This window comes from Nesterenkonia sedimenti (assembly GCF_012641515.1).
Taxonomy (GTDB): domain Bacteria; phylum Actinomycetota; class Actinomycetes; order Actinomycetales; family Micrococcaceae; genus Nesterenkonia; species Nesterenkonia sedimenti.
Window position 1 is genome coordinate 1 of the sequence record NZ_JABAHY010000010.1, and the last position, 57,671, is coordinate 57,671.

Genomic DNA, 57,671 nt, shown 5'->3' on the forward strand with positions numbered 1-57,671 from the left:
GCCCCTTGACTCGACACACCTCCACGCTCAACCGCGAATGGCCCGATTACTGCAACCCGCGCTGAAACGAAACCTACCGCTCTCGCGACACCCTCAGTAGACCCTGCAGCCCTTTGCCCAACGCCGAGGCGAACCCCTCCTGAGCGTGGGTGTTGAACTCGGGGGCGAGGATGCGTGCTGCGGCTTCTGCTACCTCAGGGTCCTCATCCGGGGCATCGGCACGGAGCCAAATGATGATGGTTGCCTGGAGTTGCTCACACCATTGGCGGGTTGCTGCGCTAAGACTGGGTAGCACAGCGACCGCGGGGTCAGCCAGCAGTCGGATCAGTGCTTGACCTTCGGCCCTCGTGAAGAGCCGCTCCAAGGCGGAGGTGACCACTCTGGCAGGGTCGGACTGGGTTTCATCGTCGTCACCTGTGGCTGTTCGGAGTGCGTATTGGCCTTCGAGGAAGGCGGTACTGAACCCCCGAGGTGCCACCTATGCCTACTTCGTCTGCTCAGGACGCGCAACCAAACGCACCCCCTGCACCCGGAGAGCCGTACCCGTTCATCTGGCAGAACGGCTGGTGGAGGACGCCTACGCCTCGATCACCATCAGCGAGGAGACCTATCAGAGCGTCGCGGCGAAGATTAGTGCGGCCTTCGACAAGCGCACCGCCGACCGAGACCAGGAAATCGCGGACCTGCAAGCTAACCGTGCACGCCTGGAAGCAGAGTCCGACAAGCTGCTGGCCGCGCACTTCGCTGACGCCATCGACCTAGCCACCTTGAAGCGCCACCAAGACCGCATCCGGGCTGGACACGATAAGCACAGCAGCAGCGCCCGGGCCTTCCTCCACAACTCTCTGCAACTGCTCACAGACGCCCAACGAATGTATGCCAGTTCAGATGACGGCAACCGCAGACTGGCGAACCAGGCCTTCTACACGCGCCTAGAAATCACCGAGGACGAAGAACTCCGGCCCCAGCTTGCTGAGCCCTTCGCCACCATCACCAACGAAGGCAGGAAACCGAAACGGGAACAAGCCACATCCGCTGATGTCGCCTGTTCCCGTAACGAACATTGGGTGGAGGCTAGGGGACTCGAACCCCTGACATCCAGCTTGCAAAGCTGGCGCTCTACCAACTGAGCTAAGCCCCCGTGAAGGGTATTTATTTATCGACCCGATCGGTGGCCTGATCCCAGACCTGTCGGGTTTCTTCCGACTTCCGCCACTCGCGGTAGACCAAGTATCCGGTCACACCGGCTGCTACTACAAGTAGACGTTTCATCGTGGGCGTACGAGGACTTGAACCTCGGACCTCATCGTTATCAGCGATGCGCTCTAACCGCCTGAGCTATACGCCCTAAACCTCTTCAAGGGGCCGCCCCGGAGAGCGACCACTCTACGTTACACCAGCTTCCCGCCGAGCAACAAATCGGGACAAGCTCAGTCGTCGGTAAGGGTTACGCCAATACCGCCGACCAGCGAGGCCGAAAGGTTGTACAGCACTGCCCCCAGCATCGAGATCACTGTCAGCAGCACGACATTGACCACCGCAATGATCGTCGCAAAGGAGGCAATCTGACCCACCGTCACCATCTCTTCGACAGCGAAGGTAGTTCCACCGCCTTCAGGGCCCAGCAGCTGTGCACCGAGATCGTTGACCCGGTCGAAGATGCCGGTCAGCTCCATCATCGACCACAGGGTCACCGCTGCGACAACCAGCATGATGCCCAGTGCCACTGAGAGCAGGAAGCTCATCTTCAGCACTGACCAGGGGTCCACCTTGGAGACAAGCAGACGAGCCTTACGGACCTTCGCCTTCGGAGTGGGCCGAACCAGCGGCTGCTGGGGGCGTCCACCATTGGGGCGGGGACCAGCCGGACGCGGACGTCCCTGCGGCCGGGTCTGCTGTTTCCCGGTGGTGGGCTTAGGCCGCGGTGCCTGTGGGCGCGGACGTGGCGCGCCCTGGGCGGGAGCGCCTACAGCCTGGGTAGCGTTGGGGTCCTGCTCAGGCTTGATGGCAGGAATATTCGTCAGCGTCGCACCACGGGGCCTCGGGGCGGGGAAGCGGCTCTTGGCGTCGGAAGAGCCCTGCTGGCTTCCCGTCTCGCCGTTGCTTTCGCTCACTGCAGACCTCCATGGGCGGGATACGTCGTGTACATCGAGAGATAACGGTACTGCATCTGGCTAGTCTGAGCTTCCAGAATTCTGAACCCCAGCTTCAGGTGTTGCCGCATCGTTACCGTCTTCTTCTTCACCTTCGGCGGCTTCAAGGGTTTCACCAGATGCTTTGGCGACCTTGAGAATACGGTCATTCTTTCGCGGTTTGGCGAAAATCACACCCATAGTGTCACGTCCGCGGGGCGGAACACCGGATACGGGGGAGCGGACAACGTTGCCGGAGTTCATCACAACCAGGACTTCGTCATCCTCTTCGACGACCATCGCGCCAACGAGGTCACCGCGGTCCTCGACGAATTTGCCGACCTTGATGCCCAGGCCGCCACGGCCCTGGACCCGGTAGTCATCCACATGGGTGCGTTTGGCATAACCGCCCTCGGTGACGATGAAGACATAGGAGTCAGCACTGACCACATCAGCGGTCAGCAGCTCATCGTCCTCACGGAACTTCATACCGGTCACACCGGAGGTGGCCCGGCCCATGGGGCGCAGGGCCTCATCGGTTGCAGTGAAGCGCAGGGACTGACCGCGCCGGGAGACCAGCATGAGGTCGTCCTCGGCGGAGATCAGTTTCGCCGAGACCAGTTCGTCCTCTTCGCGTAGGTTGATGGCGATCACACCGGCCTGGCGGGGAGAGTCGTAGTCGGTGAGCTTGGTCTTTTTCACCAGACCGGATTTGGTAGCCAGCACGAGGTAGTCGGCGTCGTCGTAGTTCTTCAGGGTCAGCACCCCGGCGATGTGTTCATCGGGCTGGAAGGCCACGAGGTTGGCCACATGCTGTCCCTTGGAGTCACGTCCGGCCTCCATGAGGTCGTAGCACTTAGTGCGGTAGACCCGGCCGAGGTTGGTGAAGAACAGGATCCAGTGGTGGGTGGTGGTGACGAAGAAATGCTCGACGACGTCGTCGGCTCGCAGCTGGGCGCCACGGACACCCTTACCGCCACGGTGCTGGGCCCGGTAGTTGTCGATCTTGGTGCGCTTGACGTAGCCGTCGCGGGTGATGGAGACGACCACATCCTCTTCGGGGATGAGGTCTTCCATGGACATATCGCCGTCGTAACCACGGACGATGTGGGTGCGGCGGTCATCGCCGAACTTCTCGACGATGGCGCCGAGCTCCTCGCCGATGATCTGGCGCTGGCGGTCCTCGCTGGCCAGGATCTCCTTGAAGTCGGCGATCATGCGCATCAGCTCGTCGTATTCGTCCTGGAGGCGCTTCCGCTCCAGGCCGACCAGGCGGCGCAGCTGCATATCGACGATGGCGGTGGCCTGTTCGTCGTCGATGTCCAGCAGTTTCTTCAGGCCTTCGCGGGCCTCATCCACGCTGGCTGAGCCGCGGATGGTCTCGATGACCCGGTCGATATCGTCGAGGGCCTTGAGCAGACCGACTTTGATATGCGCCTCGGCCTCGGCCTTGGCCAGCCGGAACCGGGTGCGCCGGACAATGACATCGATCTGGTGCATCACCCAGTGGTGGACGAAGGCGTCCAGGGAGAGGGTTCGCGGCACCCCGTCGACCAGGGCGAGCATATTGGCGGAAAAGTTCTCCTGCAGGGAGGTGTGCTTATAGAGGTTGTTCAGGACCACCTTGGCCACAGCGTCGCGCTTGAGCACGATCACCAGGCGCTGACCGGTACGGCCGGAGGACTCATCACGGATCTCGGCGATGCCGCCGATCTTGCCGTCCTTGACCAGGGCGGCGATCTTCCGGGCCAGAGCATCGGGGTTGGCGTGGTAGGGCAGCTCGGTGACCACCAGACAGGTGCGGCCAGCGATCTCCTCGACGTTGACCACTGCGCGCATGGTGATGGAGCCGCGGCCGGTGCGGTAGGCATCCTCAATCCCGCGGGTGCCCAGGATCTGGGCGCCGGTGGGGAAGTCAGGTCCTTTGACGCGTTCCAGCAGGGCCTCGAGCAGTTCCTCACGGGTGGCCTGGGGGTTCTCCAGGTACCACTGGACACCGGAGGCGACCTCGCGCAGGTTATGCGGCGGGATGTTGGTGGCCATACCCACTGCGATACCGGAGGAGCCGTTGACCAGCAGGTTCGGGAACCGGGAGGGCAGAACGACGGGTTCCTGCTGCTTGCCGTCGTAGTTGTCCTGATAGTCGACGGTGTCCTCGTTGATATCCCGGACCATCTCCATGGCCAGCGGGGCCATCTTGGTCTCGGTGTAACGGGGGGCAGCTGCGCCGTCGTCGCCGGGGTTGCCGAAGTTACCCTGACCGGCAGCCAGGGGGTAGCGCATCACCCAGTCCTGGATAAGGCGGACCAGGGCATCGTAGATCGCGGAGTCGCCGTGGGGGTGGTACGAACCCATGACATCGCCGACGACGCGGGCGCATTTGTTGAAGCTGCGGTCCGGGCGGTAGCCGCCGTCGTACATCGCGTAGAGCACGCGGCGGTGCACGGGCTTGAGGCCGTCGCGCACATCCGGCAGGGCACGGCCGACGATCACGGCCATGGCGTAGTCCAGGTAGGACCGCTTCATCTCGGTCTGGAGGTCGACCTGGCGGATCCGGTCGCCGGCGGCCAGTGCGGTGGGGATATCAGCGGGAGCGTCCGGGGTTCCGGAGTTCTCAGTATTCTCAGTCACGAATTAAGAGCTCTTTCTCAGATGTCGAGGAAACGGACGTCCTTGGCGTTCTGCTGGATGAAGCCACGGCGGGATTCGACGTCTTCACCCATGAGGATGGAGAAGATCTCATCAGCGGCGGCGGCATCCTCCATGGATACCTGCAGCAGAGTCCGGTTATCGGGGTCCATTGTGGTCTCCCACAGTTCGGAGTAGTCCATCTCACCGAGACCCTTGTACCGCTGGATGCCCAGTTCCTTGGGAAGTTTCCGCCCGGCGGCCCGTCCCTTGGTCAGAGCCTCGTCCCGTTCGGCGTCGGTGAAGACGTAGTCGGGGTCGCCGCCGGTCCACTTGATCTTGTACAGCGGCGGCTGGGCGAGGTAAACGTAGCCGTGCTCGATCAGCGGCCGCATATAGCGGAACAGCAGGGTGAGCATCAGGGTGGTGATGTGCTGGCCGTCCACATCGGCATCGGCCATCAGCACGATCTTGTGGTACCGGAGTTTGGCGATGTCGAACTCCTCGCCGATACCGGTGCCGAAGGCGGTGATCATGGACTGGACTTCCTGGTTGCCCAGGGCCTTATCCAGCCGTGCCCGTTCCACGTTGAGGATCTTGCCGCGCAGCGGGAGGATCGCCTGGGTGCGGGGGTTGCGGCCTCGTTTGGCCGAACCGCCTGCGGAGTCACCCTCTACGAGGTAGATCTCGGATTCGCTGGGGTCCTTGGAGGAGCAGTCGGCGAGTTTGCCGGGCATACCGAAGGTCTCCAGCGGGGACTTCCGACGGGCCTGCTCACGGGCCTTGCGTGCGGCAAGCCGGGCCTGGGCGGCCGACTGGGCCTTGCGGATGATGTCTTTGGCGGTGGAGGGGTTCCGTTCCAGCCAGTCGCCGAGGTATTCGTGGACAACACCCTGGACGAAGCCGCGGGCCTCGGAGTTGCCGAGTTTGGTCTTGGTCTGACCCTCGAACTGTGGTTCGGAGAGTTTCACGGAAATCACCGCGGTGAGACCCTCACGGATGTCCTCACCGGTGAGGTTCTCTTCCTTCTCCTTGATATAGGCCTTATCCCGGCCGTAGCGGTTGACCAGTGCGGTCAGCGCGGAGCGGAAGCCTTCCTCGTGGGTGCCGCCCTCGTGGGTGTTGATGGTGTTGGCGTAGGTGTGGACCGACTCCGAGTAGGTCAGGGTCCACTGCATGGCGACCTCCGCGGCGATGCCGCGCTCTTCGTCCTCTGCCTCGAAGGCGATGACGTCATCGTGGACGTTCTCGGCCTTTTTGGTGGAGTTCAGGTGCTTGACGTAGTCGAGCAGGCCGTCGTCGTACTGGTAGACCACCACCCGGCCGGCGCCCTTCTCCTCGGCGATGGCGTCTGTGCCCTCACCGGGTTCTGCCGGCTCTGCCTGTTCTGCAGAGTCCACCTCGGCTTCGTCATCGTGCTTTTCGACGATCTCATCGGCGACGACGACGTTCTCTTCGATCTGCCGCTCATCCCGCAGGGTGATTCGCAGACCCTTATTGAGGAAGGCCATCTGCTGGAACCGGGCGCGCAGAGTTTCGAAGCTGAACTCGACGGTGTCGAAGATCTCGGGGTCTGGGTAGAAGACCTGGGTGGTGCCGGTGGTGCTGACCTCTTTGCCCTGGGTCAGCTGCTGGACGGTCTTACCGCCCTCGGCGAAGGCGATGTTCCATTCGTGGCCCTGCCGGTGGACGGTGGTCTCGACCTTGCGGGAGAGCGCGTTGACCACGGAGATGCCCACACCGTGGAGACCGCCGGAGACTGCGTAGCCGCCGCCGCCGAACTTACCGCCGGCGTGCAGCACTGTCATCACGACCTCGACAGTGGGCATGCCTTCGGTGGGGTGCATATCCACCGGGATGCCGCGCCCGTCGTCCTCAACCCGGACGCCGCCGTCGGCCTGCAAGGTGACCTGGATGTGTGAGCAGTACCCGGCCAGGGCCTCATCCACCGAGTTGTCGACCACCTCGTAGACCAGGTGGTGCAGGCCCCGTTCGCCGGTGGAACCGATGTACATACCCGGACGTTTCCGGACCGCCTCGAGCCCCTCGAGGACGGTGATATCGGATGCGCCGTAGTTACCGTCTGCTATGTCCTGTTCGCTCACTCTGCCATTCTACCGGCTGAAGCCCCGATTCCTGCATTTCTGAGCCGGTTTCGCGGCCCTTACATAGCTCTAGGAGACTCCAGAAGGCCTCTGGGACCGATCCGCACACCGCTTAATGGGGCTGTGATCGGGTATCGGGCTCTCAGTGCGGCAAATCGCAAGACAGCTAGTTCTTGTAAAGACGGTGGGTTCCCCTCCGGTGCGAACCCTCCTCCTTCACTCGCCGATCCGCCTTCGGCGGAGTCGGCTCCTCACAAGAGATCCTCCGGGTTCGCACCTCCGACCCACCGCCTTACGTTGTTATGCCAGGGCGGAGGGGCACCCACAGTCCTCATGGCCTAGCCGTAAGTATCGCGGGGGCCGCGGCCGCCGCGGACGGAGTAGCGGCCGCGTTTCCAGTTGGGCACCTGGGGTCCACGGATGTCGATATCGGTGACGATCCCCTTGCCGAGCTCACCTTCGAGCACATTCATCAGTTTGGACTTCATGAGTTTGAGGTTCGTGGCCCAGGCGGTGGAATCACAGATCACGACGACGACGCCGTCCTCAAACTTCTCGGGTTTGCAGTGCTCAGCAATGGCCTCCCCGACCAGCTGCTCCCACCGGCTGATCACCGAGCCGACAGCTACTGGAGCGCTCCACCCTCGGGTGCGCACCAGGGTTTTCAGGGACTCTCCGATGGGTTTGGGGTCCCGCAGATCACCGGTTTGGGCCTTGGATCGCGAGCGTGGGGCAGCAGTCTGGCGTGGATTTCCCTGCAATGAGGTGTTCTTCGGAGGTTTGCGCAGTCGGGTCTCGCCGCGCTCCTCAGCGGCTTTCCGAAACCGGTTGAACAGCTCTGAGGCAGCATCCTGAGGTGGTGCATGCTCCTCCGGTGCAGCTGTGCCATTAGAATTCACACCGGGGGTTGGTCCCTCTGTGTGGTTATCACTCATGACTCATCTTCACCTCCCTGGATGGGAGCGGCTGTACTGATCTGGTCTGTGGATTCCACACGGTAAGCATTGGCCAGCAGCTTCTCAGGGACATCATCATCCACTGCGGCAGTGACGATCAACTGTTCGGCGCCGGTGGCGAGATCGGCGAGTCGACGACGACGACGTGCATCCAGCTCGGCGAAGACATCGTCGAGAATCAGGATCGGCTGGGAACCCTCTGAAGGGTCGTCATCGAGCATCACTCGATAGGTGGCCAGGCGCAGGGCCAGGGCGAAGGACCAAGTTTCACCATGGGAGGCGTATCCCTTCACCGGGGTGGTGTCCAGGGTAAAGGCGATATCGTCGCGATGCGGTCCGACCAGGGTCAGTCCGCGTTCGTGTTCCTTCTTCCGTCCCTCCTGCAAGGCGGTGAGCATCAACTCGGCTAGCTCTTCGGCACTTGCGTTCTCCAGCTGATCATCGGTCTCGGCACCGGTGTCCCCGGCGTCGTCGTCCTCATCGTGCCCGGTCAGCGAGCAGAGGTAGCGCAGCCGGGCTGTGCGGACAGAATCCGAGAGATCCTGATACGCCTGGGCGGTATGGGGACGCAGATTCCGCAGCATCTCCAGCCGCGCCTTCAGCAGGCGGGCGCCGGTTTCTGCCAGCTGCTGATCCCAGACCGCCAGTGTTGATTCATGGGTGGGAGTGAATCCCTCATAGCGGATGGATTTCAGCAGGGCATTGCGTTGGCGCAGAACCTTCTCATAGTCCTGACGCAGCCGGCCCAGGGTCGGACGCAGCTGCACCGCGAGAGTGTCCAAGAGACGACGACGGACCGAGGGGGAGCCCTTGATCAGCTCCAGGTCCTCAGGCGCGAAGAGGACAGTTCGCAGGGTCCCTAAGATTTCGGTGGCACGGACAGCTGAGCCACGGTTGATCCGTGCCCGGTTGGCCTTGCCGGGGTTGATCTCGACTTCCAGGAATGCGGACTGGTTACCGCGGTGAGCCTCTGCGCGGATGAAGGCCTGCTGGGTGCCGTGGCGGACCAGGGGTCCATCCTGGGTGACCCTATGTGAGGAGAGACTTGAGAGGTAGCCGACAGCTTCGGCGATATTGGTCTTGCCAACGCCGTTGTAGCCCAGCAGAACATTGGGGCCGGGCTGGAAGATCAGCTCGGCATCGTCATAGCTGCGAAAGTTCTGGAGCCTCAGATGGGAAAGCCGCATAGGCGGTGGACCTGGGGTTTGTGGATTACTGGTCCATCATGCGGACTGGCATCAGGAGGTACCGGAAGTCCGTGGTGTTCTCGCCGTCGGGGGTCTCCTGGCCGGTGATCATGGCCGGTTTCGGGGCGGAGACGAAGGAGAACCGCAGGTACTCAGTGTCGATCACGTTGAGACCTTCGTTGAGGTAGGCGGGGTTGAACCCGACAGTGATGGCCTCGCCGTTGAGCTGGGCGTTGATGACTTCAGAGGCGGAGGCGTTGTCATCCACACCGGCATCCAGAGTGACCTGGTTGTCGTCAGTGAACTGCAGACGTACCGCACCATTGCGTTCTGCCACCAGGGAGGCACGGCGGGCGGCTTCGATGAGCTCTGCGGTGTTCACCACGGCGTTGATCGGTGTCTCTTCGGGGAAGAGCTGCCGGATCTTGGGGTAGTCGCCGTCGACCAGCACGCTGGTGCTGCGACGGCCGCCGGAGGAGAAGCCGACGAGGTCATCATCCTCCGAGACAGAGATGGTCAGATCTCCGCTGGCGGCCAGGGACTTCGCCACATCGTTGAGCGTCTTGGCCTTGATCAGCAGGGAGGTCGAGATATTGGGATCTGCCGGGCGCCAGGTGATCTCACGCATCGCCAGCCGGTATCGGTCGGTAGCGAAGAAGGTGATGGTCTCACCTTCGATCTCCATCTTCACGGTGGTCAGGATGGGGAGAGTGTCATCCTTCGATGCAGCGGTGATGACCTGACCGACTGCATGGGCGAAGTCGGTGCCGTCCACAGAACCGGCGGGGCTGGGCTGGCTGGGCAGATCTGGGTACTCATCCACCGGCATGGTGGTCAGCGTGAAAGTCGAGGACTTACAGGTGACCACAACTTTGGTCTCCTCCAGGGAGAGGGTCACCTGTGCTGCCGGCAGAGACTTCACAATGTCGTTGAGCAGTCGACCGGAGACCAGGACTGTGCCCTCATCAGCGATATCAGCCTCAATGCTCAGCTGAGCAGAGACTTCATAGTCGAAGCTGGAGATTGTGACCTGAGCACCCTCGGCAGAGATCAACAGTCCGGAGAGAACGGGGGCCGGGGGCCGAGGAGACAGTGAGCGCGCAGCCCAGGAGACCGCCTCGGACAAAACGTCACGGTCAACGGTGAACTGCACGGTGGATCTCCTTGCTAGTTGATGTCAAGCACATTTACGGCTGTGTCCGTCGAACGAGCTTACCGCGAACCCTAGATATGCCGAAAGTCGTTGGTTGAAGCACAACATCTTGCGTACGGGCGCCGAGATGTTGCTTGTTGATGACAAATTTTTATGTGAGGGGCAGAAGTGGGAGTAACTGGTGTGGATTCTGTGGATAACTGCCCCCTTGGCGCTGATCAGCGGGTTTTCCCTGTGCACTTGGAGGTGGACCGTTCACGCTGGCTCTGTAAATTACACGGGGAGGATTTTGCCCGCCATTTTGCGGCTCTCCCCACAGCTTCCGAAGTTCTCCACAGCAATATGGGGATTAGTTCCCACATTTTCCACCGGTTTATCCACAGGTGTGAGAAGTCTGACTCCCAAACTTCACCCCACCCTGTGGATATGTGGGAAAAATTGTGGAGTATGTGGATGTCAACTCGGAGCTAGGGCGCTGATTCTGCGGAACTACATCGGTGAAAGTTGTGTAGAGGGGAGAACTCCACACCTGTCAGCGACTCTGTTTGATCTTGTTCGTCAGCTCCGTGACCTGGTTGAACACCGCCCGACGCTCAGCCATCAGTTCCCGAATCTTCCGTTCGGCATAGATCACGGTGGTGTGGTCACGGCCGCCCAGGGTCTGACCAATCTTCGGCAGCGACATCTCGGTCAGCTCCCGCAGCAGATACATGGCGATCTGCCTGGCCGTGACCAGATTCCGGCTGCGTGACTTCGACATGAGGTCATCCACGGTGAAGTCGTAGTAATCGGCAGTGGCATTGATGATCTGATCCGCTGTGATCTCCTTGGCGTGGTCATCTGAGATGAGATCTCGCATCACCTGCTCGGCCAAGGGGAGGTCCACCGCCTCCTTATTCAGTGCCGCATAGGCGGTCACTCGGATCAGCGCCCCCTCGAGCTCACGGATATTGGTGGAGATCTTGGAACCGATGTACTCAAGCACGTCATCGGGGCAGGAGAAGTTCTCCGCGATTGCCTTCTTGCGCAGAATCGCAATCCGGGTCTCCAGATCCGGGGGTTGGATATCGGTGATCAGACCCCATTCGAAGCGCGAACGCATCCGCTCTTCGAAACCGGAGAGCTGCTTAGGCGGCTCATCGGAGGTGATGACCACCTGCTTATTGTTGTTGTAGAGGGAGTTGAAGGTGTGGAAGAACTCCTCGACTGTCCGTTCCTTATCGGCCAGGAACTGGATGTCATCCAACAGCAGCACATCCACATTGCGGTATAGGGACTTGAAACTGGTGCCCTCGTCGTCGCGGATGGAGTTGATGAAGTCATTGGTGAACTCCTCAGAGTTCACATAGCGCACCCGGATACCGGAGTAGAGCCGCTGGGCGTAATGACCGATGGCGTGTAGGAGGTGGGTCTTGCCCAGACCGGAGTCCCCATAGATGAACAGGGGGTTATAGGCCTTCGCCGGTGCCTCGGCCACAGCATTGGCGGCTGCATGGGCGAAGCGGTTGGAGGAACCGATGACGAAGGTGTCAAAGGTATAGCGCGGATTCAGTCGAGAGGTCTCAAAGCTGGCGGTGTCAGTGGGCAAGGCTGCCTCAGCCGGTGCCGGGGAGATCGGCGAGCCCATCGGAGAAGGGTTCCGCGGTGGCAGCGGAGTCTCAGCACTGGCTGCAGTCCCCTGTGGAGGAGTCGGGGCAGGATTCATCGAAGGCGGTGTCGGCGCTGGCGAAGGTGCCGGAGCCTCATCCTTATCCTTCTGCGCCTTGGCCAGCTCGGGGTCGATCACATAGGCACAGAGGATGTCCTTGCCGAAGACTGTGCGCAGGGCCTCAGAGAGTTCAGCCTGCAATGTGGAATGCAGAAGCTGGCGAACCCGCTCATGGGGGACGGCAAGCAGCAGCGTGTCGCCGATCAGCTGATCGGATTGGGGGACCGCCCGGGCTACATCAGCCAGCTTGAGGCCCGTGATTCCGTGGTTTTCGCGCAGCTCGGTGAGGACCTGCTGCCACTGGGCAGAGACTGAGGTATTGGCTTCGGCTGACACGCCGACCAGTATTCCACAGGTGTGTAGATCGCGGCACGCTTGTGGATAACTGTCCAGAATTTGACCTATTCATGATATAGGGACTATTGTTTTGCAGTTACTGACTTCAATCACCATTACTTTGGGAGTACACAGTGAGCAAGCGGACTTTCCAGCCGAGCAACCGCCGTCGCAGCCGTAAGCACGGTTTCCGGTCCCGGATGCGCACCCGCGCGGGACGCTCGATCATCTCCGCCCGCCGCAGCAGTGGGCGCAAGAAGCTTTCCGCCTGATATAGCGGCAGATCCAGCCCGTCCCGGCCATGCCGGCGGCGGGCTCTTTCTGTTTCTGGGACACTTCTGATCATGCTGCCCAAACCCCATCGCCTAACCCGATCACAGGACTTCACCACCGTGATGCGCCAGGGTGCCCGGGCTGGCAGCCGCACCCAGGTGGTCGTCATTCAGCTGAGGCAATCCGAAGACCCTGGGGCCTGGCGCTGTGGCTTCGTCGTCTCCAAGGCTGTGGGAAACGCTGTGATCCGGCACCGGGTAGCCCGCAGACTCCGCCACCTCGCCGCCGACCTCATCGCCGAAACTGTCGGTGAACTGCCCCAGGGCAGTGGGATGGATGTGGTCGTCCGCGCCCTTCCGGCCAGTGCGGAAGCAGAATATGAACAGTTGAGGGCAGATATGGCCTCCGGTCTGCGCCGGGCCCTGCGAAAGGCCCAACAGTGACCCACCCCGCGGCGAACCCCAACCATGAGACCGAATGGGTCCGTCATCGGGATTTCTACACTGAGGATTTCGACGCCGACCCTTCCACACCTGCAGAAACGCCCGACGACGAAACCCAGCAACCACAACCTGCAGCCGAAGCGGTCACCGCGGAAGAGATCCGACGCGGTCATTGGGGAGCGTTGCGAGAGGCGCCGTCGATCCTTCTTGTGCTGTTCATCAAGGCCTGGCGGAAACTGCTATCCCCGCTCTACGGGGATGTGTGTAGCTTCTATCCGAGCTGTTCGGCCTATGGGTTAGAGGCGGTGACCGTCCACGGACTGATGAAGGGTGCACCGCTGACCGCCTGGCGGATCCTACGATGCAATCCCTGGTCAGGCGGGGGCATCGATCACGTTCCACCTGGCCGGAGAGTCTGGCCGCGCGGTAAAGTGCCCAAGATTGTAGTGCTGAATCACCCCTCGATTCCGCGTGACCCAGACTGACCAGGTACCCTGAAGGTTGATTTTCTCGCCCTTCTACTTGAGAGAGTAATGGCTTTCCTAGACGCGATTATGTGGCCCTTCAGCTGGGCCGTGTCCTTCATCCTGAGCATGTGGCACAGCCTGCTCACGCTCCTTGGCATGCCCGAGGGATCCGGTTGGAACTGGACGATCTCCATCGTCCTGCTCGTGCTGGTGATCCGTGTGATCCTGATTCCGCTGTTCGTCAAGCAGATCAAATCTCAGCGCGGTATGCAGATCATGCAGCCGGAGATGCAGAAGCTGCAGGCGAAGTACAAAGGCAAGAAGGACCCGGCCTCCCGCCAAGCCCAGGTAGCTGAACAGCAGGCCCTGTTCAAGAAGCACGGGGTCAACCCGTTCATGACCTGTCTGCCCATTCTGGCGCAGATGCCAATCTTCCTGTCCCTGTTCTGGATGCTGAACCGCATGCGGCAGCCGGAGTACCACGAAGAGGGTTACTTCGCGCTCAGTGCCGATGAGGTCACCAGCTTCGACGCCTCCTCCATCTTCGGCGTCGGAATGGACGGGACCTTCCTGGGATCGATGAACGCCGACCCCATCGGTTGGAACACCATCGCCCTGACCACGGTCATGATCGTCACTATGGTCAGCACTCAGTTCTTCACTCAGAAGCAGCTGATGAGCAAGAACATGTCCGAGGCGGCCCTGAAGGGACAGTTCGCCCAGACCCAGAAGCTCATGCTCTACGTGCTGCCTCTGGTGTTCGTCTTCGGTGGTGTCTACTTCCCGGTGGGTGTTCTCATCTACTGGGTTGCCACCAACCTCTGGACTATGGGTCAGCAGTGGTGGGTTATCCGCAATAACCCCACCCCCGGCTCCCTGGCCGAGAAGGAACTGAACATCCGCCGCGAGATGAAGGGTCTGCCCCCGGTGGGCGAGGAAGCCCGCAAGGCTCGCGAAGAGGCTGCCAAGCCCAGCGGCAAGCATAAGGGCCACACCGCGCAGCCTAAGAAGAAGAAAAAGAAGAAGAAAAAGGGACAGCGATGACTGAAGAGACCACTACCGCACCGGAAGAAGATGCCGTACAGGACGATTCCGGCCCGGATGAAGGCGATGTCGCTGCCGACTACCTCGAAGAGCTCCTCGATATTGTGGACCTCGATGGCGACCTCGAGATCGAGATCCGCGGGGAGCGCACCTTCATCTCCATCGACGCAGAGGAAGACGCCCAGGACCTCCAGGACCTCGTGGGTCGCAATGGCGAAGTCCTCGATGCCCTGCAGGAACTGACCCGCCTGGCGGTACTCACCTCCACCGGCAGCCGGACCCGTCTGGTGTTGGATATCAACGGTCACCGTGCAGCCCGCAATGAAGAACTCAAGAAGCTCGCCGAGGATGCTGTGGAGAAGGTCAAGAGCTCGGGTGAAGCGGTGCATCTTGATCCCATGAGTGCCTTTGAGCGCAAGATCGTCCACGACATCGTGGCAGAGGCTGAGCTCGTCTCCGAATCCGAGGGCGAGGGCAAACGCCGCCACGTCGTCATCTCCGCGGAGTAACGGCAGGACAACCGATGGAAGAACAGGACGTTCCCCTCCCGACCGAGGCAGAGACTAAGGCAGCGACTACACTCTTCGGTGAGCAGCTGCCATTGGCTCAGCGCTACGTTGAACACCTGTGCACCACAGGAATCACCCATGGCCTCCTCGGTCCACGGGAAGTGCCCCGGATGTGGGGACGTCATGTGCTCAACTGTGCAGTCCTGGGTCCTGAGCTGCCGGCTGAGGGATCGGTGGCTGATGTCGGCTCTGGCGCGGGTCTGCCCGGTATCGCTCTCGCTCTGGCACGGCCCGACGTCGACTTCACACTCATTGAGCCTATGGAGCGGCGCGTGGACTGGCTGGCTGAGGTGGTCAGGGATCTCGGCCTGGAGAACGTCCAGGTAATCCGTGCCCGCGCCGAAGACGTCCAGGACGAGGTTATGGCCGATGTTGTCACAGCCCGTGCCGTGTCATCTCTGAAGAAACTGATACCCCTGACAACTCCACTTATGGACGAGGATGGGGAGCTGATGTTCTTCAAGGGACGCAGTGCTGCTGAGGAGATTGAGGCCGCAGCCAAGCAGATCAAACGTGCAAAGCTGCAGGCACCGAAGATCCAGCTTCTGGGTGAGGAGCTGTTGGAGGAACCGACGACTATCGTGCGTCTCCGGCGCCGGGGTTAGTCTGGTCCTATGAGTGAAGCGCTTTCGGACTCCCCATTGGCTGCACAGCTGAAGGACGAGCAGGCTCGCCGCAAGAAGCTCTCTGAACTTTCCTTGGAGCGACCCTCGCAGACACGTGTCTTCACCGTGTCCAACCAGAAGGGTGGAGTCGGCAAGACGACCTCCACTGTGAACCTCGCTGCCGCCCTGGCAGACCACGGGTTCAATGTGCTGGTGATCGACATCGATCCCCAGGGCAATGCCTCCACGGGACTGGGTGTTCCCCATTCGGCTGATACGGACTCCATCTACGATGTGCTCATCGACGACCTCACGATGGCTGAGGTCGTAGCCGACTGTCCTGATATTGAACGACTCTCTGTGGTTCCGGCGACGATTCACCTTGCCGGCGCTGAGATTGAGTTGGTCTCCTTGGTGGCTCGGGAGCAGCGCTTGCAGCGTGCATTGGACGAGTACGTGCGGTACCGGGAAGAGCAGGGTCTGGAGCGGTTGGACTACGTCTTCATCGACTGCCCGCCATCGCTGGGCTTGCTGACGGTCAACGCCTTCGTTGCCGCCAAGGAAGTGCTGATCCCGATTCAGTGTGAGTACTACGCACTAGAGGGACTCTCCCAGCTTCTGAGCAATATCAACATGATCCAGAAGCATCTCAATCCAGTGCTAGAAGTCTCCACGATTCTGCTGACCATGTATGACGCCCGGACGAACCTCGCCGCGCAGGTAGTGGATGAGGTCAAGGAGCACTTCCCGAACGAAGTCCTGGATTCCAAGATTCCCCGCAGCGTTCGTATTGCTGAAGCTCCGAGCTATCAGCAGTCGGTCATCTCTTATGACCGCGCCTCGACTGGAGCGCTTGCTTATCTGGAGGCCGCTGCCGAGATCGTTCAACGCGGCAGCTGAATCAACTAGCTCTTTATGGCGGGCCCCGTTTCATGAAACGGGGCCCGCTTTTTTATCGACGTGTTGGGGTTTGGAAGTTCTTCCGGGCGAGACGCTGCTGGGTGGCCACCCCTGGATACTGCATGTCAATGAAAAGGAAGATGTTTCACGTGAAACCATGCCAAACCGGGTATAGGTCGGTAGTGGCTGTACGTATCTGGGAAAGGTCGGTGGTCGAGGGGAAGGCGCTGCTCGTTGCGCATAGGCTACATAGTGCAGAGCTCCCCGGGATGAGGACCCCTTTCTGTATTCACTGAGTCGGTAGTTTCACGTGAAATCTTGCAACACCGCTTGGCCGCAGATCGGAGCAAGTGCGGCGAGATGACTGGTGCGACGGCGCGCTATATCTATCGTGGGAGAGGCGCAGGAGATGTGGGTGCCCCCGATGACTACTTGATAGCCACCCCAGGGAGCGTTTCACGTGAAACAACGTCTCCGGTACCACGCGACGACTGGACCTTATTCAGTCGGTTGTCATGGGGAACTGGGAGACCCATTCAGATCACTTGAGCCATCTTTGGACTTTGCTCATTGTTGGGAGTACGACACTTGATGCCGGTCTAATGAGTCGTTTGGATATAGGTCGGGCCAGAAGTGGGTGCGCTTGCCGGGCTGATGTAGTCCGTGGGGTTATGCCGTCCCATATTGGGCACCGTGCATCGAGAGGCCAAGCCCAGGTGAGGATTGATCTTGCCGTTCCACGTGAAACGACAGATCACTTTGCCCTGCGGAACGGGAGGGGACAGTTCTGGGTTTCCTGGTCTGACGTACATCCGTCGAGTTTGGATCTTGTGGTGGTGTCTCGGGAAAGTGGTGGGGGAACAGGTCAGTATGGCGTGGCCTCACAGTCTCCCCTGCGGGCCTATGAGTCGGTGGTGAGAAGATTGAGTGTTCCCTGCTTGTGCTCCAGGAGTTCAAATCATCAAGTGGCGTTTCACGTGAAACGGTCGAGCTGCCTGGCGAAAACCTCAGGCCGGGGCCATGTGGCGTGGTTGCCGGGAAGGCTCCCTGGGTTATGCCCGAACAGGTAGCCTTTCGCGGTTAGGAGCAAAAGGCTCATAGTTTGCCGTATCGCCTGAACATCTTCCGCGGACTGCTATACGACGTCCCTTTGGCGGGATGCTTTGAGATTGCGACAAGAACCAGAAGAAACCCTCAAGTGACGTTTCACGTGAAACGGTGAGTTACACAGCTAGCCGCCGTACAATTGAGTGACCATTCATCACGCGATCTTGGAGGAAATGTGGCGGAGCGAAAACGCCGGGGCCTAGGCCGTGGATTGGGCGCCCTGATCAACAGTGACACTGAGAACCCAGCTCCATCTGGCGCAACTGCTCATGCCGTGCCTCCTGTAGAACCGGAGATCGATCCCGAACCCATCGATGTTTCACATGAAACGGAACGAATTCAGGGTGATCGGCCCATTGATGTGTTCTTCTCCGCGAAGTCTCACCTAGAAACCCAGCGCGTTTCACGTGAAACGGGGACGCAGAGCAAGGCGACCACAGCACGCGCCCGTACCGCACCTCGCAGAACAAACGGCAATAAGCGCGCGGAGATGCCCGACGTACTGGGACAACGATCCGTTTCGCGTGAAACACCGCAAGTGGAGGGCGCTGAGTTCCGCTCCCTGCCGGTAGGCAGTATTCGCCCCAACCCTCGCCAGCCGCGAGAAGTCTTCGACGAAGAAGATATGGCTGAGCTTGTTCACTCAGTTCGGGAAATCGGCGTCCTTCAGCCGATTGTGGTGCGTCCCGTGGAGGAGGGCCATTACGAACTCATTATGGGTGAACGGCGTTGGCGAGCCTCGCAGGCAGCCAGCCGAGAAACCATTCCTGCGGTAGTTCGCAATACTGCTGATGAGGATCTGCTTCGCGATGCCCTCCTAGAGAACATCCACCGATCGGAGTTGAATCCCCTCGAGGAGGCTGCCGCTTATCAGCAGCTGCTGGATGACTTCTCGATCAGCCAGGAAGAGCTGTCCAAGCGGATCGGTCGTTCCCGCCCACAGATATCCAACACCCTGCGACTGATGCGACTGCCGGCTGCGGCCCAACGTCGTGTCGCGGCGGGTGTCCTCTCCTCCGGTCACGCACGGGCCCTTCTGGCCTTGGAGACCGAGGAGCAGATGGAGGAGCTCGCCCAGCGCATCGTGGCCGAAGGGCTGTCGGTGCGCAGCGCGGAGGAGGAGGCCTCCATCATCAAGAAGGGCGGCCAGAAAGAATCCGTTTCACGTGGAACGAATCGCCTTCCCGCCAGTACCCAGGTCCAGGAGCTGGAGGAGTACGCCGAAGCCCTCATCGATCGGTTGGATACCCAGGTGAAGATCAGCATGGGGGCGAAGAAGGGCCGTATCGCCATTGACTTCGCCTCAGTGGAAGACCTCGAGCGGATCCTCCAGGAGATGGGCCTGCATATTCAGTCATAAAAAGTACGGGGATCCTTCGGGTCCCGAAGACAGAGAAAAGCCCCTGGGAAGTTCAGCGAGGAATATCCCAGGGGCTTTTCATATGAAAAGACTGGAGGTATCAGCCGAGGAGGTCTGCGAACTCCTCTTCCAGTGCTGGCTTGGGCTTGGCGCCGATGCTGGACTTCACATGCTCGCCGCCCTTGAAACCGAAGACAGCGGGGATGGAAGTGATTCCGTACTTTGCGGCAGTAGCCGGGTTCTCATCAACATTTAGCTTGACCACTTCGATCTGCTCATGCTCGGCAGCCAGCTTCTCCAGCTCCGGACCCAGGGCGCGGCAGGGACCGCACCACTCGGCCCAGAAATCGACCAGAACGGGCTTCTCAGCCTTGAGGACATCATCCTCGAAGCTGGAGTCAGTTACAGCTTTCAGTTCAGACATTGGATGTCTCCTTCTTACGCAGGGATTGTTTCTGCCTGCTGAGTCTCAGCGGCGTCAGTTTCAGAGGCTTCAGCGAGGTAGGCCTCAACATCAAGGGCTGCCACACAGCCGGAGCCAGCGGCGGTGATGGCCTGCCGGTAGTGCGGATCAAGCACATCTCCGGCAGCAAAGACACCGGGAAGGGAGGTCTTGGAGGTCCGGCCCTGAACCTCCACAGTGCCCTCATCGGTCAGGGTCAGCTGATCCTTGAAGAGATCAACTCGTGGGTCATGACCAATAGCCACAAAGAGACCTGTCACGTCCAGTGTGGACTCCGAACCGTCGACAGTGTTGCGAAGGGCCAGCTGGGAAACTTTGCCCTCACCGCGGACTTCGGTGACCTCGGAGTTCCAGATGAACTCAATCTTCTCGTTGGCCTTGGCGCGGTCAGCCATGATCTGCGATGCCCGCAGCTCCTCACGGCGGTGGATCACATAGACCTTGGACGCGAACTTGGTCAGGAACAATGCCTCCTCCATTGCGGAGTCGCCACCGCCGACCACAGCGATGGCCTGCTCACGGAAGAAGAAGCCATCGCAGGTGGCGCACCAGCTCACCCCATGACCGGAGAGCTGCTTCTCACCGGGGACACCCAGCTCCCGGTAGGCCGAGCCTGTGGCAAGGATGACCGAGCGGGCGTGCAGAACGCCTCCGGAGCCCAGGCTGATCTCCTTGACGCGCTGATCGAGCTTGAGCTCGGTAGCGTCCTCATGGCGGATGTCAGCACCGAAGCGACGAGCCTGGGCCTCCATATTCATCATCAGCTCAGGACCCTGAATACCGTCCTGGAAGCCGGGGAAGTTCTCCACATCGGTGGTGTTCATCAGCTCACCACCAGCAGTGACCGAACCGGCCAACACAATGGGATTGAGATTCGCCCGGGCTGTGTATACCGCGGCGGTGTACCCGGCAGGACCGGAGCCGATAATCACCACATCGTGGACCTGGTCAACAGTTGCTTGTTCAGTCACGAGAACTTCCTTGGATTGGTCGATTTACCGTCGATAGTGCCGAACAGTCCAACTGTATCCGGTATTCCTGAACGGCATCAGCCCAGGCCAGAGTGGAGGCCTAGTTGGACAGGGTCAGAAAGACGATCACCGCGGCGATGATCACCAAGACCGAGAGCACGGTCGCAGCCAGCCACAGCCGGGGATTGACCTTACTCTCTGTGGGTACTGAGGCAGGACGGGCCTGATTGGGCTGCTCCCCGCCCTGGGCGGAGGGGAATACTGCCGGTTCCCGGGAGGGAACCGTATTGATCAGCCCCGTGAAACTGGAAGGTCCCTGGCCGGTGGCTGAACCACCATGGGGGTCCATCACCTGGGCCGGCTGATCGCCCTGCTGCTCAGCCACCGGTGCCAGAAGGCTTGGATCGGGGATCTCCCGGCGGTCATAGGACTCATCGGGAACCTCGGGAGGGTTGTCGATGACTTCTTCACCCTCAGCAATGATCGTCTCCGGGGCCGGGCCGGCAGGATTAGTCGGTGCTTCGACAGCAGGGGCAGGGGCCAGGGTCGAGATCGCCGAAGAGGGGGCATGTTCCACATGGGGGCCGGAGGCATCCTGGTAATCAGCTGCAGCAGCCGCGGCGGTGATCTCTTCGGGATCATCAGCGGCAGGGTTCACCTGCGCGGGATCTACCTCCTGCAGTACACCTCCCGACGGCTCCGCCGGGGCCGGCTCATCCTCGGGGCTGGGGGCCGCCGCGCGGACCTCACCCGGTGCAGCGGTGGCCTCAATGCTCTCGCCCTCAGCATCCGCCTCCGGATTCGCCGGGACCTCATCGAGGTCGCTGCGCAGGGAGATGCCCACTTTGGCGATCTCCTGGGAAATGCTGATCCCATGTGCATCCCCGGCGGACTCCAACTCGGACTGCAGTTCAGCGCGGGTAGCCGCTTTGACCCGTCGCGGACCAGTCTCTGCCGGCTTCCGATGCGCCGGGGTGACCTTATCGAGGAAGGCCGGGCGCCGGCCCCGATCGGCGTGGATCCTGGCGTAGTACTCGGCGTCGTCGTCGTAGGTCTGCGGTTCCATTTCCCGGGGAGCACCGAAGAGCTCAGAACCCAGGGAATCGGTGTAATAGGGCTCCACATAGGGAGCGGAATCCGGAACCACCAGATCCAGCAGCTGATTGGGGTCTACCAGTGTGGAGATCAGATAGGTGCGGTTCTCCGCCAGACCCAGATCCAGAACATCCACTTCAGAGCTGCGTTCACCGGTGGCCAGTTCCTTGGCCGAGGTGGCCACCTGTTTGGCATTGGCCGCAGAGGCCAGCAGAACTGAGACCTCCCGGCCCAGGACCTCATCCACGGCTTGGAAGACAATGTCCTGATCCGCGGAGGTCACCACATGATGAGTGACGCGATAGCGGCCACTGACCACATCGCCTACGCCGATCGGCTGGGGCACGTGCGCTCCTGAAGTCTTTTGTGGGTGGAGGATGTTCGCAGCTAAGACTACCGGGCCAACTTGCCCAGTGCTGGGATCCGGCGGCTCAGCGGCTCAAGAAATTCGTTGAACTCGCGCACATTCAGCAGCCGCAGCCCCACAACATAGACCGCGCCCATCACCAGGCCCACCAGAGTGCAGCTGACTGCGGCGGTGAACAGGGAGTTCCAGGCGAAGCCAGAGGTGAATCCACCCAGCAGCAGCAGAACCCCGCCACCGGCCAGCCCGGAGGCCACAGCGGCGAATCCGGAGCTGACATAGGCGCCCAGGACACTGCCGAGCCCGTAGTGACCCCAGCGCCGGACAATGATCCGGTGGAAGATCCAGGTCCGCGCCAGATTCAGGGAGCTGAAGAGCCCGACGACGATATAGGGCATGTAGTGATGCGGCAGCAGCCAGGCGCAGATATGGGTGATCGCCAAGCCGATCGGCACCAGGGCCACTGTGACCAGCATCGGAGTCTTCGCATCCTCCGCCGCATAGAACACACGCATCAGATAGAACTGAGTGGACCGGAAGGGCAGTCCCACCGCATAGATCAGCAACAGCTGACCAATGGCCGCACCGGCCAAGGCGGATTCCGCATGAGAGCCTGCGAAGAGCCGGCCGATGGGACCCGCCATCACCACGAACAGCACAGTGAAGAACATGATCGGGATCGCGAAGATGCGCATACCCCGGTTGATCAGCTCTCGGGCTGTGTTCAACCGATGGGCCTGCATGGAATCGGCCAGCTGGTTGAACAGCACGGTCGCAATGGAGAGCACAAAGACCGAATGCGGCAGGATCACAATCAGTTCTGCGGTATTGGCCGCCAGCTCTCCGGGGACATGGGCGCCATCGGGCATTGTTTCCCGGGCTGCGGTGGCACCGGAGACCAGGCGCATATGCAGCAGGATGGAGAAGTTCCCGGCCAGCATGGTGATCAGTGTGTAGAGGGCGACCTTGCCGGTGGTGCCCAGGCCCAGACCGCGGACACCGAATTTCGGCCGCAGTTTCAGGCCCAGTTTGGACAGCGGCCACAGCAGCAGCAGCGCCTGGGCAATCACGCCCAGGGTATGGCCGCCGGCCAGCAGCACGGTTTGGGTGGTGGTCCACTCAGCGGCCTGGTCGGCTTCAGCGGAGTAGCTGCCGAAGAGAACGATGAAGGTGATGATGAACCCGATGGCGATGATGTTGTTCAGCACCGGAGCCCACATGTACCAACCGAATTTCGCATTCGCGTTGAGCACCTGGCCCACCACCGCATAGAGCCCGTAGAAGAAGATCTGCGGCAGCGTCCAAATCGCAAAGGCCGTCCCCAGGGCCAGCATGGGCTCGGTCCAGTCGTAGGTCAGGGCCTTGATGATCGGATAGGCCGCCAGGGTGATCACCAGGGCGGTGGCGGCCAGAATCGTTACCGTCAGTGTCAGCAGCCTGGAGGTGTAGTCCGAGCCGCGGTCAGGGGCCTTGGCCGCCTTGATCAGCTGTGGCACCAGGACCACATTGAACATGCCCCCGGCCAGCAGCACATAGATCACATTCGGGATGCTGTTGGCCTTTTCGAAGACATCGCCCATCAGGGTGGTGGAACCGATGGCGATGATCAAGAGGAAGGAGCGGACGAACCCCAGCAGACGGGAGACCATGGTGCCCGCTGCCATCAGAGCAGAGGCGGCCGCCATGCCTTCTTTGGGGACATGCGAAGGAGTGTTTTGGCTCACACAGAATCCTGGATGACCTGCTTGGCTTTGGCTACGATGCGCCGTTCATTCGGGAAGGAGAGAATCCGGTCCAAGTCCTCGAGATTGACCCAGGCGACATCCACGGCCTCGTGGTCGGGGTCCTTCTCGATGGTCAGCTCACCGCCGACTGCCTCCAGCAGGAAATGGTGAACCGTTTTATGCACCCGGTGACTGGGTACGGTGAACCAGTATTCGATACTGCCCAGATCCGTGAGGATCGACCCAGCGATGCCGGTCTCCTCCTCCACTTCACGCACGGCGGCCTCCTCGTAGGTTTCGGCGCCTTCGGGGTGACCTTTGGGCAGGCACCACTCCAGCCGTCCGCCGCGATTGTAACGAGCAATGATGGCCACATCGAAGCCCCGGGCTGCCGGAGTGATCACCACGCCGCCGGCGCTGACCTCCTCGACAGTGGGAAGATGCCCGTTGCTGCGGGTCAAAGCGGCACCATTGGCACGGCGAGCGCCCATTGACACCGTCAATGGGGTCATCCGTTCACCTTCGGTTTCCGCTTTAGTCATGTACCTACTTTAACCGTCAGGAGGTACCGGAGTGGTTCCCACTCAGGTTCTGACCCCATGGCGGGGCTGTGTGTGCCGACAGATCAGGAATCGACAGCGGCCCGGTGGCCCCCGTCTAACCAGAAGATGACATTCTGCAGGTTCGCCTGAGTCCTCGACAGAAACAGGTTCTGATGATTCAGCAGATGGGTCTTACGCTGGAAGAACTCCACGAACCGGTACAGCCAGCGGCTCCCAGCTGAAACTGCCTTCGATCAGCGCAGTCACCAGGTCATAGACGGGTACCGCCAAGACAGCTGCCGAGGCAGTGCCCATCAAGAGCCCGGCGAGAATAAAACCCAGAGCCACCCGCTGAGCCGGGAGGTTGACCTCACCGGTTACCCGAAGATGGGTATCCCAGGTTGCATGCAGAAAGGCCGGGCGTGATTCCGCGGCAAGGGATCTCCTGCGATATGGGCGGTTCTGCCTGCTGTGAATCACCGTGATCAGCACGGCGACCAAGTACGTGGCGCCAACCAGCCAGTACATGGGCCATAACCTAGCACTGCAGAAAGAGCTGGCGGGAAGTCCTGCCCCGGGTGTGTGGGAAACTGTGAGGGTTATGCCTTACCTTCCCTCTGGATTCCCCGATGGCGCCTGGCTGCCCGATGTCGTCGTCGAACTCGGTGAAGTCTTCGCCGCCGCCGGATTCGAACTCTCCCTGGTCGGCGGACCGGTACGAGATCTCTTCCTGAAACGCACCTCCGGTGATCTCGACTTCACCACAGACGCCACCCCGGATGAGATTCTCGCCACCGTTGAGGGCTTCGCCGATGCGCATTGGGACATCGGCCGGGACTTCGGCACCATCGGCATCCGCAAGGCCGGCACCACCCTGGAGATCACCACATACCGGGCCGAGGCCTATGATCCCTCCTCCCGCAAACCCCAGGTCCAGTTCGGCGACTCCCTGGAGGATGACCTCCTGCGCCGTGACTTCACCGTCAACGCCATGGCCCTGCGGCTGCCCCAGTTCGAACTGGTCGACCCCCACGGCGGTATCCGTGACCTCTTCGCCCGGCTGCTGCGCACCCCGGCCACTCCCCAGGAATCCTTCAGCGATGACCCCCTGCGGATGATGCGAGCCGCCCGGTTCGCCGCCCAGCTGGGCATGAATGTCGCCGATGAGGTCTCCCAGGCGATGACCGAGATGGCCCCCCGGCTGGAGATCATCTCCGCCGAACGCATCCAGGTGGAACTGGTCAAACTCATCAACGGCGCCCACCCCCGCACCGGTGTGGACCTCATGGTCGAGACCGGACTGGCCGATGTGGTGCTGCCCGAGATCCCCGCGCTGAAACGCCTCGATGACGAACATGCCCGGCATAAGGACGTCTACCAGCACTCCCTGCAGGTGCTTGAGCAGGCCGCGGATCTGGAAACCGACGACGACGGCGCGGTCCCCGGCCCCGATTTCATCCTGCGTTTTGCCGCACTGATGCACGATGTGGGCAAACCCAAGACCCGGCGCTTCGAACCCGGCGGCGGGGTCAGTTTCCGGCACCACGATGTAGTGGGCGCGAAGATGACCCGCAAACGGATGCAGGCGCTGAAATTCGATAAGAACTCCATCAAAGCGGTCTCCCACCTGGTGGAGCTGCATATGCGGTTCTATGGCTATGGGGAACAGGACTGGACCGATTCAGCGGTGCGCCGCTACGTCACCGACGCCGGGGACCAGCTGGAACGACTGCACCGGCTGACCCGCTCCGATGTCACCACCCGGAATAAGAAGAAGGCTGCACGCCTGGCCAGGGCCTATGACGATCTCGAGGATCGGATTGCGGAGCTGAAGGAGAAGGAGGAGCTGGCCAAGATCCGGCCTCATCTGGACGGTCAGCAGATTATGGAGATCCTGGAGATCTCACCGGGCCCACAGGTCGGCAAGGCCTATAAATTCCTGCTCGATCACCGGATGGAACACGGCCCGGTGGAACATGATGAGGCCGTAGCCCTGCTGAAGGAATGGGCAGCCCAGAACCTCTGAGCCCAAGGACCCTCTAGAACTGGAGGATCAGGGAGTTCGGCTGCGCTGGCCGAGGCTCTGGCGGATGACATCCCGCTGCGGCTGATAGATATCGACCAGCACCACCGCGCAGATATAGAGGGTGGAAAGCATATGGATGGCCACCGCAGCGAGGTAGACTCGCTCATCCAGCAGATGCTGGACGCTGGCATCGCTGTCCCGGGCGGCCAGATGCATCCAGATCACCCAGAAGTGGAACACCTGGGCGGCAGTCCAGATCCCCACATCCCGCCACCGGGGCGCGGCCAGGGCGATCAGCGGCAGCAGCCACATCATGAACTGCGGGGAGTAGACCTTATTGAAGATCATGAAGGCCGCAACAATCAGCAGCAGCAGCTGAACCATCCGCGGTGACACCGGGGCAGTCAGCCCCACTGCCAGCACTGCCGCGCAGCTGAGGGTGAAGAACACCAGGCTCAGCACCGAGACAGTCTCCGGTTCCATCGGCGCCTCGCGCAGGGCCCCCCAGGCCTGCCACAGCGAGGACCAGCCCGGGGCTCGGGAGGCGGAGAACTCATAGAACTCCAGCCAGGACTCAAAACTGACCAGCATCACCGGGATATTGATCAGCAGCCAGCTGACAACTGCTGCCAAGGTCAGCCGGGCGAAGTCCACCCAGTCAGCAATATGCTCTTTGGTCGCAGCCGGCCTGGGCGGCTCATCGGTTTCTGATTCAGCGGCTGCGTCGTCGTCGGTCTTGTTCCCACCCAGAGGCAGCAGCTGACGATCTATCAGCCAGGCCCGCAGGGTCAGAGTGAAGGCAGCCCCCAGCAGGAAGAGCGGATACAGCTTCAGAGAGACCCCGATGCCGATGAAGACCCCGGCCAGAACCCATTGCCGGCGCAGATAGAATAGAATCGCCAGCGCCAGGGCAGCGGCGGGGAAGATGTCCCAGTTGATCCCGATCCCGAAGATGATTGCCGGGGAGGTGGCCACAATCAGGGCATCCCAGGGCCGGTTCCCGGCAGCCTTCATCACCGTCAGGGTCAGCACGAACCAGGCGGCAGCGGCCAGCAGGAAGGTCAGATCCCAGTAGAGCAGGCTGTTGCGCATCTCCCAGTAGGCCAATCCGGTTTCACCGAAGAGCCCGTCCAGCCCATGGGTGACCCAGGCGACCAGTGAGGCCAGGATCATCGTCAGCGCCGGATACTCGAAATTCGCGTAGTCAGTGTTGAACGGGGCTCCGGGGCTCTGATCCAGCTCGCGGGCGGACCACAGGGCCGCGACATCGGAATAGCAGCCCCAGTGGTACATCTCTGGGTTCGTCCACCCATTGAGCCGGCAGTACTGCATGGACAGCGCAGCAAGCACCACACCCACGGCTGTGATCACGGTCAATATCCGTGCAATACTCCAGAAACCACCGCGCCGGGGCGTAAGCCGCCGGCCGGCAGGACCTCCCCACCTATCCGAGAGATGGCGAACCACCGGGTCAGAGGCGGAGGGCGGGACAACTGAAGGCACGTCCCCAGTATGATGGATAGGTTGCATCGAGCGAAGGAGAAACAATTGTCAGAGAACCCGGTACGTGTAGCCATCGTGGGAGTCGGCAACTGTGCGGCCTCCTTGGTGCAGGGCGTCGAATATTACAAAGACGCACCCGATGACCAGGACGTTCCGGGTCTGATGCATGTTCGTTTCGGCGACTATCACATCAACGATGTGGAGTTTGTCGCCGCATTCGACGTCGATGACAAAAAAGTCGGCAAAGACCTCTCCGAGGCGATCATCGCCAGCGAGAACAACACCATCAAAATCGCCGAGGTGCCCTATAGCAATGTCACCGTCCAGCGCGGACCGACTCTGGATGGACTGGGCAGCTACTACCGGCAGACCATCGACGAATCGGCCTTCGACCCGGTGGATGTGGTCGCAGCCCTGAAGGAATCCCAGGCCGATGTGCTGGTCTGCTACCTCCCGGTGGGCTCCGAGGAGGCCGCGAAGTTCTACGCCCAGGCAGCCATCGACGCCGGGGTGGCATTCGTCAACGCTCTGCCGGTGTTCATCGCCGGTACCGAGGAATGGGCCCAGAAATTCCGCGACGCCGGACTGCCGATCGTCGGCGATGACATCAAATCCCAGGTCGGGGCCACCATCACCCACCGTGAACTGGCCCACCTCCTGGAGGACCGCGGGGTCCACCTCGACCGGACCTACCAGCTGAACTTCGGCGGGAACATGGACTTCATGAACATGCTCCAGCGCGACCGGCTGGAGTCCAAGAAGATCTCCAAGACCCAGGCGGTGACCTCCAATACCTCCGCGAAGTTGGAGGACCGCGATGTGCATATCGGCCCCAGCGACTACGTGCCCTGGCTCGATGACCGCAAATGGGCCTATATCCGCCTGGAGGGCCGGAACTTCGGTGATGCCCCGATGTCCATCGAGCTCAAACTCGAGGTCTGGGACTCCCCGAACTCCGCCGGTGTGATCATCGACGCCATCCGTGCGGCCAAGATCGGTCTGGACCGCGGTATCGGGGGGCCCCTGCTGGCAGCCTCCAGCTACTTCATGAAATCCCCGCCGGAGCAGTACCACGACGACGTCGCCCACGAGAAGGTCGAGGCCTTCATCCGCGGAGAATCCAACAGCTGAGCCCGCAGTGCCGACGCTGGCGCAGTTTGACCATAACTGGGGGCTCTACAGCCGGAAACTACAGTCAAACTGCGCCACCGAACGCTATGTTTGGCCTAGCGTGGTGGCGTGGTGAATGAGCGCGTTCAGGCAGTAGATGCTCTAAGGGCTTTGGCGCTGCTGGGGATCCTCAGCGTCAATATCTGGTACTTCGCCCAGCCGCATCTGCTGAACACCGGGGTTATCGCCGAGTTCCCCACCAGCACAGCCGACCAGCTGGTGCGCTTCAGCGCCTCGCTGCTCTTCGAGGGCAAGTCCTATGTGATCTTCAGCTTCCTCTTCGGGCTCAGCTTTGTGCTGGCCCAACGCGGCAGATCCACCGACACCACCCGGCGTGCCCTGCTGCGCTGCGGGATCCTGATTGTGCTGGGCCTGCTGCACGGACTGTTCCTCTTCGCAGGGGACATCCTGCTGGCCTACGGACTGCTGGGTCTAGTACTGCTGAGCCTGCGCGACACCTCAGCCCGCAGCGCCCGGATCATCGCCGGAGTGCTCTACGGGGTCATCGTGCTGATCGTCCTGGGACTCGGCAGCGGCTATGCCACCTGGGAAGACGGAGTCGACACCATCAGCCTCTTCGGGGACCCCGCCGAGGCTGTGGCCGCCTACACCGGGGACCTCAGCCAGTGGTTCGGCTTCCAGACCTCTGCCTATGGCACTGTGGTCTTCTCCGTCCTGCTGGTCCAAGGACCGATGGCCTTCGCCGCCTTCCTGATCGGGCTCACCATCGGCCGTAGCCACCTGCTGGAACGCATCGATGCAGGAGAGTTCAGCACTAGCCGTCTGATGCTGCTGGCAGTCCCGGCACTGATCCTGGGACTGGGCATCAGCGCCCTAGCTGCCGTCATGGTCTGGGGAACCCCAGGAGAACCCGGAACCGGCGAGGGTGTCGGCTACGGCACCCAGCTGATGGCCACCGGACTGAACTTCGCCGCCGGCCCCATCCAGGCCACTGGCTATGTACTGATCGCGCTCGTGATCTTCCGCGCCCTGCCCGGCCTGACCCAACTATTGGCCCCAGCCGGGCGGATGTCGTTGAGCAACTACCTCGGCCAATCAGTGGTGCTGGCCCTGCTGTTCTCCGGGCTCGGGCTGGGACTTGCCGGTCAGCTCGATGAGTGGGCAGTCGGCGTCGTCGTCATCTGTCTGTGGCTCACCCAGTTGGTGCTTTCATATCTGTGGCTGCGAGTGCTGCCGCGGGGGCCGGTGGAGATGCCGATGCGGGCAGTGCTGGATCTGACCACCGGGGAGTCCCGGCGATCATCCTGACACCCGGTGCTCTCAGCTCCAGGCATGAGACACCCCGGCTGGGAACTCATCCTCAGGGTGGATGACCTCATCCGGGTGTGGACCGTAGGTTCGGAGACATGATTACAGCGGAGAATCTGCGAAAGCGATACGGCTCCAAAACAGCCGTGGACGGAATCAGCTTTCAGCTGGCCCCCGGTAAAGTCACCGGGTTCCTGGGACCCAACGGCTCCGGGAAGTCCACGACCATGCGCATGGCAGTGGGTCTGGACAAACCCACCAGCGGCTCAGTGACCATCGGCGGCAAAAGCTTCCCCCAGCACGCGGCACCTCTGCGCACTGTCGGGGCGGTCCTCGACGCCGGGGCCACCCACCCCGGACGCACCGGCCGCGGTCATCTGCAGGTGCTGGCTGCCACCCATAAGATCAGCAAGAAGCGGGTCGATGAGGTCATCGAGCTCACCGGGCTGGGGGCCGCTTCCCGCAAACGCATCAAGAGCTACTCCCTGGGTATGAACCAGCGGCTGGGTATCGCCGCAGCCCTGCTGGGCGATCCCGCAGTGCTGATCTTCGACGAACCGGTCAACGGCCTGGACCCCGAGGGTGTGCGCTGGGTGCGCAGCCTTGCCCGGGACATGGCCGCCGAAGGCCGCACCGTCTTCGTCTCCTCCCACCTGATGAGCGAAATGTCCCAGACCGCCGATCACCTCATCGTGCTCGGTCAGGGTCGGATTATTGCCGATGCGCCCATCGGACAGCTGCTCGACAGCGGTGAACAGCGGGTACTGGTCCGCACCGAAAAACCCGCAGACCTCCGGCGCGCTCTCGGAGCAGAAGGGGTCAGCATCGAACAGACCGACGCCGAAACCCTGGAGGTCACCGGTCTGGATGCCCGCAGCATCGGTCGGCGCGCCCTGGAGACCCAGGTGGTGCTGCATGAGCTGACTCCACAGCGCAGCACCCTGGAGGACGAATACATGAAACTCACCGGTGAACACGTCGAATACCGCTCCGGCGGACAGGAGGACCGGTCATGACCATCAACACCGCATCCGCCACCGCCGGCCACCGGCCCTTCGAAGTCGACCCCAGCCTGCCCGGAATCAGCTTCGGCGGAGTCATGCGCTCCGAGCTGTCCAAGCTCAAGGCCCTGCGCACCACCTGGTGGCTCTCCCTGATCGCCATCGGCCTCGGAACGTTCATTGCTGGCTCAGTCGCCGTCTCCTACCGGAGCTTCGGCGGCAACGGGGATGAGCTCGCCCTGGCCGAACAGGGCACCGCAGGTGCCTACTTCGCGATGATCCTGCTGGGCTCACTCGGTGCGATCGCGATGACCACCGAATACTCCACCGGAGCCATCCGCTCCTCGCTGACCGCAGTGCCCCGACGGACCACCCTGCTGATCGCCAAGGCATTCGCCCTGACCCTCTGGTCAGCCGGAGTCACCCTGGTGATGATGCTCCTGGGGCATCTGGCCGTAGTCCTGTTCTCCGGGGAGCTGAGCCTCACCGCACCCTTCCAGGACACTGAGATCCTCAGCATGTACGCCGCCACCGGCCTGGTCGTAGTACTGACCACCCTGATGGGCTTCGGCCTGGGTGTGTTCCTGCGCAGCTCCGCCGGAGCCATCGTGGTGCTGACCCTGATCCTCTTCGTGGTGCAGATGGTCCTGGCCATTATGTACGGGGTCACCGAAGGTGCTGAATGGGTCGAGGCCCTGCTGCAGATCGAGTACATGGCCCTGCTGGACTCCTTCGTCTCAGCCGATGCCGGCGCCTACGGCATGGTCGAGCCCCTCGAACCTTGGCAGGGACTCCTCGGAATCCTCATCTGGGTGGCCGTGCCCAATATCCTGGGCTGGCTGAGCTTCTCCCGCCGGGATGCATGATGAGATAGATCCATGACCCTGACCTCCGGAGCCGAACCCTCCCCGGAGATGTTCGAACGCTGGGACAGCCTCGGATTGGTCCGCAAGCCGGGCATCCGAGGCTGGTTCCGGCGTCACCCCTGGTGGATGTCCGCCGTCGTCGTCGGTATCTATCTGCTCTGGTCGCTGTGGGTCTTCCCCGCAGCAGCGATCGATATGAGCCATGGCTGGGGCTGGCTGCTGTTCGGTCATCTGGTGATCGCCGCGGCGCTGTTCTTCCGGCATATCCGGCCGATCGCCGTGTTGGTGCTGGTGGTGGTCTTCGAGACCGCCATGCTCTTCTACTACCCGTGGCAGGGCGCGCAGATGGTCGGCCTGAGCTTCGCCGCCTATGCAGTCGGCTACCGTTATGGTCTGCGCTGGGGCCTACTTATGGCTGTGCCCGGCACGGCGCTGGCCTACAGCACCCTGCTCACCGCCCCACGCTGGATCGAGGACCACGGGCCCAGTATCTGGATGAGGCTCTACGCCTTCCCTGAAGAGGTCTCTGAATACTGGGTGCTGATGATGATGGCGATCATGATGACCGCCGCGGTGGTCTTCGCCACCGGCCTCGGCACCGCAGTGCGGCGGGGGCATAACCACGAACGCGAGATCCTCGAATGGGCGCAGAAGTCCCATGAGCTGGCCCAGCTGGGCGAACGCAACCGGATTGCGCGTGAGATGCATGATGTGGTCGCCCACTCCCTGTCGGTAATGATCTCGCTGGCCGATGGTGCACGGGTGGTGGCCAAGAAGGACCCCGAACGCGCCACCGAGGTGATCGGGGAGGTCTCCTCCACCGGACGCAGTGCCCTGGCCGATATGCGCCGGCTGCTCGGGGTCCTCCGCAAGGGTGAGGATGTCGAGGACGCCCGCCGGCCGATCACCGAATCCCTGGACGAGCTCTACGAGAACTTCCGTCAGGCCGGACTGCCGCTGCGGGTCGAGCACACCGGACCGCCCCTGCCGGAGAATGCCGCCTTCGGGCTAACCGTCCACCGGATCATCCAGGAGTCGCTGACCAATGTGCTGCGCTATGCCCAGAACATCCGCCGGGTCGAGGTCAGCATTGAGCACCAGCCCGGCACCAGCGAGGCTGAGCTGGAGAATCTCAAAGCCCAGGGCTTCTCCGAGAAGGAGCAGGCCGCGCTGGGGCTCAGCGGCGCCGCCCAGGTGATCATCACCATCACCGACGACGGGGTGGCCACCGGATCAGGGACCCGCCGCGAGTCGGTAGGCTCGGGCCTGGGCATCCAAGGCATGCAGGAGCGGGCCAGCTTCTACAATGGATCGGTCTACGCCGGACCAGGAAAACACCACGGCTGGATGGTGCGGGCGGTCCTGGAACCGCCCCAGGAGAAGGCGCTGACCGGAAAGGGAACAGAATGAGCACTCGGGTCATGCTGGTCGACGACCAGCACCTGTTGCGGATGGGGTTCAAACTCATCCTGGAGGGCGAGGACGACCTCGAGGTGATCGCTGAGGCAGGCGACGGCGCCGAAGCCGTGCAGATGCTCGAGAACCTCGGGGAGAACCGCCCCGATGTGGTGCTCATGGATGTCCGGATGCCCACAATGGACGGCATCGAGGCCACCGCGGAGATCGCCAAACGCTGGTGCGAGGTCAAAGTCATCATCCTGACCACCTTCGACCTGGACGAATACGCCTTCTCCGGACTGCAGGCCGGGGCCAGCGCCTTCCTGCTCAAAGACGTCGAACCCGATGACCTCGTCGACGCGGTTCGGGTGGTCGCCTCCGGGGATGCAGTGGTCGCCCCGCGGATCACCCAACGGCTGCTGGAGGTCTACCTCCGCAAAGGCGCAGAAACCCCGACGACGACGCCGGCCGAGAGCAGCCGCCCCAATGGGCAGGCGGTGGCCGATGCACTCAGCGATGGGATCACCCGCGAACCGCTGACCGCCCGGGAGACTGAGGTTCTCTACGCAGTGGCCGAGGGTCTCTCCAACGCCGAGATCGCCGAGAAGTTCTTCCTCTCCGAGGCCACGGTGAAGACCCATGTCCGCAGGATCCTGACCAAACTGCAGCTGCGCGACCGGATCCAAGCGGTCGTCTACGTCTACCAATCGGGTCTGCTGGCCTGAACCGGGGCTGCGGGGGTGGCTCCGATAGGGTGAAGCTATGACTTCCACCACTGATGCGTTGATCCAGGATCTGGGCAAGTTCGTCACCGAATCACCATCCTCCTACCACGCTGCCGAGGTCACCGCGCAGCGTCTGGTTGAGGCCGGATTCACCCAACTCGGAGAGCATCAGGACTGGTCAGAACACTTCGACGCCGACACCACCGGTAAGCCCGGCAAATACGTGGTGGTCCGCGACGGCGCGGTGCTGGCCTGGATCATCCCCGAGGGTGTCCAGCCCACCACCCCGCTGCGGATCCTCGGTGCGCATACCGATTCCCCCGGCTTCAAGCTGAAACCGAAGTCCACCGTGGTCAAACAGGGCTGGGTCCAGGCCGGTATGGAGGTCTACGGCGGTCCGCTGCTGAACTCCTGGCTGGACCGTGAGCTGCGCCTGGCCGGCCGGCTGATAACCCGCGACGGTGCCACCCATCTGGCAGCCACCGGGCCGGTGGCGCGGATCCCACAGCTGGCGATCCATCTGGACCGGCAGGTCAACGCCGACGGGATCAAACTGGGCAAACAGCAGCACACTATGCCCATCCTGGGGCTTGCAGGATCCCCGGATGCTGCGGCCGAAGCCGATGTTCTGGATGTAGTGGCCCGGGCCGCCGGTGTGAATGCGGCAGATATAGACGGCTACGACGTCGTCGTCGCTGACGCTCAGCAGCCCGGTGTCTTCGGCGCTGATCAGGAGTTCTTCGCCTCCGGCCGGCTGGACAACCTCTCCAGTGTCTTCACCGGACTGCAGGCGCTGCTGGAGGCCGACGGCTCAGCCCCGGTGATCCCAATGCTGGCCGCCTTCGACCACGAGGAACTGGGTTCGGCCTCCCGCTCCGGTGCTGCCGGACCCTTCCTGGAGGAGGTGCTGGGCCGCATCTACGAAAGCCTCGGCGCCACCGCCTCAGACCGGGCGCGGGCGCTCGCAGCCTCCTGGCATCTGAGCTCCGATGCCGGCCATGCAGTGCATCCCAACTACTCGGAGCGCCATGACCCGGCCAACCGGCCGCTGCCCAATGCCGGGCCGCTGCTGAAAATCAACGCCAACCAGCGATACACCACCGATGCCCCCGGTGCGGCCATGTGGGCTGCCGTCTGCCGGGCAGCCGGAGTGCCGACCCAGGAGTTCGTCTCCAATAACGACATCCCCTGCGGGTCCACCATCGGGCCGATCACCGCCACCCGGCTGGGCATCCGGACTGTGGATGTGGGCATCGCGCTGCTGAGCATGCATTCAGCCCGTGAGATGTGCGGAGTCGACGACGTCGCCTACCTCCGGGACGCCATCGCCGCTTTCTTCACCACCGACCTGCCCTAATCCGCTCTACTGCAGGTCAGCGCGGGCGTCGTCGTCGGGTTTTCTGCCCCGAGGCCCTGGTGTAGAATTGATGAGTTGTGCGTCCAGACGCACATACGCATCTAGAACCTCCTGTTACGGAAATCCCGTGACCGCAAGACCGAAGGAGGTGGGTTCAATAATGCGTCATTACGAACTGATGGTGCTGGTCGACCCCGAGGTTGACGAGCGCACAGTGGAGCCCACTCTGGGCAAGTACATGGAACTGGTCAAGAAGGACGGCGGCTCCGTCGACAAGATCGACATTTGGGGACGCCGCCAGCTGGCCTACGAGATCCAGAAGAAGAACGAGGCAATCTACGCCGTCGTCGACTTCCACTCCACTCCCGACTCCGCCAAGGAGCTGGACCGTCTGCTGCGCCTGAATGAGACCATTCTGCGCACCAAGATCATCCGTCCCGAAGAGTTCAAAGTCGCCTGAGCGACCTACATCACCAGCCGAGAAGGTACATAAGGAGCACATATGGCAGGCGAGACCATCATCACCGTCGTCGGAAACCTGACTGCGGACCCGGAGCTGCGCTACACCCCCTCGGGTGCAGCGGTGACGAACTTCGTCATTGCCTCCACACCGCGGTACTTCGACCGACAGGCCAATGAGTTCAAAGATGCCGAGACGCTCTTTGTGCGCTGCTCGCTCTGGCGAGAAGCGGCTGAGAATGTGGTCGAGTCCCTGACCAAGGGAACCCGGGTCATCGCCCAGGGCCGGCTGAAGGCTCGCAGCTACCAGGATAAGGAAGGCAATAACCGGACTTCCTGGGAGCTCGATGTCGACGAGATCGGCCCCTCGCTGCGCTTTGCTACCGCTCAGGTCCAGCGCCAGGGCGGCGGAGGCCGCCAGGGTGGAGGACCCGGCGGCGGATTCGGCGGCGGTGGCAACCAGGGCGGCTTCGGAGGCGGCGACGCCTGGGGCAGCCCCGGTCCACAGGGCGGCGGCCCCCAGCAGGATCCCTGGGGCGGTCAGCCCTCCCAGGGCGGCGGCTGGGATGCACCCGGTGGCGACGAACCACCCTTCTGATCAACACCATTAATCAACCACCATCCCGCGCAGTAGACGCGGGCTCCAACCATGAAAAGGAGCACCACGATGGCAAAGCCTGACATCAAGAAGCCGGTGAAGCCGAAGGCTAACCCGCTCAAGGCAGCCGATATCACCCACATTGACTACAAGGACACCGCTCTGCTGCGGAAGTTCATCTCTGACCGCGGCAAGATCCGCGCCCGCCGGGTTACCGGTGTCTCCGTCCAGGAGCAGCGCAAGATCGCCCAGGCCATCAAGAACGCCCGCGAGATGGCCCTGCTGCCCTACTCCGGCGCAGGCCGCGGCTGAGACGACTGAGGAAGGAAAGGACAACTTATGGCTAAGCTCATCCTGACTCAGGAAGTAACTGGACTCGGTGCAGCCGGCGACATCGTCGAGGTCCGGGACGGTTACGCACGTAACTACCTGCTGCCCCGCGGCTACGCCCTGACTTGGACCAAGGGCGGCGAGAAGGACGTGGAGCGTATCCGCGCTGCACGCCAGGCTCGCGAGATCGCAACCGTTGAAGAGGCTCAGGCCATCGCAGAGAAGCTGCAGGCCCAGCCGATCACCATCGGTGTGAAATCCGGCGAGTCCGGCCGCCTCTTCGGCACCGTCGGTGCAGCTCAGGTGGCTGAGGCTGTGGAGTCCGCAGGGCTCGGCAGCATCGATAAGCGCACCGTGGAGATTCCCGAGCGGATCAAGGCTGTGGGCAACTACACCGCCACTGTGAAGCTGCACGCTGACGTCACCGCCAGCCTCGACCTCCAGGTTGTGGCTGCTCGGTAATAGCCCAGCACTTTACGCATCAGGCCCCCGGGATTATCCTGGGGGCTTTTTGCGTACCCAGGGGAAAACAGACCTGATCAGAGGACTCAGAGAGTTAACTGCTTCGAAACAAAAAAGGTGTTAACTAGAATGTCCTAATCATTTACCTGTGATGAGGTGGAGGGACGCCGAATGGTGCAAGCACAAAACTTCAATGAGTGGGGCGAAGAGACAGATGTCCATATCCCCAAGCTCACTCTCGAGCGGCTGATCCTCGAACTGGGAGCCATTTTCCTCTCCACCCTGACGGATGTACCTGATCCATCACGAAGAGTCAGTGGGGTCATGATCTATGACCCAATAGATACGCAGGCAGTCTCTGAGGATGTCATCGTTCTCGGCGTCGGGTTCGAGGCCGGTGAGGAACTGCGTGCCCTGATGGACGAGTTGGGTCCCCAGGATGTCACCGCAGTGGTGGTGCGCGAACCCGCAGCAGTCGATGAGGTCACAGCAGCCATGGCCAGGCGGCATGGGGTCGTCCTCTTGGGGCTGACACCCGGGGCATCCTGGACTCAATTGCACAGCATGATCTCCTCACTCCTGGCCGATGACGTCGGGGTGCATAGGAGTGAGAAGATCGGCGGAGTCCCCAGCGGGGACCTCTTCGCCTTTGCCAATGCTGTAGCCCTACTCCTGGGTGCTCCGGTGACAATAGAAGACCGAAACTGCCGAGTCATCGCATTCTCCTCGGGCCAGGAAGAAGCCGATGAGCCCCGTGTCGAGACCATCCTGGCCAGAAAAGTTCCTGAACGATACATCCGCCAGTACACCGAAGCCGGATTCTTCCAGGAGCTCTACTCCTCCGACCGGCCAGTACATATGAAGCTCAGCAGCACCGCAGAGGGCTATAAGGACCGCACGGCAATTGCTATCCGAGGCGCCGGCGGTGAAATCCTGGGCTCCATCTGGGCGGCGGTCCCCAAACCTCTGGAACCTGACACACTTGAGGGTTTCCGAGATCTGGCCAAAGTGGCCGCCCTGCACATCCTCCGGATTCGAGCCGGTTCGGATACCGACCAGAAACGACGACGCGCTGGACTGTTGAAAACTGCCCTGGAGGGAGAGCAGGGGGCAGAGGCTTCAATGCGTGAACTAGGTATCGACGAGGCCCCATTAGGAGTCTTTGCAGCCAGTGTGCTCGGGGTCGGAAATGACAAGCTCGAGGGCATCGTCGAAGAGCAGGCCCTGCGTCAGTGGGTGACTGATGCCATCGCCGTCCACTTAGCGGCAGTCCATCCGGCAGCATGTGTGGCCCTGATGGGCGACACCATCTACGGTGCGCTTCCGCTGAAATCAGTTATCGACGGTGAATCCCAGGCTGTGCGGCTGGTCGAGGACCTGCTCTGCCGCCTGGGAAAACGTACAGCCCTTTCTGTCGGCATCGGGCAGGTAGTTTCCGGCACCAGAAACCTCGCCACCGGCAGGGAGGGGGCTGAACGAGCACTGCGGGTGCAGCTGAACCAGCCAGGTGCTGAATCAGGGGCATCGCTGTTTTCGGATGTTCATGTGGAGGCGATGATTCTAGAACTCCGGGATCGATTCGCCTCCGGTTATGAGAGTGCCACCGGGCCTGTTGCGCGACTGTGGGAGCACGATATGCGGCATGGCACAGATTTCGTCGCGACCCTGCGAGTCTGGCTCGACAGTATGGGGGATATCTCCAGTGCCGCTGATCAACTGCATGTACACCCCAATACCCTGCGATACCGACTGCGACGCCTCTCTGACCTGTCCGGATTAGACCTCACAGACCCCGATGCTCGATTCGCCGCCCAGGTGCTTCTGCGGGTGGTTCCTGAATTCAACGGCACAGAGCCTCAGTAGTCCCCATTGGTTCAGCCTTACAAGGTTGGGGCTGGACTGCTGGGCGATCATACGAAGCGCAGTGGGACATCCCCGGGCAATACTGAGGAATCATCACACGCGAACTTAATCCGGATGAGGGGGTCTAGTGTCTGTAACTCCCACTAGTACCGATATGACAAAGTCAGCGGGTGGAAAGGCCCAGGGCTGGAACCAGAACCCCTGGGTCAGTTATCTGCTGCGCCGCGGAATGTACTTCGTGGTGTCCATGTTCGTCCTGGTTTCACTGTCATTCCTGCTGGTGCAGCTGATCCCCGGAGACCCCGCACGTATCTCCGCAGGAGAGGCTGCTCCCGCTGAGCTGGTCGAGCAGCGCCGAACAGAACTGGGTCTCGACCGACCGGTGATCATCCAGTACCTGGCATTCTGGGGCGGATTATTCACCGGAGACCTCGGTGAATCCATCACCTCCCGAATGCCAGTCATCGATGTGATCATGACCCGCGCCCCGGCCACACTGGAAATTGCGCTGATCGCCGTGGCATTGACCCTCGTGACCTCCATCTGCCTCGGCCTCCTCTTCGGAGCACTCACCCGCGGAGATAAGCGTCCGGGAACAGAGGTCGGGTTCACCGGAGCCACCGGAATCCTCGGAGTGATCCCCGAATTCCTGGCCGGAATCATCCTGGTCTACTTCTTCGCAGTGAACCTTGACCTCGTACCAGTGGCCGGCAGGAGTGATTTCTCCAGCTACATCCTCCCCGTTGTGGCCCTTGCACTGGGATCCACCGCAGGACTGACCCGTATTGTGCGAGCAGAAGCGCTCAACGTCCTCCGCCAGGACTACGTGCGCACAGCCCGGGCCAAACGCATGAACCCCGTACGCCTCTACGGAAGACATGTACTGCCAAATCTGCTGACCTCCACCCTGACCATCTCCGGAATGATGCTGGGAAGCATGATCGCCGGGACAGTCCTGGTGGAGAACATATTCGCCTGGCCAGGACTCGGCGGAACAATCGTCGAATCCATCCAGGGGAAGGACTACCCCCTGGTCCAGGGCATCATCATCTTCTACGGCTCCCTGGTGCTGCTGATCAATCTCATAGTCGACATTGTTCTGATCACTATCGACCCGCGCACTGCATTGGATAAATCATGACCGCAAGACAACGCCTGCTGCAGGTTCTGGGGACCCCGCTCGGCCTCCTCGCGATCATCGGATGTTTCACCCTCCTGTTCTTCACACTCTTCGCCCCGGTCATCTGGGGCGAAGAGGCACGGATGACCAACACCGACCGCATCCTCGAACCACCCAGTGACGAGCATATTTTCGGCACAGACGGCTCGGGCCGGGATATCTTCAAGCGCACGCTGGTGGCTACACAGCTCTCCGTGGTGATGGCGCTGGCCGCCACCGCAGCCGGTGTCCTGGGCGGCATCATTCTCGGACTCCTTCCCCTGATCACCGGTGGACGAGGGGGCCGCTACATTGTGGCCGGTATCAACATCGGAGTGGCCTTTCCCGGACTGCTGTTGGCCATCGCCTTCTCCGTCATCCTCGGTGAAAGCGGCCTCGCTGCCGCCCTGGCCATCGCCATCGCCATGATGCCCAACTATGGCCGCCTCACCCATAACCTGGCTGCATCAGTCTGGGGCAGAGACTTCATCTCAGCGGCCCGAGTCCTGGGCGTACCAACCTGGAAAATCGTGGCCCGCCACGTCCTGCCCAATGTCCGTGACCCACTCATCGTCAACGCAGCAATGACTGCCGGCAATGCTCTAGTCGCGTTCGCTGGCCTGTCCTTCCTCGGCCTCGGGATCCAGGTGCCTCAATACGACTGGGGTCGGCTCTTGAATGAAGGGGTCAGCCGAATCTTCGTCACCCCAGCACCAGCCTTGGTGCCGGGAGTGGCTATCATCCTGGCTGGTCTGACCTTCGTGCTGCTTGGTGAAGTACTCGGCAAGGTACTTACCCCGGATACTCACCGGAGTCTGCTGTCTCGGATTCGCCAGCGCAAGAACCTGCCGGACACCACAGCCACCAGTGACGAGGCGGACGTGAATGAAGAATCCGTTCTCTCCGTCCGGAACCTTCACGTTGCCGCCCCGGCCGATAAGACCAACTGGCGACCATTGGTTGAAGGTGTCTCATTCGACGTCGCCCCCGGAGAGATCGTCGGAATGGTCGGCGAGTCAGGATCGGGTAAGAGCCTGACCCTGATGTCAGTGGCCGGACTCATCGAATCGCCCCTGCATGTCAGCGCCGATGCCGCCTATTTCGACGGCGAACACCTCAAGCTCCAACCTGATGGCCATCCATCAGCACTGGATAAACACTTCGGTCAGAAACTCGCCATGGTCTTCCAGGACCCCATGTCCTCACTCAACCCAGCTCTACAGGTCGGAACCCAGGTGGCCGAACCGGGAATGCTGCATCTGGGAATGAGCCGCAAGGAGGCAAAAGATGCGGCGATCACCCGCCTCAATGATGTGCGCATCCCCGAGGCCGAGCGTCGCTTTAACCAATACCCCCACGAATACTCCGGAGGTATGCGGCAACGGGCCATGATCGCCGGTGGCCTCATGGGCAAACCATCGCTGATCCTCGCCGATGAACCCACCACCGCACTGGATGTGACCGTTCAGGCCGAGATTCTCAACCTGCTCCGCGGCATCAACGAGGCCGAAGGCACAGCCATCATGTTCGTCTCCCACGACATCGCCGTGGTGACCTCCCTGTGCACCCGGGTTCTGGTGATGTACCGAGGCCACCTCGTTGAGGACATCAGCTCAGCCGACCTCCGCAACGGTCTGGCACAGCACCCCTACACCAAAGCCCTCATGGAAACAGTGCCGACAATGGAATCGCCCCGGGACCGGCCGATGGCCTCAATTCCCGACGACGCTGATTTCAGCTCCGGTAATTCCTCTGATGCAGAAACAGCCCCCGAGGAGAGCATGCGATGAGCAACCGCCTGGCCTTTGAATCAGTCAGCGTCACTTACGGTCGTGGTGCATCCACTTTCACTGCGGTTGACTCTGTAGATATCGCCATCGAACCCGGGGAGATTCTCGGACTGGTCGGGGAGTCGGGATCGGGAAAGTCCACCTTGGCACGCGCGGCCGTGGGGCTGACCGAACCAACATCGGGGCGCATACTCCTCGACGACGTCGACGTCGCCCATGCCCGAGGTGCCACTGCCCGTGAACGCCGGCGCATCCAGATGGTATTCCAAGACCCCCAGTCCTGTTTCGACCCTCGTCGTACTATCGGGCAATCCCTGGATGAGGCGCTGGTGGCTGCATCGCAGCGAGACGCCACCAAGGTACCTCCCGCACGGGTGCGACGTGAGGAGGTGGCCTCACTTCTGGAGGCAGTATCCCTACCTGCCGAATACGCCCAACGGATGCCCCAGCAGCTCTCCGGTGGACAGCGTCAGCGAGTGGCAGTCGCCCGGGCTATCGCAGCTCGACCGTCAGTGATTCTGGCCGATGAGATCACCTCGGCGCTCGATGTCTCGGTCCAAGGATCAGTTCTGAACCTCCTCAAAGACCTCCAACGCCAGATGGGATTCTCTGTGCTGTTCATCAGCCACAATCTGGCCGTGGTCCGAATCGTCTGCGACCGCGTCGCCGTCATGCGTAAGGGCGAGGTTATCGAGGTCGGAGAAACACTCGAGGTTATGGAAAGCCCGCAGGCTGATTACACCAAGGAACTTATCGGTGCAGTTCCCTCCTTATGACCCCAGCCGGAAGGAACGCTGTCCGGCTCGACGAAGTAATGTCCCTGTTTTTGTCCCCAGCTCCAATGCATCCCGGGCCACTGCAGGGGAAAGATAATGCCTACCTTCACTCCACCACCAGATAGCGGTCCACACCGCTGAAGCTGATCAATCGATGAGGAGAATGCACCATGAAGAAGCGTCAGCTCATAGCCCCCGGTGCACTGGCTGCCTTAGTTCTCTCTGCCTGCGGAGGAGGTGGGGGCGGAACCGGTTCAGGTGACATCGACGTCGTCGAGGACGGGACACTGGTGATCGGGATCCACGAAGACCCGGGGAACCTTTTCCGCTCCCTGAACAACAGTGCCACTTTGAGCCAGGTCTTCCCGATCGCCTATGAGGCGCCGGTCTGGTTCGACGAGGATGGCGAGGCCCAGCCATGGCTTGCCGAGTCCTGGGAGGACACCCCCACAGAAGTTGAATGGACCATCCGTGAAGGCGTGCAGTGTCCAGACGGCTCCGAACTCGACGCCGAGCTGGTAGCCGATAACTACCGGTGGATTCTGGACCCGGACAACGGTTCAACAGCCATCGGCACGGTCATCCCTCCCGATGCCGAGATTGACCACGACAATGACGCACGAACTGTCACTGTCACCACTGAAACCCCGAACTCCTTCCTGATGGCCCAAATCGGCATCCACCCCATTGCCTGCCGCGAAGCACTCGAAGACCCCGACAGCGTGGCCGCGGGTACCGATGGAACAGGACTGTTCGAATTGGTGGAAGCCGTTCCAGGTGATCACTACACCTTTGAACGCAAGGACGACTACGACTGGCCCCGGGAAGGCGCACCAGACGGTCAGACCGCAGGGGTGCCACAGACGGTGGAGTACCGAATTGTTGAGAACCCCAGTACACGGGCCAATATGCTCCTAGCCGGGGATCTCAATATCGCCTCAGTCCAAGGTCCTGATGAGGACCGGGTGGCCGAGACAGTGGATGTCCTCATGGAACAGGACCGCATAAACGCCGGCATCGCCTACAGCCAGGCAGAAGGCATGCCCGGTGAGGAAGAGGAGGTCCGAATCGCGCTGACCAAAGCCCTGGATATCGAAGCGCTGATGCAGGTCAACACCTCCGGCAACGGCGAGATACCAACCCGTTTGGCCACCTTGGAACCCGAAATCTGCCAGTACGACGCAGTGGGTCCAAACACCCCCTCCTATGACCCAGATGAGGCAGAAGCCATGCTGGATGAGGCTGGCTGGACCCGTGAAGGCGACGGCATCCGAACACGCGATGGCGAAGAGCTGGTCCTAGACTTCGCATGGACGACTCGGTGGCCTGAGAACTCTGCCACTGCAGAGATGATGGCCGATATGTGGGAAGAGATCGGCGTGGGAGTCAACCACGACGGCGGAGACCACGGGGCGTGGACGGAGAATGTCTTCAGCGAAGGATCCACTGAGCATTATGAAGTCATGTGGATCGGCCTGAACCACTTCATGCCCGGAGCACTCGGCGCCTATGTCTCCGGGGATCTGCCGCCAAGCGGTAATAACTTCGCCGCCATCGAGAACGAAGATTTCGCCGCAGCCCTGGCCGAGGCCGAAGACCTCTCAGGAGCAGATGCATGTGACGCCTGGGAACAGGCTGAGGCGGCGCTCTACTCCTCCGGAGATATGGTCCAGATCGCGATGCAGCCTGATGCCACCTACTCCCAGGGTGTCGAGGGCACTATTGCCCCCGGTTGGCCCACTATCGCAGCCCTTCTGCTGACTGCGGACTAAAACCGGACGATCCCACCACCTAGGCCTACCGCAGCCATACGTAATTTCCCGCCGTCGTTTGGAGAGTACTGATGTCCGCACCCAGCCCCTATGCCCTTGATACTCGGTACTGGGACGACTACCTCACAGAGGTGGCACGCAAGTACCACGTCCCAGGGATCGTGGCCGGAGTGCTGTCCTTGGACTCACAGACAGGAAGCTCGCAGAGACTCGTGTCCAGCACAGGAGTCACCAGCCTGCGCACCGGCATTTCAACTGATCCCAGTACGGTGTGCCAGATCGGATCAATCACCAAGCTCGTCACCGCCACGATGATCATGCAGCTGCGGGATGAGGGGAAACTCGGCCTGGAGTCCAAGGTGACAGACCTTCTTCCAGAGCTGACACTGGACCCCACACACACTGATGACATTTCGGTGTGGAACCTGCTGACCCATACTTCGGGCATCGATGGTGACATCTTCACCGACACCGGACGCGGAGCCGATGCTATCGAGAGATTCGTCCAACGAATGCGGTCCGTTGAATCTCTCTTCCGTCCCTCCAAGGGATGGTCTTATTGCAACTCCGGCTTCATTCTCGCCGGGCGCATCATCGAGGTCTTCGACCAGCGGTCCTGGACTGAATCCGTCCGCGCTCGCATCACCGAACCCCTGGGATTGGGTACCTTCTACACCCTCCCTGAGGAGGTCCTGGTGAACCGGTACCAAGTCGGTCATGTGCGCAGCCCGGGACAATCAGCGTGGAGCCCCGTGCCCATCCCGGATATGCAGCGCGGCCGTGGTCCCGCAGGGGTCATCGTCAGCAATGCCGATGATCTCCTCACCTTCGGCGAGGCCTTCCTCCGGGGAGGGGACACAGGCGGCGGCGAGAACCTTCTGCCGCCCCAGACCATCAGCGAGATGTTGGCCCCCGCTTGGTCACTTGCACCGGCTCCGGCATCAGTTGCCGCACCCCACTGGGGACTGGGATGGATGCTCAACACCTGGGACGGACATAAGACTGCCGGGCATGGTGGCACCAAACTTGGCAATAAGGCGTGGTTCGAGATTCTCCCCGAGGACGGACTGGCAATGGTCGTCTTCTGCAATGGAGGCATCGTCCCGACTGCCGGGGATGAAATCTGCACAGCCTTTGCGGAGGCCTTCACAGGTGCGGCCCCCGCCGGGCCGAGCCTGCCCACGGGGCCAGCCACGGAGGCAGAACTGGCCGAGAAATGGCTCGGTACATACTCCGATGCTGGAACAACATTGACTGTCACCAAGACTGCAGAGGGGTTGCAGGCAAGCATCGATCAATCTCGCATCCGTAACAATCAAGATGCCTCGAAGTCGACGTCGTCGACTGTTTCACCGAGTCCTACCCCGCTGCTTCCAGCCGCGGGGGAAGCCCAGTTCCTGACCCGCAGTGACCACCTCTCCCCCTGGACCTCAGTGGCATTCACAGAAGTCGACGACAATCCCTGTGCCTATGTGGGCATCCGATGCCTCCCACAACGCGAGCCGAGTGTTGGGTGAACCCACCGTCGGTGACAGACAGACTTGCAATCGAACACGAAACGAAAGAAGTTGGTTATGCCTGATACTCAAAGCTTCGACACCGGCCGCTGGGATGCATTCTTAGCCGAAGTGGCCCGACGCCACCATGTACCCGGCATCGTCGCCGGGGTGCTCAGCATCGACCCCGAGACCGGTGCGGAGAAGCGATTCGTTACCAGCACCGGAGTCACCAATAAGCGCACAGGCGTGCCCAGCGATAAGGACACCGTGTGCCAGATCGGCTCCATCACCAAAGTTGTGACCGCCACGATGATCATGCAGCTTCGCGAGGAGGGGAAACTCGACCTCGACACCCAGGTCACTGAGATCCTCCCGGAGTTCGTCCTGGCCTCCCCACATGCCGAGGAGATCACGGTATGGAACCTGCTGACTCATACATCCGGCATCGACGGTGACCTCTTCACCGACACCGGCCGCGGCGACGATTGCGTGGCCAAATACATCGAGACACTGGCTGAGGCTGAATCACTCTTCACCCCGAAAACGGGCTGGTCCTACTGCAACTCAGGATTCGTCGTCGCGGGGCGCATCATCGAAGTCCTCGACGGTGGCACCTGGGATGCCTCGCTGAAGGCCCGCATCACCGAACCCCTGGGGCTGGACACCTTCTTCACCCTGCCCGAGGAGATCCTGGCCCACCGCCATCAATACGGCCATGTCCGTCAGCCCGGACAGAAAGACTGGAACCCGGCACCAGTTGCAGCAATCACCCGGTCAATGGGTGCTGCCGGGATCATCACCTCCAGCGTGGACGATCTCTTGGACTTCGGCGCAGCCTTCCTGCGGGACGGGGAGACCGGATCCGGGCAGAAACTGCTCAGCAGTGAATCCATCTCGCTGATGACTGAACCTCAGTGGGACCTCGATCCGGCCGTCGGCACCGCCATGGCCCCGCATTGGGCCATCGGGTGGATGATTGACGACTGGAACGGCCATAAAGTTCAGTGGCACGGCGGCACCACCATCGGGAATAAGGCCTGGTTCCAGGTCCTGCCCCAGGACGGGTTGGCGCTGGTGGTCTTCTGCAACGGAGGTGTCGCCCCCCATGCCGCTCATGAGATCTACGGGGCATTCGCCGAGGAATTCGCAGGCACCGTACCCTCTGCAGAACCGGCCCCCACTGGCGGTGACTCCGATGCAGTGGTGCAGGATCAATGGCTCGGTACCTACTCCGATGCCGGAACCTCACTGACTGTCACTCAGACCGAAGATGGAACGTTCCAGGCCGAGATCAGTCAGGCCAGTCTTGAACGTCGCCTCGGCAAGAAACCCACCGAGGCCACGCCACTTGCGCTGCTGCCTGCAGGAGCCGAGAATCGGTTCGTTGCCAGACCAGAGCGACTCGAACCATGGAGCACAGTCTCCTTCACCGAAGTCGATGGCAAACCGGTGGCATATGTGGGCATCCGGTGCCTGCCCAAACGAGAGGAAGCTGACCAATGAGCAAAGTCCTACTCCGCGGTGGGCGCGTCATCGACCCCGGTACAGGTTTCGACGGCATCGCCGATGTGCTCATCGACAAGGGCAGGGTCGTGGAGGTGGGAGAGAACCCCTCCGCCGAGGACGCCAAGGTCGTCGATGTCACCGGCAAGATCGTCGGCCCCGGCTTCGTCGACCTCCACAGCCATGTGAACTCCATTGCTGGTCAGCGCCTGCAGGCCATGGATGGGGTGACCACGGCCCTAGAGCTGGAGGCCGGACTGCTGCCGGTGGATCGGGCATACGCCAAAGCCGCGCAGGAGGGCCGGCCCATCAACTTCGGGTTCTCTGCCTCCTGGGGGATGGCCCGCGCCGAGGTGCTCTCCGGCAGAGATTTCGATGCCGATTTCTCCAGTTCTCTGAGTATGCTCGCCGACCCCGCCTGGCAGGGAGACTCCACACCGAACCAACTCGCCGCCTGGCTCCATCGCCTGGAGACCGAACTGGCCGATGGTGCCCTGGGGATCGGCATTCTGCAGGGCTACGCCCCACGCAGCGACCCCAAGGAATACCTGGCAGTCAACGAGCTGGCGGCCAGGGCAGGAACCCCGACCTTCACCCATGTTCGTGAAATCTCAGAGGCTGATCCCACCACTCCAGTCGATGGAACTGAAGAGGCAGCCCAGGCCGCCATGGAGTTCGGCGGGCAGGTCCATCACTGCCACGTCAACAGCACTTCTCGGCGGCATATCGAACGAGTTCTGGGCACCATCGACAAGGCTCAGGCCCATGGTGCCGGGATCACTGTGGAGACCTACCCCTATGGGGCCGGCAGCACCGGCATTGGTGCAGCGTTCCTGGCTCCGGAGCGCCTACCGGTCTGGGGCATCACCCCGCAAAACCTGCTGCTGGTTGCCACCGGTGAGCGGATCCGAGATGCGGCCCATCTGGCCCATGTGCGTGAAACCGATCCCGGTGCCACCTGCATTGTGGAGTACCTCTCCGAGGATGACCCCCGGGACAGGCAGCTGCTGGAACAGACCTTGGCCTTTCCCGACAGCATTGTGGCCTCAGATGCTTTTCATGTCACCTGGCCCGATGGCACCACAGAGTCCCGAGAATGGCCTCTGCCACCGGGTGGCTCGACCCACCCCCGCACTGCCGGCACCTTCACCCGGTCCATCCGACAGATGGTGCGCGAACGCGGCTACTGGACCTGGTTGGAGGCCTTCCGTCGGTGCAGCTGGCTGCCGGCACGAGTCATGGACTCCACCACACCGGCCTTCAACGCCAAAGGACACCTCGGTGCCGGTGCTGATGCCGACGTCGTCGTCATCGATCCTGAGACCGTCACCGACCGGGCCACCTATCTCGACAGCACCCGACCGGCCCAAGGTATCGAACAGCTGCTGGTCAACGGTGAGTTCGTAGTCCGCGATGGCGACCTCCTGCCCGAGGCATACCCCGGCAAGGGCCTCCGCGGCCAGCCACAGTAACTCGCCGAGAGGATTGCCAATGGGAAGTCACCGCGTCGAAACATTGACCTGTTTGGATAACAGATAGTCAGCACAATCGAGACGCAGGAGATCTGATGCCGCAGGGAATCCCACTGGACCAAGCCATCCTCGATAAGCACCTGGAGGTCTACCACGATCTGCATGCGAATCCGGAGCTGTCTATGCAGGAGCAGCGCACCGCCGAGGTCATCACCGGACACCTCCAGGCCCTGGGCGCGAACCCGCAACCCTGCGGCGGCACCGGGGTTGTTGGGGTGATCGAGAACGGACCGGGACCGGTGGTGGCCTTCCGAGCCGATATCGATGGGCTGCCGGTCAAAGAGGACACCGGTCTGCCCTATGCCAGCACGGCCACCGGGCGGCTGCCCGATGGGACCGAGGTGCCCACCATGCATGCCTGCGGACATGACACTCATATCACTGCCGCACTGTCCATGGCGGCGCATCTGGTCGCCAACCGGCAGGCCTGGAGTGGGACTCTGGTGCTGATCTTCCAGCCGGGGGAGGAGACTGCGGCCGGCTCGGCGGCAATGCTTGCCGATGACATCTGGCAGAAGATCCCAGTGCCGGAGATCGTACTGGGCCAACACGTCAGCAATCTCCCCGAGGGGCACATTCACACTCGCCCCGGGCACGCGATGGCCCTGGCCGACTCCTGGCGGGTGACCGTCCACGGTGAGGGCGCCCATGGTTCCCGCCCCCACGACTCCATCGACCCCATCACCCAGGCGGCCTATATGATCACCCGACTGCAGACTGTGGTGTCCCGGGAGACCAATCCCTCGATTCCGGCCGTGGTCACCGTGGGCACGATTTCCGGGGGTCTGAAGGAGAATGTGATCGCCGCACAGGCGGAGTTCACCCTCAATATCCGCACGGTGGACGAGGAGTCCCGGGAACTGGTGCTCTCCCGTATCCGCCGCATCCTCGAGGCCGAGGCCGCAGCCTCCGGAGCCCCGGCCCCCACCGTTGAGGAGCTCTACCGATTCCCGCGCTGCTACAACTCCCCGGAGCTGACCCCACAGGTGGTCGCCGCCCTGGCCGCGGAGCTCGGTGAGGAGGCGGTCAATGGTGAGGCCGACCGGCGAATGGGCAGCGAGGATGTCGGACGCTTCGCCGATGACCTCGGCATCCCCCAGGTGTTCTGGTGGTTCGGCGGACACGATCCGGCAAGTTTCGCCGAGGGAACCCCTGCCGGTGGGCACAGCCCCTTCTTCGCCCCGGAGGACACCAGAGTGGTTCGGGCCGGAACCCGGGCAGCGATGGCCGCTGTCCTCTCCCAACTGGGCAACTGATCCCAGGTCAGAGCCTGGAGAGACAGTCTTTACGACGGTGAAACCTCGGCGTGACGCCTCGATCATCTGTCCTCCGTAGCCTCAGTGGCATCCGGATTCATCACGAGGGAGCAGATTGATGCGCATAAAGACTGCACGACCACTGACCGTGACTGCCGTGTTGGCCCTGACCCTGAGCGCATGCGGTGGAGGCGGCGACTCAAACGGTGGGACCCCGGGCGAAGGCGGCGGCGGTGAGCTCAGTGTGGCCTGGAATGCGAATCCGCCCACCCTGGATCCTCTGGTGACAACCTCCACGGCCACCCGCGATATCTCCCGACACTTCTTCGAACCATTGATCACCATCGACGGCGACGGCGAGATCCAACCAGTGCTCGCCGAGGACTGGGAGGTCTCCGAGGACGGTCTGGATATCGTCTTCACCCTGCGTGAGGGAGTCCTATTCCACGATGGCACCGAGATGGAGGCCGAGGATGTGGTCGCCTCCCTGCAGCGGTGGATCGATGAGAGCAATATCGGCCAGTCCTACTTCACCGAGGCAGAGGTCAACGGAGAGGGCAATACCGTCACCGTAACCCTCGAGGAACCGATGTACGTGGCTCCGCAGCTGCTGGCCGATCAGGCCCAGCTGCCGATGATCATGCCCGCTGAGATCGCCGAATCAGCCCCGCCGGAGGGACTGGAGGAATATGTGGGCACCGGCCCCTACGAGATGGCCACCTGGCAGGTGGACCAGTACGTGGAACTGGAACGCTTTGAGGACTATGAGTCACCCGAGGGCGAACCCAATGGCACAGCCGGTGAGAAGAACCCCTACTACGACACCATCATGATGGAGATCATCAACGACTCCTCCACCCGGCTCTCCGGCCTGCAGACCGGCGAATACGACATCGTCTACTCGGTGCCCTTCGACAATATGGCCCAATTGGAGGATGACGATTCCGTGGAGGTCATTGCCGCGGAGTCCGGCCCCCTGCAGGCGTATTTCAATAAGGCAGAAGGCCCGATGTCGGAGCTTCCCATGCGACAGGCAGTGGTGGCAGCCATGAACGCCAATGACATCATGATCTCCGCCTACGCCGAGGAGCAGTACTACACCACCAATGGCGCCCTGATGCCCGAGGATTCAGTGTGGTACTCCGATGCCAATATGGAAATCCGCGACGAAAGCGGTCCCGAGGATGTCGAGGCGTTCCTGGAGGAGGCCGACTACGACGGCGAGACCATCCGCATTATCACAACCCAGGAGTACGACCACATCTACCAGTCCTCTGTGATGCTGCAGGAGCAGCTCAATGAGGCCGGCATCAACACCGAACTCAATGTCTACGACTGGCCCACCGTGCTGCAGGATCGGGAGAACCCCGAGGCCTACGACATCTTCATCACCGGCTTCACCCCGGTGGCTGTACCGGTGACCTTCGTCTTCCTGCACCCGACCTGGGCCGGCTGGACCGATGACGAGGATATCCAGGCCGCCATCGATACGGTCACCTCGGCCGAGGATGAAGAAGGCGCCCTGGAAGGTGCCCAGGACCTCCAGGTGGCCTATTACGACTACCTGCCCGCGGCGAAGTTCGGTGAGGCCACATCCACGGTGGGCTACCAGGCAGAGCTGGAAGGAATCGACTTCGCGCCGATCTCAGGCGTCCACTTCTGGAACGTGCGACCGGCAGAGGACTAATCGCCTCCGGGACTACTGGTCTGCCGCGGCTGCGCCGCCGGGGATCGGGTCCTTGCCCTCGACCCTGCGCTGTTTGAGCAGCTCATGGGTCGGCGGTGCCGGTGTGGTCTCCGGCTGACGGGCAGCGACCTCCTTGCGCAGTACCGGAACAACCTCCTCGCCCAGCAGCTCAATCTGCTCCAAAACGGTCTTCAGAGGCAGCCCAGCGTGATCGATGAGGAAGAGCTGACGCTGATAGTGCCCGGCATACTCCGCGAAGCTCAGCGTCTTCTCAATGACCTGCTCCGGGGTGCCCACGGTCAGCGGGGTCATATCAGTGAACTCCTCCAGCGAGGGCCCGCCGCCGTAGACCGGGGCATTATCGAAGTAGGGGCGGAACTCCCGGACCGCATCCTGCGAGTTATGCCGCATGAACACCTGGCCACCGAGGCCGACAATCGCCTGGTCAGCCGTGCCATGCCCATAGTGCTCGAAGCGCTCGCGGTAGAGATCGACCATCCGGCCGGTGTGCCCCTTATTCCAGAAAATATTGTTGTGGAAGAAGCCATCGCCGTAATAGGCGGCCTGCTCAGCGATCTCAGGTGAGCGGATGGAGCCGTGCCAGACAAAGGGCGGCACATCATCCAGCGGGCGCGGGGTGGCAGTGAAGCCCTGCAGCTCAGTGCGGAACCGGCCCTTCCAGTCCACATTCTCCTCGCGCCAGAGCCGCCACAGCAGGGCATAGTTCTCCACTGCCAGCGGGATACCGGCGCGGATGTCCTTGCCGAACCACGGATAGACCGGCCCGGTGTTTCCCCGACCCATGGTCAGATCCACCCGTCCATTGGTCAGGTGCTGGGCATAGGCGTAGTCCTCGGCGATCCGGACGGGATCCGTGGTCGTAATCAGGGTGGTCGCCGTCGAGAGCAGAATCCGTTCGGTCTGCGCGGCAATATGCGCCATCAGGATCGGTGGGTTCGCCGGAGCCACAAACGGCGGGTTGTGGTGCTGGCCGATGGCGAAGACGTCCAGGCCCACCTCTTCGGCCTTCTTAGCGATCTCCACGGTGGCCTTGATGCGCTCATGCTCAGTGGGTTTACGACCAGTGGTCGGATCGGGAGTGACATCACCGATGGAAAAGACGCCGAACTGCATAACGGGGCTCCTGGGCAGACAGAAAGGGGAGAATGACAACCCAATAATACTTCAAATTTGAAATAAGTGCACACGGGCTTGTTGAGCCCCTGGTCAGCCCCTGTGGAGAGGTTGTGGAAAATCTCAGTCGAAAAGTGTCTATACACCCAACATGAGGTAAACGGCAAGCACCAAATCTTGGCTGAAATCTGGGGCAAAAAAAGTTCTCCCCACAGGTGTGTCGCTACATAACCGCAGGTCAGAGGCTCAATGAGCAGATATCTAACAGGGAATCCACAGGGTTTCCCTCAGCTTGTTCACAAGACACGCCGCGCAGTCCACATTTTATCCACAGGGGCTGTGATGACACCTATTGCCCCGGGCCGCGATCTGGCCATACAGTGTCAATCGTCCGCAGGACTTAGGCCCTATTCCAAGGGCACTGATGGAGTGGGTATTGGCGAGAGTAACCGCTCGCGTGCATCCACTCTTCCAACAGGACAGGCGATGCCGGCAAGCGCCAGCTGACCGTGCAGTACGCGGCTGTCCTGTACTCCTGAACGGGACACATTCGGATCGCCGGACCTGGTGCAAAGGGAAGGGGATCACGGCGGGAAACGGTCGTGATCCTGCACTGGTTCGGCGATCCGTCTTTATATCCAGCCCCGAGGGGTTCCAAAGAACCGCCGACCACGGCGCTCACCCGGCTCGATGCCGCTCCACAAACCGGGCCACCCGCGCCGGCCACCCGGATAAATCCTCCGGTGTCTCAGCAATCGACAGCCGTGAGCTCTCAATGAGCCGGTGTAACCGCTCAGCGGTGGAGACCGGATGGGCATGATCACCCACCCAGGCCAGAATCTGCACCGGCAGCCCCAGCCCGGAGAGCTCCTGCTGATCCGGAAGATCGGTCATCGCCGCCCCCCGGAAGATCGAGGGCAGCAGTTCCTGGCTGACCGCAGGGACCCGCTCCCGGGGTCGGTCCGCCAGCGCCGGGGGAGGCAGCACCGACTGGCCCACCCGCACAAAGGCACCGATGCCGTGGTTCTCCACCAGATCAGCCGATTTCAGATAGGACTCCGCCTGCTCCGTCCGGGTCGCCCAGGCCGTCGGCGGCACCAGCAGGCTCAGGCTCGCAAACCGTTCGGGATCCTTCAGTGCGGCATACAGTGCAGTGGCCGTACCCATCGAAGGGCCGGCAATATGCACCCGCTGCCCAGGGATCACCGCGTCCAAGAGCCGCAGCAGATCATCGCCCAGCTGCGGCCACCGATAATCCGCCGGCACCGTCCGACCGGTGGAGGAGCCATGTCCCCGGGCGTCATAACGCAGCACCCGGAACCCACGCAGCCGCCCGGTCATATCCAATCCCGACCGGTGCTCCCGCCAGGCACTGGAGGTCAGTCCATGGGTCTGCACAAAGACTGGGCCCTCCCTGGGGTCCAGTTCATAGGCGAGTGTGGCTCCATCGGTCTGGAACGTCGGCACGGCCGCTTGGTCACCTCTTGTGCTCAGTCCGGGCCTTTCCCGGTACATCTAGTTTCCCAACCCCTGTTAACCAGAAGTTACCCGGGGGGTCTTTTTCGCGTTGTACTGCCCCTCTACACTACGCGTATGCGGCTGACTAACGTCTCCCAGATGCAGGTTCAGCCCGGCAGGCTGTCCAGCTACTCGGTGCGGGCCCGCACCCCCGCTGCAGGCCAGGGCGCCCAGCTGCCGGTGTCCTTTGACCAGAACCGGCACACCAGCTTCGGCTCCCGGCCCGGTTCCTGGATGGCAGTGGCCTTCTATCTGCCCGGCCACATCAGCCAAGAGACGTTGAGCATCGCCTGGCATATCGTCATTGAACGCCACGGCACCCTGCGCAGTGTCTTCACCACCGACGACGACGGCGCCATCCACCTCAACAGCACCGAGATGCACCCCGGTTCCTGGACCTCCTTGGCCAGTGAAGAGAATCCGCAGGCTCTGCGGGCTGTGCTGCGCGAGCACTTCGACGAAGTCTGCCAATCCTTCGCCGAACCTTCCTACCGGCTCTGCACGGTGGAGGACCCCACCGGAACCGGGGACCGGCAGGTGATCATCGGGGCAGATCACGCCCATGTCGATGCCTGGAGCCTGCTGGTACTGGCCCGGGATATCGCAGCCTGCGCCCAGGACATCACCGAAGGCAGAACCCCTGGCGCCCAGCTGCCGGAGGTCAAGGATTTCGCTGAGCATTCCGCAGAGCTCGCCGCCCGGCCCCACCCCCCGGAGGAGATCACCCAACGCTGGCGGGAGATCCTGGAGGTCGGAGGCCAAGCCATGCCCTCCTTCCCGCTGGATCTCGGGGATATCAGCCACCCCATCCCGGAGGTTGTGGAAGTCCGCGATGTCTTCGACACCGAGGAGCTGACCCATGTCGAAGAGCATGCCGCCGACCACGGGGTACGGCTGATCGCCGTCGCCGTCTCTGTGATGACCCGGTTGGCCGCCGAGCTGGCCGATAAACCCTTCCGGGCGGTCTTCCCGGTCCACTCCCGGTACGACCCCCGGTGGTTCAACTCAGTGGGCTGGTTCATCACCAACTCCGTACTGGAGAACGCCGAGACCGACTACCGGACTTCTTATTCGGCGGTGAAGGAGGCCATCCGCCTGGGCTCCTACCCGTTGGGGCCGATTATGGCCCCCTATGGGGGCATGCCCCAGGAACCGGGGATGTTCGCGATGTCCTGGTTGGATCACCGGAAACTGCCGGTCAATGTGGCCGAGGAGCTCAGCCCCCAACATGTCTCCGCGGTGATCCGCACTGATGGGGTCATGATCTGGTTCGTCATCAATGAAAAGGGCCTGCATCTTCGCTGCCGCTACCCCGATACGCGCCAGGCCCGCCGCTCCATGCGCACCTGGTTGGCCGGGCTGGTCTACGGGCTGCGGGCCCCACTGGAACAGCTGGCGCTGCGCGGGTGAAAGCCCTCGATGAGACCGGGGCTCGGTGTCCCTGTGGTGCAGTAGAGTAGGGTGCCGTGACAACGGAGACCTACGACCCTGGAACTGGCGCTGGAGCGGAGTCGCGCACCCCGCCCCAGGACATGGTGGCCGAACAGTCAGTCCTCGGCGGCATGATGCTCTCCAAGGACGCGATCGCCGACGTCGTCGAAATCCTCCGCGGCCGGGACTTCTACCGGCCCGCCCACGAGATGATCTTCGAAGCGATCATCGACCTCTATGGTCAGGGGGAACCGGCCGATGTGGTCACCATCTCCGACCAGCTGACCAAACAGCAGCAGCTGCAGCGCATCGGCGGACCCGCCTATCTGCACAACCTCGCCCAGGCAGTGCCCACCGCGGCCAATGCTGCCTTCTACGCCGAGATCGTGCGGGAACGGGCCATCCTGCGCCGACTGGTCGAGGCCGGCACCAAAATCGTCCAAATCGGGCACACCGCCGATGGCGAAGTCGACGCCATCGTCAACGAGGCCCAGGCCGAGATCTATCAGGTCGCCGAAAATCGGCAGACCAGCGACTACACCCGGCTCTCCGATATCCTCGCGCCCACCATCGAAGAGATCGAGGTCAACGCGGCCAATAACGGGACACTGACCGGTATCCCCACCGGGTTCCGGGAGCTCGATGAGCTCAGCCACGGCTTCCACGGCGGGCAGCTGATCATCATCGCCGCCCGTCCCGCCATGGGTAAATCCGTGCTGGCCCTGGACTTCTCCCGCTCCGCGGCAGTGGCCAATGGGATGACCACCGCCTTCTTCTCCCTGGAGATGAGCAAAGTGGAGCTGACCATGCGTCTGCTCTCTGCCGAATCCCGGGTGCTCTTCGGTGACCTGCGCAAAGGCTCCAGCCTGCAGGACAACGACTGGGAGAAGATGGCCCGGGCCATGGACAAACTCGAACAGGCCCCCCTGTTCATCGACGACGCCCCCAACCTCACCCTGATGGAGATCCGGGCCAAATGCCGACGGCTGAAACAGCGAGAGAATCTCAAACTCGTCGTCGTCGACTATCTGCAGCTGCTGATGTCAGGTAAACGGGTCGAANCAAATGCCGACGGCTGAAACAGCGAGAGAATCTCAAACTCGTCGTCGTCGACTATCTGCAGCTGCTGATGTCAGGTAAACGGGTCGAATCCCGTCAGCAGGAGGTCTCCGAGTTCTCCCGAACCCTGAAGCTGCTGGCCAAGGAGCTCGATGTGCCGATCATCGCGCTCTCCCAGCTGAACCGTGGTTCTGAGCAGCGGCCCGATAAGCGCCCCCAGGTCTCTGACCTGCGTGAATCAGGCTCCATTGAGCAGGACGCCGATATGGTCATGCTGCTGCACCGCCCCGAGGTCTACGACAAAGAGACCGAACGTGCCGGTGAGGCAGACATCATCATCGCGAAGAACCGGAGTGGACCCACCCGGGACATCACCGTGGCCTTCCAGGGTCACTA

49 protein-coding genes, 2 tRNA genes and 1 pseudogene (1 of these 52 running past the window's edge) are annotated in these 57,671 nt (G+C 61.8%); 32 read left to right on the top strand and 20 right to left on the bottom strand.

The window, feature by feature from the left end:
* Positions 1-73: 73 nt before the first annotated feature.
* From HGQ17_RS10570 to dnaA, 11 genes are all read right to left on the bottom strand, one after another.
* Positions 74-478: a hypothetical protein gene (locus HGQ17_RS10570; RefSeq protein WP_168887914.1), complete on the bottom strand. Its 405-nt coding sequence runs from the start codon at positions 476-478 to the stop codon at positions 74-76.
* A gap of 590 nt (positions 479-1,068) precedes the next feature.
* Positions 1,069-1,141 (bottom strand) — tRNA-Ala (locus HGQ17_RS10575).
* A gap of 11 nt (positions 1,142-1,152) precedes the next feature.
* Positions 1,153-1,272 carry a DLW-39 family protein gene (locus HGQ17_RS15085; RefSeq protein ID WP_211090601.1) on the bottom strand — a complete coding sequence of 40 codons (120 nt, stop codon included), beginning with the start codon at positions 1,270-1,272 and terminating at the stop codon, positions 1,153-1,155.
* A 2-nt stretch (positions 1,273-1,274) separates the two neighbouring features.
* Positions 1,275-1,348 (bottom strand) — tRNA-Ile (locus HGQ17_RS10580).
* Between the two features lie 82 nt (positions 1,349-1,430).
* Positions 1,431-2,114, bottom strand: a complete 684-nt coding sequence (locus HGQ17_RS10585) for a DUF3566 domain-containing protein (protein WP_168887915.1) — start codon at positions 2,112-2,114, stop codon at positions 1,431-1,433.
* Positions 2,115-2,174: 60 nt separating this feature from the next.
* Positions 2,175-4,763 (bottom strand): DNA gyrase subunit A, encoded by a 2,589-nt coding sequence (gyrA, locus tag HGQ17_RS10590; protein ID WP_407670783.1) that lies wholly within the window; start codon positions 4,761-4,763, stop codon positions 2,175-2,177.
* 17 nt (positions 4,764-4,780) lie between these two features.
* On the bottom strand, positions 4,781-6,865 hold the full coding sequence (gyrB, locus tag HGQ17_RS10595; protein ID WP_168887916.1) for a DNA topoisomerase (ATP-hydrolyzing) subunit B: 2,085 nt from the start codon (positions 6,863-6,865) through the stop codon (positions 4,781-4,783).
* Positions 6,866-7,203: 338 nt separating this feature from the next.
* A complete protein-coding gene (locus HGQ17_RS10600; protein ID WP_168887917.1) occupies positions 7,204-7,800 on the bottom strand; it encodes a DUF721 domain-containing protein in 597 nt (198 codons plus the stop codon).
* Positions 7,797-9,008 (bottom strand): DNA replication/repair protein RecF, encoded by a 1,212-nt coding sequence (gene recF / locus HGQ17_RS10605; protein WP_168887918.1) that lies wholly within the window; start codon positions 9,006-9,008, stop codon positions 7,797-7,799. Before recF ends, HGQ17_RS10600 begins: the two co-directional genes overlap by 4 nt.
* Positions 9,009-9,033: 25 nt before the next feature.
* Positions 9,034-10,161: a DNA polymerase III subunit beta gene (gene dnaN / locus HGQ17_RS10610; RefSeq protein WP_168887919.1), complete on the bottom strand. Its 1,128-nt coding sequence runs from the start codon at positions 10,159-10,161 to the stop codon at positions 9,034-9,036.
* 532 nt (positions 10,162-10,693) lie between these two features.
* A complete protein-coding gene (dnaA, locus tag HGQ17_RS10615; RefSeq protein ID WP_324615257.1) occupies positions 10,694-12,205 on the bottom strand; it encodes a chromosomal replication initiator protein DnaA in 1,512 nt (503 codons plus the stop codon).
* 134 nt (positions 12,206-12,339) lie between these two features.
* Here dnaA and rpmH point away from each other — a divergent pair, with 134 nt between their 5' ends.
* From rpmH to HGQ17_RS10655, 8 genes are all read left to right on the top strand, one after another.
* On the top strand, positions 12,340-12,477 hold the full coding sequence (gene rpmH, locus HGQ17_RS10620) for a 50S ribosomal protein L34 (protein WP_084709957.1): 138 nt from the start codon (positions 12,340-12,342) through the stop codon (positions 12,475-12,477).
* A 72-nt stretch (positions 12,478-12,549) separates the two neighbouring features.
* Positions 12,550-12,921 carry a ribonuclease P protein component gene (gene rnpA, locus HGQ17_RS10625; RefSeq protein WP_168887920.1) on the top strand — a complete coding sequence of 124 codons (372 nt, stop codon included), beginning with the start codon at positions 12,550-12,552 and terminating at the stop codon, positions 12,919-12,921.
* The gene (gene yidD, locus HGQ17_RS10630) at positions 12,918-13,406 is read left to right on the top strand and encodes a membrane protein insertion efficiency factor YidD (protein ID WP_407670784.1); all 489 of its coding nucleotides are present in this window, start codon (positions 12,918-12,920) and stop codon (positions 13,404-13,406) included. Before rnpA ends, yidD begins: the two co-directional genes overlap by 4 nt.
* A 48-nt stretch (positions 13,407-13,454) precedes the next feature.
* Positions 13,455-14,432 (top strand): membrane protein insertase YidC, encoded by a 978-nt coding sequence (gene yidC / locus HGQ17_RS10635; protein WP_168887921.1) that lies wholly within the window; start codon positions 13,455-13,457, stop codon positions 14,430-14,432.
* Entirely contained in the window at positions 14,429-14,941 is a 513-nt protein-coding gene (locus HGQ17_RS10640) for a Jag family protein (RefSeq protein ID WP_168887922.1), read from the top strand. Before yidC ends, HGQ17_RS10640 begins: the two co-directional genes overlap by 4 nt.
* Before the next feature lie 14 nt (positions 14,942-14,955).
* A complete protein-coding gene (gene rsmG, locus HGQ17_RS10645) occupies positions 14,956-15,606 on the top strand; it encodes a 16S rRNA (guanine(527)-N(7))-methyltransferase RsmG (RefSeq protein ID WP_168887923.1) in 651 nt (216 codons plus the stop codon).
* A gap of 9 nt (positions 15,607-15,615) precedes the next feature.
* Complete coding sequence (locus HGQ17_RS10650; RefSeq protein ID WP_168887924.1) at positions 15,616-16,506, top strand: ParA family protein; 891 nt, start codon at positions 15,616-15,618, stop codon at positions 16,504-16,506.
* Between the two features lie 1,282 nt (positions 16,507-17,788).
* The gene (locus tag HGQ17_RS10655; protein ID WP_168887925.1) at positions 17,789-18,973 is read left to right on the top strand and encodes a ParB/RepB/Spo0J family partition protein; all 1,185 of its coding nucleotides are present in this window, start codon (positions 17,789-17,791) and stop codon (positions 18,971-18,973) included.
* A 100-nt stretch (positions 18,974-19,073) separates the two neighbouring features.
* Here the strand turns inward: HGQ17_RS10655 and trxA are convergent, their stop codons facing one another.
* The 6 genes from trxA to HGQ17_RS10685 form a co-directional block, all read right to left on the bottom strand.
* On the bottom strand, positions 19,074-19,397 hold the full coding sequence (gene trxA, locus HGQ17_RS10660) for a thioredoxin (protein WP_168887926.1): 324 nt from the start codon (positions 19,395-19,397) through the stop codon (positions 19,074-19,076).
* A 14-nt stretch (positions 19,398-19,411) separates the two neighbouring features.
* Positions 19,412-20,407 (bottom strand): thioredoxin-disulfide reductase, encoded by a 996-nt coding sequence (gene trxB / locus HGQ17_RS10665; RefSeq protein WP_168887927.1) that lies wholly within the window; start codon positions 20,405-20,407, stop codon positions 19,412-19,414.
* A gap of 100 nt (positions 20,408-20,507) precedes the next feature.
* On the bottom strand, positions 20,508-21,848 hold the full coding sequence (locus HGQ17_RS10670) for a hypothetical protein (protein WP_168887928.1): 1,341 nt from the start codon (positions 21,846-21,848) through the stop codon (positions 20,508-20,510).
* 47 nt (positions 21,849-21,895) lie between these two features.
* A complete protein-coding gene (gene murJ / locus HGQ17_RS10675) occupies positions 21,896-23,590 on the bottom strand; it encodes a murein biosynthesis integral membrane protein MurJ (RefSeq protein WP_324615258.1) in 1,695 nt (564 codons plus the stop codon).
* Complete coding sequence (locus HGQ17_RS10680) at positions 23,587-24,081, bottom strand: NUDIX hydrolase (RefSeq protein ID WP_168887996.1); 495 nt, start codon at positions 24,079-24,081, stop codon at positions 23,587-23,589. The genes murJ and HGQ17_RS10680 overlap by 4 nt, the downstream gene beginning before the upstream one ends.
* A gap of 243 nt (positions 24,082-24,324) precedes the next feature.
* Positions 24,325-24,660 (bottom strand): hypothetical protein, encoded by a 336-nt coding sequence (locus HGQ17_RS10685; protein WP_168887929.1) that lies wholly within the window; start codon positions 24,658-24,660, stop codon positions 24,325-24,327.
* A 73-nt stretch (positions 24,661-24,733) separates the two neighbouring features.
* On the opposite strand from HGQ17_RS10685, the gene HGQ17_RS10690 reads away from it, so the two are divergent.
* Positions 24,734-26,158 (top strand): CCA tRNA nucleotidyltransferase, encoded by a 1,425-nt coding sequence (locus HGQ17_RS10690; protein ID WP_168887930.1) that lies wholly within the window; start codon positions 24,734-24,736, stop codon positions 26,156-26,158.
* 27 nt (positions 26,159-26,185) lie between these two features.
* On the opposite strand, the gene HGQ17_RS10695 is transcribed toward HGQ17_RS10690, so the two are convergent.
* Entirely contained in the window at positions 26,186-27,529 is a 1,344-nt protein-coding gene (locus tag HGQ17_RS10695; protein ID WP_168887931.1) for a glycosyltransferase family 87 protein, read from the bottom strand.
* A gap of 177 nt (positions 27,530-27,706) precedes the next feature.
* Between HGQ17_RS10695 and HGQ17_RS10700 the strand changes: the two genes are divergently transcribed.
* The 21 genes from HGQ17_RS10700 (at position 27,707) to HGQ17_RS10800 (ending at position 52,133) form a co-directional block, all read left to right on the top strand.
* Positions 27,707-28,792 carry an inositol-3-phosphate synthase gene (locus HGQ17_RS10700; RefSeq protein ID WP_168887932.1) on the top strand — a complete coding sequence of 362 codons (1,086 nt, stop codon included), beginning with the start codon at positions 27,707-27,709 and terminating at the stop codon, positions 28,790-28,792.
* Positions 28,793-28,900: 108 nt separating this feature from the next.
* A complete protein-coding gene (locus HGQ17_RS15735; protein WP_168887933.1) occupies positions 28,901-30,100 on the top strand; it encodes a DUF418 domain-containing protein in 1,200 nt (399 codons plus the stop codon).
* 98 nt (positions 30,101-30,198) lie between these two features.
* On the top strand, positions 30,199-31,116 hold the full coding sequence (locus HGQ17_RS10710; protein ID WP_168887934.1) for an ABC transporter ATP-binding protein: 918 nt from the start codon (positions 30,199-30,201) through the stop codon (positions 31,114-31,116).
* On the top strand, positions 31,113-31,967 hold the full coding sequence (locus HGQ17_RS10715) for an ABC transporter permease subunit (RefSeq protein ID WP_168887935.1): 855 nt from the start codon (positions 31,113-31,115) through the stop codon (positions 31,965-31,967). Before HGQ17_RS10710 ends, HGQ17_RS10715 begins: the two co-directional genes overlap by 4 nt.
* A 12-nt stretch (positions 31,968-31,979) precedes the next feature.
* Positions 31,980-33,377, top strand: a complete 1,398-nt coding sequence (locus HGQ17_RS10720) for a sensor histidine kinase (RefSeq protein WP_168887936.1) — start codon at positions 31,980-31,982, stop codon at positions 33,375-33,377.
* Complete coding sequence (locus HGQ17_RS10725) at positions 33,374-34,090, top strand: response regulator (RefSeq protein WP_168887937.1); 717 nt, start codon at positions 33,374-33,376, stop codon at positions 34,088-34,090. Before HGQ17_RS10720 ends, HGQ17_RS10725 begins: the two co-directional genes overlap by 4 nt.
* Positions 34,091-34,127: 37 nt before the next feature.
* A complete protein-coding gene (locus tag HGQ17_RS10730; RefSeq protein ID WP_168887938.1) occupies positions 34,128-35,447 on the top strand; it encodes a M18 family aminopeptidase in 1,320 nt (439 codons plus the stop codon).
* A 160-nt stretch (positions 35,448-35,607) separates the two neighbouring features.
* The gene (gene rpsF / locus HGQ17_RS10735; RefSeq protein ID WP_168887939.1) at positions 35,608-35,907 is read left to right on the top strand and encodes a 30S ribosomal protein S6; all 300 of its coding nucleotides are present in this window, start codon (positions 35,608-35,610) and stop codon (positions 35,905-35,907) included.
* A 42-nt stretch (positions 35,908-35,949) separates the two neighbouring features.
* Positions 35,950-36,504 carry a single-stranded DNA-binding protein gene (locus HGQ17_RS10740; protein WP_168887940.1) on the top strand — a complete coding sequence of 185 codons (555 nt, stop codon included), beginning with the start codon at positions 35,950-35,952 and terminating at the stop codon, positions 36,502-36,504.
* A 69-nt stretch (positions 36,505-36,573) separates the two neighbouring features.
* Entirely contained in the window at positions 36,574-36,816 is a 243-nt protein-coding gene (gene rpsR, locus HGQ17_RS10745; RefSeq protein ID WP_168887941.1) for a 30S ribosomal protein S18, read from the top strand.
* 27 nt (positions 36,817-36,843) lie between these two features.
* The gene (rplI, locus tag HGQ17_RS10750; protein WP_168887942.1) at positions 36,844-37,296 is read left to right on the top strand and encodes a 50S ribosomal protein L9; all 453 of its coding nucleotides are present in this window, start codon (positions 36,844-36,846) and stop codon (positions 37,294-37,296) included.
* A gap of 171 nt (positions 37,297-37,467) precedes the next feature.
* Positions 37,468-39,159 carry a PucR family transcriptional regulator gene (locus tag HGQ17_RS10755; protein ID WP_168887943.1) on the top strand — a complete coding sequence of 564 codons (1,692 nt, stop codon included), beginning with the start codon at positions 37,468-37,470 and terminating at the stop codon, positions 39,157-39,159.
* A 154-nt stretch (positions 39,160-39,313) separates the two neighbouring features.
* Positions 39,314-40,300, top strand: coding sequence for an ABC transporter permease (locus HGQ17_RS10760; RefSeq protein WP_168887944.1), 987 nt, complete (start codon positions 39,314-39,316; stop codon positions 40,298-40,300).
* Complete coding sequence (locus HGQ17_RS10765; RefSeq protein WP_168887945.1) at positions 40,297-42,108, top strand: dipeptide/oligopeptide/nickel ABC transporter permease/ATP-binding protein; 1,812 nt, start codon at positions 40,297-40,299, stop codon at positions 42,106-42,108. Before HGQ17_RS10760 ends, HGQ17_RS10765 begins: the two co-directional genes overlap by 4 nt.
* Positions 42,105-42,884 carry an ABC transporter ATP-binding protein gene (locus HGQ17_RS10770; RefSeq protein WP_168887946.1) on the top strand — a complete coding sequence of 260 codons (780 nt, stop codon included), beginning with the start codon at positions 42,105-42,107 and terminating at the stop codon, positions 42,882-42,884. Before HGQ17_RS10765 ends, HGQ17_RS10770 begins: the two co-directional genes overlap by 4 nt.
* 170 nt (positions 42,885-43,054) lie before the next feature.
* Entirely contained in the window at positions 43,055-44,656 is a 1,602-nt protein-coding gene (locus HGQ17_RS10775) for an ABC transporter substrate-binding protein (RefSeq protein ID WP_168887947.1), read from the top strand.
* Positions 44,657-44,727: 71 nt separating this feature from the next.
* Entirely contained in the window at positions 44,728-46,173 is a 1,446-nt protein-coding gene (locus tag HGQ17_RS10780; protein WP_168887948.1) for a serine hydrolase domain-containing protein, read from the top strand.
* Positions 46,174-46,230: 57 nt separating this feature from the next.
* A complete protein-coding gene (locus HGQ17_RS10785; RefSeq protein ID WP_168887949.1) occupies positions 46,231-47,658 on the top strand; it encodes a serine hydrolase domain-containing protein in 1,428 nt (475 codons plus the stop codon).
* Complete coding sequence (locus HGQ17_RS10790) at positions 47,655-49,130, top strand: amidohydrolase family protein (protein WP_168887950.1); 1,476 nt, start codon at positions 47,655-47,657, stop codon at positions 49,128-49,130. Before HGQ17_RS10785 ends, HGQ17_RS10790 begins: the two co-directional genes overlap by 4 nt.
* Positions 49,131-49,225: 95 nt before the next feature.
* The gene (locus HGQ17_RS10795) at positions 49,226-50,446 is read left to right on the top strand and encodes an amidohydrolase (RefSeq protein WP_168887951.1); all 1,221 of its coding nucleotides are present in this window, start codon (positions 49,226-49,228) and stop codon (positions 50,444-50,446) included.
* Between the two features lie 118 nt (positions 50,447-50,564).
* Positions 50,565-52,133, top strand: coding sequence for an ABC transporter substrate-binding protein (locus HGQ17_RS10800; RefSeq protein WP_168887952.1), 1,569 nt, complete (start codon positions 50,565-50,567; stop codon positions 52,131-52,133).
* 12 nt (positions 52,134-52,145) lie between these two features.
* Here HGQ17_RS10800 and HGQ17_RS10805 read toward each other — a convergent pair whose 3' ends face one another.
* The gene (locus HGQ17_RS10805) at positions 52,146-53,267 is read right to left on the bottom strand and encodes an LLM class flavin-dependent oxidoreductase (RefSeq protein ID WP_168887953.1); all 1,122 of its coding nucleotides are present in this window, start codon (positions 53,265-53,267) and stop codon (positions 52,146-52,148) included.
* 678 nt (positions 53,268-53,945) lie between these two features.
* Positions 53,946-54,734, bottom strand: a complete 789-nt coding sequence (locus tag HGQ17_RS10810) for an alpha/beta fold hydrolase (protein ID WP_324615260.1) — start codon at positions 54,732-54,734, stop codon at positions 53,946-53,948.
* Between the two features lie 126 nt (positions 54,735-54,860).
* Here HGQ17_RS10810 and HGQ17_RS10815 point away from each other — a divergent pair, with 126 nt between their 5' ends.
* Together HGQ17_RS10815 and HGQ17_RS10820 are read left to right on the top strand one after the other, a co-directional pair.
* Entirely contained in the window at positions 54,861-56,195 is a 1,335-nt protein-coding gene (locus HGQ17_RS10815) for a condensation domain-containing protein (RefSeq protein ID WP_168887955.1), read from the top strand.
* A gap of 122 nt (positions 56,196-56,317) precedes the next feature.
* Positions 56,318-57,671 (top strand): annotated as a pseudogene (locus HGQ17_RS10820) (replicative DNA helicase) (it continues 34 nt past the right edge of the window).

Bases quoted from the DNA above. Each gene is read 5' to 3' on its own strand.
- HGQ17_RS15085 (WP_211090601.1), bottom strand. From the start codon at position 1,272: ATGAAACGTCTACTTGTAGTAGCAGCCGGTGTGACCGGATACTTGGTC.
- HGQ17_RS10600 (WP_168887917.1), bottom strand. From the start codon at position 7,800: ATGAGTGATAACCACACAGAGGGACCAACCCCCGGTGTGAATTCTAAT.
- recF (WP_168887918.1), bottom strand. From the start codon at position 9,008: ATGCGGCTTTCCCATCTGAGGCTCCAGAACTTTCGCAGCTATGACGAT.
- rnpA (WP_168887920.1), top strand. From the start codon at position 12,550: ATGCTGCCCAAACCCCATCGCCTAACCCGATCACAGGACTTCACCACC.
- yidC (WP_168887921.1), top strand. From the start codon at position 13,455: ATGGCTTTCCTAGACGCGATTATGTGGCCCTTCAGCTGGGCCGTGTCC.
- HGQ17_RS10640 (WP_168887922.1), top strand. From the start codon at position 14,429: ATGACTGAAGAGACCACTACCGCACCGGAAGAAGATGCCGTACAGGAC.
- rsmG (WP_168887923.1), top strand. From the start codon at position 14,956: ATGGAAGAACAGGACGTTCCCCTCCCGACCGAGGCAGAGACTAAGGCA.
- HGQ17_RS10650 (WP_168887924.1), top strand. From the start codon at position 15,616: ATGAGTGAAGCGCTTTCGGACTCCCCATTGGCTGCACAGCTGAAGGAC.
- trxA (WP_168887926.1), bottom strand. From the start codon at position 19,397: ATGTCTGAACTGAAAGCTGTAACTGACTCCAGCTTCGAGGATGATGTC.
- HGQ17_RS10680 (WP_168887996.1), bottom strand. From the start codon at position 24,081: ATGGGCGCTCGCCGTGCCAATGGTGCCGCTTTGACCCGCAGCAACGGG.
- HGQ17_RS10685 (WP_168887929.1), bottom strand. From the start codon at position 24,660: ATGTACTGGCTGGTTGGCGCCACGTACTTGGTCGCCGTGCTGATCACG.
- HGQ17_RS10690 (WP_168887930.1), top strand. From the start codon at position 24,734: ATGCCTTACCTTCCCTCTGGATTCCCCGATGGCGCCTGGCTGCCCGAT.
- HGQ17_RS10710 (WP_168887934.1), top strand. From the start codon at position 30,199: ATGATTACAGCGGAGAATCTGCGAAAGCGATACGGCTCCAAAACAGCC.
- HGQ17_RS10715 (WP_168887935.1), top strand. From the start codon at position 31,113: ATGACCATCAACACCGCATCCGCCACCGCCGGCCACCGGCCCTTCGAA.
- HGQ17_RS10720 (WP_168887936.1), top strand. From the start codon at position 31,980: ATGACCCTGACCTCCGGAGCCGAACCCTCCCCGGAGATGTTCGAACGC.
- HGQ17_RS10725 (WP_168887937.1), top strand. From the start codon at position 33,374: ATGAGCACTCGGGTCATGCTGGTCGACGACCAGCACCTGTTGCGGATG.
- HGQ17_RS10730 (WP_168887938.1), top strand. From the start codon at position 34,128: ATGACTTCCACCACTGATGCGTTGATCCAGGATCTGGGCAAGTTCGTC.
- rpsF (WP_168887939.1), top strand. From the start codon at position 35,608: ATGCGTCATTACGAACTGATGGTGCTGGTCGACCCCGAGGTTGACGAG.
- HGQ17_RS10740 (WP_168887940.1), top strand. From the start codon at position 35,950: ATGGCAGGCGAGACCATCATCACCGTCGTCGGAAACCTGACTGCGGAC.
- rpsR (WP_168887941.1), top strand. From the start codon at position 36,574: ATGGCAAAGCCTGACATCAAGAAGCCGGTGAAGCCGAAGGCTAACCCG.
- rplI (WP_168887942.1), top strand. From the start codon at position 36,844: ATGGCTAAGCTCATCCTGACTCAGGAAGTAACTGGACTCGGTGCAGCC.
- HGQ17_RS10755 (WP_168887943.1), top strand. From the start codon at position 37,468: ATGGTGCAAGCACAAAACTTCAATGAGTGGGGCGAAGAGACAGATGTC.
- HGQ17_RS10760 (WP_168887944.1), top strand. From the start codon at position 39,314: ATGACAAAGTCAGCGGGTGGAAAGGCCCAGGGCTGGAACCAGAACCCC.
- HGQ17_RS10765 (WP_168887945.1), top strand. From the start codon at position 40,297: ATGACCGCAAGACAACGCCTGCTGCAGGTTCTGGGGACCCCGCTCGGC.
- HGQ17_RS10770 (WP_168887946.1), top strand. From the start codon at position 42,105: ATGAGCAACCGCCTGGCCTTTGAATCAGTCAGCGTCACTTACGGTCGT.
- HGQ17_RS10775 (WP_168887947.1), top strand. From the start codon at position 43,055: ATGAAGAAGCGTCAGCTCATAGCCCCCGGTGCACTGGCTGCCTTAGTT.
- HGQ17_RS10780 (WP_168887948.1), top strand. From the start codon at position 44,728: ATGTCCGCACCCAGCCCCTATGCCCTTGATACTCGGTACTGGGACGAC.
- HGQ17_RS10785 (WP_168887949.1), top strand. From the start codon at position 46,231: ATGCCTGATACTCAAAGCTTCGACACCGGCCGCTGGGATGCATTCTTA.
- HGQ17_RS10790 (WP_168887950.1), top strand. From the start codon at position 47,655: ATGAGCAAAGTCCTACTCCGCGGTGGGCGCGTCATCGACCCCGGTACA.
- HGQ17_RS10795 (WP_168887951.1), top strand. From the start codon at position 49,226: ATGCCGCAGGGAATCCCACTGGACCAAGCCATCCTCGATAAGCACCTG.
- HGQ17_RS10800 (WP_168887952.1), top strand. From the start codon at position 50,565: ATGCGCATAAAGACTGCACGACCACTGACCGTGACTGCCGTGTTGGCC.
- HGQ17_RS10805 (WP_168887953.1), bottom strand. From the start codon at position 53,267: ATGCAGTTCGGCGTCTTTTCCATCGGTGATGTCACTCCCGATCCGACC.
- HGQ17_RS10815 (WP_168887955.1), top strand. From the start codon at position 54,861: ATGCGGCTGACTAACGTCTCCCAGATGCAGGTTCAGCCCGGCAGGCTG.